Here is a 57,120-nt window from a genome sequence, read left to right on the forward strand (position 1 = left end):
CTGCGGCACATTCCCCGCCAACGGGTGCGGGATGTTCACCGCCAGCCCCCGGGCCAACACCTGCGGATCCTGGAACATCTGCGCCAGGTCGTTGATCGGCCCACAGGGCACACCAGCCTTCTCCAGCTCACTCACCCATTCAGCCGTAGTCTTGAACACCGTGGCCTGACGAATCAGCGGAATCAAATCAGCCCGATTGGCCACACGCTGCTTGTTGGTAGCAAACCTCGGATCATCCGCCCACTGCGGCTGACCAGCCACCTCGGCAAACTTGCGGAACTGCCCATCGTTACCCACGGTGAGGATGAAATTGCCATCCGCCGTCGGGAAGTCCTGGTAGGGCACGATATTGGGATGCGCATTACCCAACCGCCGCGGAGAGTTCCCCGTGGTGAGGTAGTTCATCGCCTGGTTGGCCAGGCAGGCCACCTGTACATCCAGCAAGGCCATATCGATATGTTGGCCAACCCCGGCCTGGTCCCGGTGGGCGAGGGCAGCCAGGATCGCCACTGTCGAATACAGGCCCGTAAGGATGTCGGTCAGGGCCACACCAACCTTCATCGGCCCGGCACCTTCCTCACCTTCCGGACGCCCGGTCAGGCTCATCAGCCCGCCCAACCCCTGGATCATGAAGTCGTAGCCGGCACGCTTGGCATACGGCCCGGTCTGGCCGAAGCCTGTGATCGAGCAATAGATAAGCTTCGGGTTAACTGCCTTCAGGCTCTGGTAGTCCAGACCATAGGCCGCCAGCCCGCCGACCTTGAAGTTCTCGATGACGATGTCCGACTTAGCCGCCAGCTCGCGCACCAGGCGCTGGCCTTCGGGCTGAGTAAAGTCGATGGTCACCGAACGCTTGTTGCGGTTGGCCGACAGATAGTAGGCCGCCTCACTGGTGTTCTCGCCACGCGAGTCCTTGAGGAAGGGCGGCCCCCAGGCACGGGTATCGTCACCCGAGCCCGGGCGCTCGACCTTGATCACATCAGCCCCAAGGTCGGCAAGGATCTGTCCGGACCATGGGCCGGCCAGCACCCGGGATAGATCCAGCACCCGCAGATGGGAAAGCGCACCCATGGCCTGGCTCCTCTATTAATAGAACGCCTGGATACCGGTCTGCGCACGCCCCAGGATCAGCGCATGCACATCGTGGGTACCTTCATAGGTATTGACCACCTCAAGGTTGACCAAGTGACGGGCCACGCCGAACTCGTCGGAGATACCGTTGCCGCCCAGCATGTCACGCGCCATGCGGGCGATATCCAGGGCCTTGCCACAGGAGTTGCGCTTCATGATCGAAGTGATTTCCACCGCAGCGGTGCCTTGATCCTTCATTTGCCCCAGACGCAGGCAGCCTTGCAGGGCCAAGGTGATTTCGGTCTGCATGTCGGCCAGTTTTTTCTGGATCAACTGGTTGGCGGCGAGCGGGCGACCGAACTGCTGGCGGTCCAGGGTGTACTGGCGCGCGGTGTGCCAGCAGGCCTCGGCGGCGCCCAGCGCACCCCACGAGATACCATAGCGGGCCGAGTTAAGGCAGGTGAACGGGCCTTTCAGGCCGCGCACATCCGGGAAGATGTTCTCTTCCGGGACGAACACGTTGTCCATGACGATCTCACCGGTGATCGAAGCGCGCAGGCCGACTTTGCCGTGGATGGCCGGGGCGCTGAGGCCTTGCCAGCCTTTCTCCAGGACAAAGCCGCGAATGTCGCCTGCATCATCCTTGCCCCAGACCACGAACACGTCAGCGATCGGGCTATTGGTGATCCACATCTTGCTGCCGGTCAGGCGATAGCCACCGTCGACCTTGCGCGCGCGGGTGATCATCGAGCCCGGGTCGGAACCATGGTTGGGTTCGGTCAGGCCGAAGCAGCCAATCCACTCGCCGCTGGCCAGCTTGGGCAGGTATTTCTGCTTTTGCGCCTCGGTACCGAATTCGTTGATCGGCACCATCACCAGCGACGACTGCACGCTCATCATCGAGCGGTAGCCGGAGTCGATTCGCTCGACTTCGCGGGCAATCAGGCCGTAGCACACATAGTTCAGGCCGCTGCCGCCGTACTGCTCGGGGATGGTCGCGCCCAGCAGGCCGACTTCGCCCATCTCGCGGAAGATCGCAGGGTCGGTCTGCTCGTGGCGGAAGGCTTCCAACACACGCGGCGCCAACTTGTCCTGGGCGAACTGATAGGCGCTGTCACGGACCATGCGCTCTTCTTCAGTGAGCTGCTGATCCAACAGCAGCGGGTCGATCCAGTTGAAGCTTGCTTTACCGGCCATGAGCGAATTCCTCGAAACAGAATTGGGAGCGGATTTTTGCGCTGCATTGATCCTAGGCCTGATCGGCTGTCGGGACAAACGAGGATTGCGCACTGTTTAGTGATATTTTCTCACTCCGAAATCAGCATAACGCCACATTGCCACGCTTACATGTGAGGTTGACGTACATGCGCCGCAAGATCCCCAGTACCAGCGCCCTGGTTTGCTTCGAAGCAGCCGCGCGTCACGAGAGCTTTACCAAGGCGGCCCAGGAACTGGCCCTGACCCAGGGCGCCGTTTGTCGCCAGATAGGCGGGCTGGAGGAGTTCCTCAATGTCGAACTGTTCCGCCGCTCACGCCGGGGCGTGAAGCTGACCGAAGCTGGCCTGTCCTACAGCCGCCAAGTCGCCACCCAACTGGACGCCGTGGAACGCGACACCCTGTCAGTGATGCGCCAACAGGGTGCCAACGTGATCGAACTGGCCGTGGTACCGACCTTCGGCACCCAGTGGCTGCTGCCGCGCCTGAAGGACTTCCAGCAGCGCCACCCAGAGGTCACGGTCAACCTGACCAACCGCACCCGCCCATTCCTGTTCGCCGACACGCCGTTCGATGCCGCGATCTACTTCGGCGATGCCGACTGGTCGGGTACTCAGGCCCACCGCTTGATGGGCGAGAACCCACTGCCCGTGTGCAGCCCTACGCTGCTGGAGGGGCAGGGCGAGCTCGATGCGCATCGCATCGCCGAATTGCCCTTGCTGCAGCAGACCACCCGCCCGTATGCCTGGCGGCAGTGGTTCGACGGCCTCGGCATGAGTGTCGAACGCGACATGACCGGCCCACGCTACGAGCTGTTCTCCATGCTCGCCCAGGCCGCCATGCATGAAATGGGCATTGCCCTGATCCCACCGTTCCTGATCCAGCGCGAGCTGCGGGAGGGCAGGTTGGTGGTCGCTAACAGGCATGCCCTGTCCAGCGACAAGGCCTACCATCTGATGATTCCCGACAGGAAAGTCGAGTCCGCGTCGCTGCGGGCATTCCGTGATTGGTTGGTGGCGCAGGCCAAGCAGTACGCGGCCGGAGAATAGGGCATGAACAGCAAACCTGACTCCGTAGTTAATTATTTTTAACACCTACAGATATACTGATTTGTCGCAAATTCGTAATCTGTTCCGCACACCACAAAAACAGCATCAACCCTAGTTAACACGCGGGTTTGCTGCTTATTTTGCGACATTCACCGAGCAACGAACGAAAACCGCGAAAATTTTTTCGAAATTTCTCCTAAGCTCGGAATAGCGCGTGTTTGACGGGCCGGAACCCAAGCGTTGCGACATAGGGTCACAGGGTGACTTGTAGTTTTGACTTCGTTTCGCTTCATGACGGGTTGAAGGCCCCATGCTTCGTCTGCAAAATGCCTCCCCGCCCCCGGTTCAGGCGGGGTCGTGCTCTACGGCCGCCCAGCCGCACCACCCGAAGTGCGCTGGTTTCCATAAAGACAAAAAAGGTCACCGCAGGAGACAAAGTCGTGCACATTGGTGTTCCTCTCGAGACGCAGACGGGTGAGACAAGGGTCGCCGCGACCCCCGAAACCATCAAGAAACTGGTTGGCCAGGGCCATCAGGTCACCGTGCAACGGGGGGCAGGGCTCAAGGCCAGCATTCCGGACACTGCCTATGAAGCCGTTGGCGCCACATTGGGTGAAGCCAGCGATGCCTTCGGCGCGCAGCTGGTGCTCAAGGTGGTCGCACCCAATGACCAGGAACTGGCGCTGATCAACAGCGGCAGTGTGCTGGCCGGCATGCTCAACCCGTTCAACAGCGAACTGATCGGCAAGATGGCCGCACGCGGCATCACCGCCTTCGCCCTGGAAGCCGCGCCACGCACCTCGCGGGCGCAAAGCCTCGACGTGCTGTCGTCGCAAGCCAACATCGCCGGCTACAAGGCCGTGCTGCTGGCCGCCCATCACTACCCACGCTTCATGCCTATGCTGATGACCGCCGCCGGTACCGTGAAGGCGGCCCGCGTGCTGATCCTCGGCGCTGGCGTTGCTGGCCTGCAGGCCATCGCCACGGCCAAACGCCTGGGCGCGGTGATCGAAGCCTCCGACGTGCGCCCAGCGGTGAAAGAGCAGATCGAGTCGCTGGGCGCCAAGTTCCTCGACGTGCCGTACGAGACCGATGAAGAGCGCGAGTGCGCCGAAGGCGTCGGCGGTTACGCCCGCCCCATGCCCGCCAGCTGGATGCAGCGCCAAGCCCAGGCCGTGCACGAACGCGCCAAGCAGGCCGACATCGTGATCACCACCGCACTGATCCCCGGTCGCAAGGCGCCGACGCTGCTCAGCGCCGAGACCGTGGCGCAGATGAAGCCCGGCTCGGTGGTCATCGACCTGGCTGCGGCCCAAGGCGGCAACTGCCCGCTGACCGTCGCCGACCAGGTGGTGCAGGCCAATGGCGTGACCATCGTCGGCCCGACCAACCTGCCAGCCCAGGTCGGCGCGGATGCCTCGGCGCTGTACGCCCGCAACCTGCTGGACTTCATGAAGCTGCTGTTCGACAAGGACGGCAACCTGGTCATCAACCTCGAAGACGACATCGTCGCCGCGTGCCTGATGTGCCGCGACGGCCAGGTCGTACGCAATAACGCCTGAGGAGTTCGACAATGGAAGACCTGCTGATTTCCCACGGCATCTACAACCTGATCATCTTCGTGCTGGCCATCTATGTGGGTTACCACGTGGTGTGGAACGTCACCCCAGCCCTGCACACCCCGCTGATGGCCGTCACCAACGCCATTTCCGCGATCGTCATCGTCGGCGCCATGCTGGCGGCGGCGCTGACCGTCACCCCCGCCGGTAAAGTGATGGGCACCCTCGCCGTGGCCCTGGCCGCAGTCAATGTGTTCGGTGGCTTCCTGGTCACCCGCCGCATGCTGGAAATGTTCAAGAAGAAAACCAAGAACGAGGCGCAGAAGTAAGCATGAGCATGAATCTGGTAACGCTTCTGTACCTGGTCGCCTCGATTTGCTTCATCCAGGCGCTCAAGGGCCTCTCGCACCCGACCACCTCACGCCGCGGCAACCTGTTCGGCATGATCGGCATGGGCATCGCCATCCTCACCACCGTCGGCCTGATCTACAAGCTGGGCGCCGAGCTGGCTACGGCGGGTATCGGCTACGTGATCGTCGGCCTGTTGGTCGGCGGCACCGCCGGCTCGATCATGGCCAAGCGCGTCGAGATGACCAAGATGCCCGAGCTGGTCGCCTTCATGCACAGCATGATCGGCCTGGCCGCGGTGTTCATCGCCATCGCCGCAGTGCTCGAGCCGCAGTCGCTGGGCATCGTCGCCAGCATCAGCGACCCGATCCCCACCGGTAACCGCCTGGAGCTGTTCCTCGGTGCGGCCATTGGTGCCATCACCTTCTCGGGCTCCGTGATCGCCTTCGGCAAGCTGTCGGGCAAGTACAAGTTCCGCCTGTTCCAGGGCGCACCGGTACAGTTCGCCGGCCAGCACAAGCTGAACCTGATCCTCGGCCTGGCCACCATCGCCCTGGGCCTGCTGTTCACCTTCACCGGCCACTACAGCGCCTTCACCCTGATGCTGGCCCTGGCCTTCATCATGGGCGTGCTGATCATCATCCCGATCGGCGGCGCCGACATGCCGGTGGTGGTGTCGATGCTCAACAGCTATTCGGGCTGGGCGGCGGCCGGTATCGGCTTCTCGCTGAACAACTCGATGCTGATCATCGCCGGCTCCCTGGTGGGTTCGAGCGGTGCGATCCTCTCGTACATCATGTGCAAGGCGATGAACCGCTCGTTCTTCAACGTGATCCTCGGCGGCTTCGGCGGCGATACCGACGCCGGTGCGGCGCAAGGCTCGCAAGAGCAGCGCCCGGTGAAGTCCGGCTCGGCCGACGATGCCACCTTCCTGCTGAGCAACGCCGACAGCGTGATCATCGTTCCCGGCTACGGCCTGGCGGTGGCTCGCGCCCAGCACGCGCTCAAAGAGCTGACCGAGAAGCTGGTGCACAACGGCGTGACCGTGAAGTACGCGATCCACCCGGTTGCCGGCCGCATGCCGGGCCACATGAACGTGCTGCTGGCCGAAGCGGAAGTGCCCTACGACCAGGTGTTCGAAATGGAGGACATCAACGCCGAGTTCGGCCAGGCCGACGTGGTGCTGGTGCTGGGCGCCAACGACGTGGTCAACCCGGCGGCGAAGAACGATCCCAAGTCGCCGATCGCCGGCATGCCGATCCTCGAGGCGTTCAAGGCCAAGACCATCATCGTCAACAAGCGCTCGATGGCCAGCGGCTACGCCGGCCTGGACAACGAACTGTTCTACCTGGACAAGACCATGATGGTGTTCGGTGACGCGAAGAAAGTCATCGAAGACATGGTCAAGGCCGTGGAGTAACCGCGCCTCTATATATAGAAGCGCATAAGGCCCCCGGGGAGTTATTCCCGGGGGCCTTTTCATTTGCTTGATCCAGATCAACGGCTCTATTTCCGGGCTTCGCCTACGACCATGGTCGCGGGACGGCACCGGGCTAAATCTCTAGACTGCGCTTCCAGTAGCTTCAGTAGCCTGAGATAACAATCCATGTACCGTGATCGCATCCGCTTGTCCTCCCTGCACAGCAAGGTAATGAGTGCGGCTGACGCCGCTGGCCTGATCGAGGACGGCATGACCGTCGGCATGAGCGGCTTCACCCGCGCCGGCGAAGCCAAGGCCGTCCCCCACGCACTGGCCGAACGCGCCAAACTGTCGCCGCTGAAGATCAGCCTGATGACCGGTGCCAGCCTGGGCAACGACCTCGACAAGCAACTGACCGAAGCCGGTGTACTGGCCCGGCGCATGCCGTTCCAGGTCGACAGCACCCTGCGCAAGGCCATCAACGACGGCCAGGTGATGTTCATCGACCAGCACTTGTCGGAAACCGTCGAGCAGCTGCGCAACAAGCAACTGACCCTGCCGGACATCGCGGTCATCGAAGCGGTGGCGATCACCGAGCAAGGCCATATCGTGCCGACCACCTCCGTGGGCAACTCGGCCAGCTTCGCGATCTTCGCCAAGCAGGTCATCGTCGAGATCAACCTGTCGCACAACGCCAACCTTGAAGGCCTGCACGACATCTATATCCCGACCTACCGCCCGACCCGCACACCCATCCCGCTGGTGAAGGTCGACGACCGCATCGGCAGCACCGCGATCCCGATCGACCCGGCCAAGATCGTCGGCATCGTCATCAGCGACCAGCCGGACTCACCGTCCACCGTGCTGCCGCCCGATCATGAAACCCAGGGTATCGCCGACCACCTGATCGCCTTCCTCAAGGGTGAAGTGGACGCCGGCCGCATGACCAACAAGCTCGGCCCGCTGCAGGCCGGCATCGGCAGCATCGCCAACGCGGTGATGTGCGGCCTGATCGAGTCGCCGTTCGAAGACTTGACCATGTACTCCGAAGTGCTGCAGGACTCGACCTTCGACCTGATCGACGCCGGCAAGCTGAGCTTCGCCTCGGGCAGCTCGATCACCCTGTCGAGCCGCCGCAACGCCGATGTGTTCGGCAACCTGGAGCGCTACAAGGACAAACTGGTGCTGCGCCCGCAGGAAATCTCCAACCACCCTGAAGTGGTGCGTCGCCTGGGGATCATCGGCATCAACACGGCGCTGGAGTTCGACATCTACGGCAACGTCAACTCCACCCACGTCTGCGGCACCAAGATGATGAACGGCATCGGTGGCTCCGGCGACTTCGCCCGCAATGCCCACCTGGCGATCTTCGTCACCAAGTCGATCGCCAAGGGTGGCGCGATTTCCAGCGTGGTGCCGATGGTCAGCCACGTCGACCACACCGAGCACGACGTGGACATCCTGGTGACCGAAGTGGGCCTGGCCGATCTGCGTGGCCTGGCCCCACGCGAACGTGCCCGGGTGATCATCGACAACTGCGTGCACCCGGACTACCGCGCCGCATTGAACGACTATTTCGAGCGCGCCTGCCAGCGCGGCGGCCATACCCCGCACATCCTGCGCGAAGCCTTGAGCTGGCACGAGAACCTGGAAGAAAGCGGCCGCATGCTGGCCGGCTGATCCAGCAACTCCTCAATACCCAATCGCCGGCAAGCCTCACCCTGAAGTTTGCACGTCACCTGTAGGAGCGGCCTTGTGTCGCGAAAGGGCCGCACAGCGGCCCCGGCGATCTTGGGCGTACTCGAGAACCTGGGGGCGCTGCGCCCCCTTTCGCGACACAAGGCCGCTCCTACAGAACAGCAGAACAAGACAGTTGCTCCCACAGGACCACGCATCCTTGTGGGAGCCGGCTTGCCGGCGATTGCGCATTCAAGGATCACAACAATTTCGCTAGGCAATCACTCGCGCGCAACACATCGATAAAACTGTACTACTGTACTGGTAAATATCTGCCTTCCTCATTCGCTTTTCTTCCCGCCTGGCTAAATTCGCACCAATAAGGTGCACACCAGTACAGTTGCGTCAGTTTCGAGTGCAACAGTAGGGTTACACAGTTAACTGAGCCATCGTATTACTGCTGAACTGTATCTACTGTTATGGACACCAAGGGAGGAAGATGGGCACCAGTTAAATCACTACCTAATGCCGCCACAAGCGGAAGGATGACACATCATGGAACGTACCCTCAGTTCCGGTCTGGTTTTCGAAAGCAACGCCCAAGCCTCCAACGCTTCGCTGCCGCTGCGCGCCCTGTCCACCCTGCTGCTGTGGCAGCGCCGCATGGCCAGCCGCCGTCAGCTGGCGCGCCTGGACTCCCGCCTGCTGGCCGACGCCGGTATCAGCGAGTCGCAGCGCTACGAAGAGCTCAGCAAGCCGTTCTGGCGCTAAGCTTCGGTCGCTGGCCAAAGCCAGCACCGCGCATTCTCAAGAACCCGTCGCGGGCAACCGCGACGGGTTTTTTGTCTGTGGTGCCCGAAATAGAGCGCTTGAACTTGCAACAAGTACAACTTCATAGTTCCACAGATAGACCAGTACAGTTACGATTTGTGATCCTTGCCCGTCCCAGGCAGGTGAACCGAGGCGTGTTACGCTTGTCCTACACGCCTGGCAACACCGTACCGCGACGAGCCAAGCGAGCGTCCGATAACCAGAACCACCCAGACCCTGCGCAGGAGTCCTTCATCATGTCCCGTTCTCAACTGTTTGGCGCCGCCTTGCTGCTGTCCCTCGCCGGAGCGGCCAATGCCACCAGCTTCGTGGTCACCACCGACACCGTCGTGCGCGGCGTCGCCGCTACCACCGATGCCACCTCCGACGTGACCTCGTCGTTCCGTGACGACAAGATTGTCCAGGCCGCCCGTGACGACGCCGCCAGCTTCGTTGGCAGCGAAGGCGTGATCCGCGGCGCCAAGCTGGAAAGCGCCTTCATGCATATCCGCCAGCAGCAGCCCTCGCTGCAAGCCAGCGACGCACAACTGGCCCGCGCTATCCTCGCGCTCTAAACCCTGCTTTTACACCCGGATTCACTGGCCCAGGCCCGTGCATCCGGGGTAGCCTTCGCTGCCCGCAACCACTGCTTCGAGAGCCCATGCGTTATCTGCTGCCCTTGCTGCTCACCCTCGCCGGCATGAGCAGCGCCCATGCCATGGATACCACCACCCAAGGCCTGTTCGCCGGTGGCTATGTCACCAGCCAGGTGACCAGCGCGCCGTTCGACCGCAAGGTCGTCACCGCCGCCCGTGACGACGCCGCGGCGTTCGTCGCCACCGATGGCTTGATCCGTGGTGCGCGCTTGCAGGCTGCGCTGGCATCGCTGCGCCAGGGCCATGCCTGCCACGCTGTCGGCGACCTGGAACTGGCCGAAGCGATTCTCGTCCAATGATCATCTATGACTCCTTGCATGTTCCGGAGATGTTCCATGCGTAAATCGCTGATCGCCGCTTCCCTCGGCATGTTGGTGCTGGCCGATCTGGCCCAGGCACGCACGCTGGTGGCCACCAGCAATATCATCGTCCGCGCCTCAGCGCGCACGGTCGACTTCACCTCCGACACCACCACCTCGATTCGTGATTCGAAAGTGATCCGCGAAGCCCACGACGACGCCGCCAGCTTCGTCGCCAGCAACGGCAGCATCCGCGGTGCCCAGCTCGAAGCCGCCTTCGACACCCTGCGCAGCCGCGTGCCAGAAGCCCGCGACGCCAGCGACCAAGTGCTGGCCGAAGCCATTCTCGCCCTGTGAAGCGCGCGCGTGCCTGGCTGCTCGGCTGCGCCCTGACGCTGCTCGGCACGCCCGCCCTGGCCGACCTGCAGTTGGTACTGCAGGCCGACGGCCTCGACGCGCTACAACAGCAGGCCACGCAGGCGCTGCTGGATGAAGCGATGGCCAAGCTGCCACCGCGCTTCAAGCAGCAGCTTGACCGGCGCATCCTGGTCAGCTGGACAGACCGCATGCCCGAGGATGCTTACGGCCAGGCTTCGCCGGTCGCCACCCTCGACCTGAACAGTCGCCTGCTCCCAAGCCTGGTCGACGGCAGTGCCGCCCGCGAGAAGACCGACCGACCCCACGGCACGGTCCGCGAAGAGTTGCTGGCCACCGTGCTCCACGAGCTCACCCACATCTACGACCGTGCGCGCCTATGGCCCAGCGCCGAGCGCCAGCTGATCACCCGCTGCAAACGCCAGCAGGGCGCACTGGGCAACGTCGGCCTGCCGCAGGACTGCCGTGGCCAGGCCGAGCGCCGCTTCACCCTTAGCGACGACCCCCGCCTGCTCGACCTGGCCGGCTGGCAGCAATACGTCGGCCGCCGTGGCGAGCGCGAGCAACACAACGGCCAGACGGCACGCAGCCCCGACAGCTACGAGCTGAGCAGCCCCAAGGAATTCGTCGCGGTCAACATGGAGTACTTCCTCCTCGACCCGAGCTATGCCTGCCGCCGGCCGGCGCTCAACCAGTACCTGAGCGAGCATTTCGGCTGGGCGCCAACGCAGAACGGCTGCGCCAAGGGCCTGCCGTTCCTCAACGCCGGTAACGACTTCGCCCGCCAGCCGCTGGGCGAGATCGACCCCGAGCGGGTGTATGAGGTCGACTACCTGCTGGCCGAAGCCAACCAGAACCTGGTCAGCCGCTGGGGCCACAGCATGCTGCGCCTGGTGATCTGTGCGCCCGGCCGCCCACGCGGCCCGGCCTGCCGGCTGGACCTCGACCAGAGCCTGGTGCTGTCGTACCGCGCCTTCGTCAACGACGTGCAGCTGTCCAGCTGGGGCGGATTGGTCGGCGCCTACCCGTCACGGCTGTTCGTCCTGCCGCTGGGCCAGGTGATCGACGAATACACCAAGACCGAACTGCGCAGCCTGGCCTCGGTACCTCTCAAGCTCAGCCGCAGCGAGATCGAGAACCTCGTCCGCCAGGCCGCCGAGATGCACTGGAGCTACGACGGCAACTATTTCTTCCTGTCCAACAACTGCGCCGTCGAGAACTTGAAGTTGCTGCGCAGCGGCACGGCAAACCCGCGCCTCAACGACCTCGACAACATCATGCCCAACGGCCTGCTGGAAGTGCTCAAGGGCAGGGGCCTGGCCGATACCAGCGTACTCGACGACCCACGCGAGGCGCTGCGCCTGGGCTACCGCTTCGACTCCTACCGCGACCGCTACCAGGCCATGTTCGACGTGCTGAAAAAGCAACTGCCGATCAAGCAGAGCGCCGTCGAGGACTGGCTGGCCCTGGATGCCGAGCAGCGCCGGCCGTGGTTTGACCGTGCCGACCTGCGCACCAGCGCGGCGCTTCTGCTGCTGGAGCAGGCCAGCCTGCGCCGACAGTTGCTGCTGGCCCAGGACGAGGTCAAGCAACGCTACCTCAATGGCCGGGCGCTCAAGGACGGCAGCTTCGACAAGGCCGACCAGGCCTTGCAGGCGATCCTCGCCAACAGCGGCTACCTCAGCCGCCCGGCGGAACTACTGGGGGCAGGTGGGTACGGCCTGCCGCAACCCGACGAGCGCCAGCACCTGGAGCAGGAAAGCAAGGCACGCCAGGCCCAGTTGCTGCGGTTGAGCAACGATCTGGACCAGCAGGTGAGGGCGCTGCTGGGGCCGGAACGGGCCAGGGAGATCAAGGCGGTGGAAGCCAATATCAAACAGGTGGGCGAGCATCTGCGCGCGTTGCACAAGGCAGCGGGCGGGTTGCAGCTGCCCTGAGGCGCAGCAGGTCGGACCCAATCTCTGTAGGAGCGGCCTTGTGTCGCGAAAGGGTCTCGGAGCGGCCCCAGATCTCAGTGTTGCTGCAAAATCGCCGGGGCTGCTCTGCAGCCCAATCGCGACACAAGGCCGCTCCTACAGCGATAGGGCCAGTACAGCCTGCACAAGACCTCACAGGCTCTCTTCATCCTCTTCGGGTAACCCATCCCCCAACGGCAGCCACGGCAACCGGCTCCCCACCCAGATATGCCGGGTCGGGCGCACCCGCTCAGGATGATCCAGCGTCGCCACCGTCACATCGATAGTCTGCGGGCTGCGCTCGGTCGCCAGGGCCACATGCGCCCCACAGTTGCCACAGAAGTACCGGCTGCAACCAGCCGGCGCCACATACCGCTGCGGCGACCCCGACACCCATTCGAAACTCGCCAGGGGCAGGGTGACCCACGTCACCAATGTGCCGCCACTGACCCGCCGGCAGATCGAGCAATGACAGTGTGCGACATCACCCAGATCGCCCTGCAACCGGTACCGTAGAGCGCCGCAATGGCACCCACCCGCAACCACGTCCGTCATCGGATCGACCTCCCGTCACTTCGCCAGCGGCGAAAGCTGGCTGAAAGCTTGCCCGCATAGGATAGCGCCACTACCGGCAAAGACCGGTCAGCCAGGGCACCCGGAATCTTCCATGCCCGGCCCAATCAACAACAACAATGGTGATTCCCGATGTTTTCCTGTGCCCGCCTTCCCGCCGTACCCCCGCGCCTACTCCCCGCACAGCGCCTGACGCGCTGATCCGCCCGAATCGTCTTTCCTTTCGCCGCGCCACGCCTGGAGTACCGCCATGCTGACCTTCCTCGGCTTCGCCATGGTCATCACCTTCATGTACCTGATCATGACCAAGCGCCTGTCGGCCTTGATCGCCCTGATCCTGGTCCCGATCCTGTTCGCCCTGTTCGGCGGCTTCTACAGCGACATCGGCCCGATGATGCTGCAAGGCATCAGCAAGCTTGCGCCCACCGGCGTGATGCTGATGTTCGCCATCCTGTATTTCGCCCTGATGATCGATTCCGGCCTGTTCGACCCGGCCGTGCGCAAGATCCTCAAGCTGGTCAAGGGCGACCCGCTGAAAGTCTCGGTCGGCACCGCCGTGCTGGCCCTGGTCGTCTCCCTCGACGGTGACGGCGCCACCACCTACATGATCTGCTGCGCCGCCATGCTGCCACTGTACAGCCGCCTGGGGATGAGCCCGCGGATCATGGCCGGCTTGATCATCCTCGCCGGTGGCGTCATGAACATGACCCCGTGGGGTGGCCCCACCGCCCGCGCCGCCAGCGCCCTGCACGTCGACCCATCGGACATCTTCGTGCCGATGATCCCGGCCATGGCCTTCGGCGTAGCCGCGATCCTGGCCATCGCCTACTGGTACGGCCTGCGTGAGCGCGCCCGCCTGGGCGAGCTGCACCTGCCCACCGACGACATCGACCACAGCGAAATCAGCGTGTCGCAGTTCCCCGAAGCACGCCGCCCCAAGCTGATCTGGTTCAACGGTGCCCTGACCGCCGCACTGATGGTCGCGCTGATCGCCGGCGCGCTGCCATTGCCGGTGCTGTTCATGATCGCCTTCAGCATCGCCATGATCGTCAACTACCCGTGCCTGCAACAGCAGAAGGACCGTATCGGCGCCCACGCCTCCAGCGTGCTGGCCGTGAGCGGGCTGATCTTCGCCGCTGGCATTTTCACCGGCATCCTGTCGGGCACCGGCATGGTCGACGCCATGTCCAAGAGCCTGCTCGCCGTGATTCCGGAGGCGTTCGGCCCGTACATGGCAGTGATCACCGCGCTGGTGAGCATGCCGTTCACCTTCTTCATGTCCAACGACGCCTTCTACTACGGCGTACTGCCGGTGCTGTCGGAGTTCGCCAGCCACTACGGCGTCACCCCGGTGGAAATGGCCCGCGCGTCGATCGTCGGCCAACCGGTGCATCTGCTCAGCCCGCTGGTACCCTCCACCTACCTGCTGGTGGCCCTGGCCGGCATCGAGTTCGGCGATCACCAGCGCTTCACCCTCAAGTGGGCAGTGCTGGTGTGCCTGTGCATAATGTTCGGCGCACTGGCCCTGGGCACGTTCCCGCTGTTCAGCAGTCTGTAATACAAGCGCTTCAACCACCTGCAATGCGCCCGTTTATCGGGCGCATTGCCTTTACCGCTCGAAGGAATACACATGGAATGGCTGACCAGCCCGGAAATCTGGGTTGCCTTTTTCACCCTCACGGCCCTTGAGATCGTGCTCGGGATCGACAACATCATCATGATCTCGATCCTGGTCAGCCGCATGCCCAAGCACCTGCAGCCGCGCACGCGGATCTTCGGCCTGGCCCTGGCCATGGTCACCCGGATCCTGTTGCTGCTGTCGATCACCTGGGTCATGCGCCTGACCGACGACCTGTTCCATGTGTTCGGCCAGGGTATCTCCGGTCGTGACCTGATCCTGTTCTTCGGCGGCCTGTTCCTGCTGTGGAAAAGCTCGCAGGAGATCTACCACGGCCTGGAAGGCGAGGACGAAAGCCCGGACGAACCGAAAGGCGCGGGCGGCAAGTTCTTCTACACCATCATCCAGATCGCCATCATCGACATCGTGTTCTCGCTGGACTCGGTGATCACCGCGGTGGGCATGGTCTCTCACGTACCGGCCCGTCGCTGAAGATGCTCGCGCTTTCGTTCCTGATCGTCGTCGGTACCGTGCTGATCGCCGAATCTTTCGACGTGCACGTTCCGAAGGGCTACGTCTACTTCGCCATGGCCTTCTCGCTGGCGGTAGAGGCGATCAACATCCGCATGCGCACTGCGGCGGCGCGCAAGAAGGGTGAAGAGCCTGACGCGGTGAAACTGCGCAAGGACATTCCGGGTCAATAAGCCTGGGACGCGTAGTACAGAGAGGGCCCTTCGGGGCCCTCTTTTGTTCTGCCTGCGCGGGCCCCATCGCCGGCAAGCCGGCTCCCACAAGTTCAGTGCAGCCCTGTGGGAGCCGGCTTGCCGGCGATGAGGCCGGGGAAGGTTTCAAATAGATTTCACCCATGCCAAGCTGGCAGCCACTGCGCAAAACAACTAAAGCTTCAGTGAGCACTGGAAAAACCAGCCCACCCCCGGGCCAGGCTCACCGCCGCACCATTGGCCCCGCCCAGGGGCATAGAAGAACAGGGGGCCCGACCATGCTGACCTTGCTCAACCTGCTATCCGCCGTGGCCTTGCTGGTCTGGGGTACCCACATCGTGCGTACCGGCATCATGCGCGTCTATGGCTCGAACCTGCGCCGCGTGCTCAGCCAGAACATGAACAAGCGCCCGCTGGCGTTCATCGCCGGCATCCTGGTCACGGCCATGGTGCAGAGCAGCAACGCCACCGCCATGCTGGTCACCTCCTTCGTCGGCCAGGGCCTGATGGTGATGACCCCGGCCTTGGCGATCATGCTCGGCGCCGACGTGGGTACCGCACTGATGGCGCGGGTGCTGACCTTCGACCTGTCCTGGCTGTCGCCGCTGCTGATCTTCCTCGGGGTGATCTTCTTCCTCTCCCGCAAGCAGACCCGCGCCGGCCAGCTGGGCCGGGTCGGTATCGGCCTGGGCCTGATCATCCTGGCCCTGCAACTGATCGTGCATGCCGCCACCCCGATCACCCATGCCCAGGGCGTGAAAGTGCTGTTCGCCTCGCTGACCGGCGACATCCTGCTCGACGCCTTGGTCGGCGCGCTGTTCGCCATGGTCTCCTACTCCAGTCTCGCCGCCGTGCTGCTCACCGCCACCCTGGCCGGCGCCGAGGTGATCAGCCTGCCAGTGGCCATCGGCCTGGTGATCGGCGCCAACATCGGCAGCGGCCTGCTGGCCTTCCTCACCACCAGCCTGCAGAACAGCGCCGGGCGCCGCGTGGCCCTGGGCAGCCTGCTGTACAAGCTGATCGGCCTGCTGCTGATCATCCCGGTGCTGCACCCGCTGGTGGACTGGATGGACAGCCTGAGCTTCAGCCCGCAGGAGCTGGTGATCGGCTTCCATCTGCTCTACAACACCATGCGCTGCCTGCTGATGCTGCCCACGGTGAAACTCATGGGGCGGCTGTGCGAGAGCTTGCTGCCCGATCGCGGCAACGGCAACGGCCACACCCAGGCCCGTCACCTGGACCCCACCGCCCTGACCACCCCGAGCCTGGCGTTGGCCAACGCCGTGCGCGAAACGCTACGCCTGGGCGACCTGGTCGACAGCCTGCTCGAAGCCATGCTCGGCGCCCTGCGGGGTACCCAGGCCGCCTTGCCGCAGCAGGTGCGGGCGCTGACCGAGGACGCCGAGGCCCTGTACAACGCCATCAAGCTGTACCTGGCACAGATGCCCCGCGAAGACCTCAGCGACCAGGACAACCGGCGCTGGGCCGAGATCATCGAGCTGGCGATCAACCTCAAGTTGTCCAGCGACCTGATCGAGCGCATGTTGCGCAAAGTGCAGCAGCAGAAGACCTCGCAGCGCCGCGAATTCTCGCAGATCGGCCTGGAAGAGCTGACCGGCCTGCAAGAGCAGTTGCAGGCCAACCTGCGCCTGGGCCTGTCGGTGTTCCTCAGCGCCGACCCGCAGAGCGCGCACCAGCTGTTGCGCGAAAAACGTCGCTTCCGCGCCCAGGAACGGCGCCTGGCCCATGCCCATGTCAGCCGCCTGCAACGTAAAGTGGTGCAGAGTATCGAGACCAGTTCGCTACACTTGGAACTCATTGCCGACATGAAGCGGTTGAACTCTTTGTTCTGCAGCAGTGCCTATGTGGTACTGGGCGGCACCGACACCGGCGGGCTGATGCTCGACAGCGTGCCGGACGAAGCCCGCCAGCCCTGAGCCCTTGCCCCCGGAGACCGTAGCTCGCCCATGCGTTGCCTGATGTTCGTCTGCCTGTTGATCGCCAGCCTGAACACCTTCGCCCTCGACCGTTCACGGGTGGAAGGCTACCTGTTGCCCAACGGCCTGCAGGTGATCCTCAAGTCCGGCTACGAGCGCGACCATGTGTCGATCCGCCTGGTGGTGGGCGTGGGCCTGGACGACTTCGACTGCAACCAGCGCGAGCTGCCGCACCTGCTCGAACACCTGCTGTTCAGCGGCATCGACGACACCGGCGAAGGCGGCCTGGAAGAGCGCTTGCAGGAGCTGGGCGGGGAGTGGAACGCCTTTACCAGCAGCGCCGACACCACCTTCGTCATCGAGGCCCCGGCGCGCAACCAGCGCAAGGTGCTCGACCTGTTGCTGGCCCTGCTGCGCGACACCCGCATCGACGCCAAGGCCCTGGACAACGCCAAGCGCATCATCGAGCGCGAGGACGGCGGCCACTACGGCCACCTGCAACGCTGGCTCGACCGCCAGGAAGTCGGCCACCCGGCCAGCGACCAGCTGGCCACCGAGCTGGGCCTCAAGTGCAAAGAGCGCTCCGACCTCGACGACATGACCCTGGAGCAGGTGCAGCACCTGCGCGAGCACTGGTACGCCGCCAACAACATGACCCTGATCGTCGTCGGCGGCCTCGACCGCCTGCTGCCGGCCTACCTGGAACGCACCTTCGGCGAGCTGCCGGCGAGCGAGCCCGAAGAGCGGCGCACCCTCGACGGCATCAGCCAGCAGGCCGAACAGCGCCGCGACCTGACCCGCGGCTGGCTGGGCGACAACGTCAAGCTGCACTGGTTGTTCATCGAGCCGACGCTCGAAGAAGGCCATGACCAGACCCTCGAGCTGCTGTCGCGCTACCTGGACTGGGCGCTCTACGACCAGCTGCGCCTGCGCAACGGTTTGTCCTACGGCCCTTCGGCGCAGCGCGAAAGCGTCGGTGACAGCGGCCTGCTCAGCCTCAACGCCGACCTCGAACGCCAGGATGTCGACAAGGCGGTGAAGGTGCTCGAGCAGCTGTTCGAGCACCTGCGCAAGCATGGCCTGGACCCGGACACCTTCGCCCGCATCAAGGCGGCGGCGATAGCCCGCGAAAGCTGGACCACCCAAGGCAACACGGCGCTGGCCGACTATTACTGGGGCGCGCTCAATGCCTACGAGAACGGGCGCTTCACCGACCCGGTCCGCCAACTGCGCCAGGTCAGCCTCAAGCAGGCCAACGATGCCCTGCGCCAATTGCTCAAGGAGCAGGGCTACCTGCGCATCGAGAAACCACTGCTCGGCTATGACGAGCTCTATGGGCTGGTGGCCTTGCTGCTGGGGTTGATCGTGGCCATCGGCCTGATCCGCTGGCGCCGCGTAGTGGCGAATCGCCCCAGCGGTGCTACACGAAAGTAGGGGTTCGGCGGTATCCTGTGCCGGCCTCTTCGCGGGTAAACCCGCTCCCACATGGCTCACCTGTAACCTGTGGGAGCGGGTTTACCCGCGAAGAGGCCCGAGCAGCCTCCAATCACCTGTCATAGCCCCATGCCCCCAATACCCAACTTCGTCCTGCGCGTGATCGAACTGCTCAAGCGCTACCCCGGCATCATCGCGCTCTATGGTTTCCTGTCGGGTATCGGCAGTTTCATCCTGGTCGACCGTCAGGCCGGCCTGGCCCGCTGGATCGCCATCGTGATGCTGGTCAGCTGGGTCTGGCTGATGCTGGAGAACACCCTCACCGAGCTGTTCGCCCGCACCTTCAAGCGCGAGATCCCGCAGCCGCTGCTGCGCTTCGCCACGCAGATGATCCACCAGGAAAGCCTGTTCTTCGTCCTGCCGTTCTTCTTCATCACCACCACCTGGAACAGCGGCCAACTGATCTTCACCGGCCTGCTCGGTGCCGCCGGGCTGATCTCGATCATCGACCCGCTGTACCACAAGTGGCTGGCCCCCCGGCGCTGGCTGTTCCTGGCGCTGCACACCCTGACCCTGTTCGCGGCGATGCTCACGGCGCTGCCGATCATCCTGCACCTGACCACCGCGCAAAGCTTCAAGCTGGCGCTGATCGCCGCCATGGTGCTGTCGTTCCCGAGCCTGGCCAGCAGCTTCCCGATCAACACCTGGCGCCGCGGCGTGGCCTTGGTGCTGGTGACCCTGGCGGTAGGCGGGGGCGGCTGGCTGCTGCGCTCCTGGGTGCCACCGGCCACCCTGTGGATGACCGACGTGGCGGTGAGCACCGAGGTGATCAACCGCCAGCCGGGGGCTTCGCTGGAGGAAGTCGCCGCCAGCCGCATCCGCAATGGCGGGCTGTACGCCTATACCGCGATCAACGCCCCGCGCGGCCTGAACGAGCGCATTTACCACGTGTGGCAACTGGACGGCAAAGAGGTCGACCGTATCGCCCTGGACATCCACGGCGGGCGCAAGGAAGGCTACCGAGCCTGGACCCACAAGCAGAACTTCCCGCCCAACCCGGTGGGCAAGTGGCAGGTGCGGGTGCTGACCGAAGACGGCCAGGTGATCGGGGTGCTGCGCTTCAAAGTGGTCGAAGACGCGCCAAAGCCCCTGTAGGAGCGGCCTCGTGCCGCGAAAGGGCCGCAACGCGGCCCCAGGATTTCGGCGGTGATGCTTAAATGGCTGGGGCTGCTACGCAGCCCTTTCGCGGCACAAGGCCGCTCCTACAGGAATGCACTGCTCATCGCTGCCTGCTGCGCTATGATCTGACTCGCCACCCGCCCGTCAGAAGCATGGAGCCTATGACCGTCCCGAGCGCCACCCTGGACACCCACCAGCAGCCCTCCCGCCTGCGCATCGTCGGCGACTGGACCCTGGCCCACTACACAAGCCTCAAGTGTGAATGCGAACGGCTGCACAACCAGTACGGCGCAGACACCCAGGTCGACCTCAGCCAGCTGGGCCGCCTGGACACCGCCGGCGCCTCGCTGCTGGCCGAACTGCTCGGTTCCGAGCGCCTGTCGCACTGCACCGACCAACTCCCCGAAGCCAGCCGCGCCCTGCTCAAGAACGTCTACTGCTCGGTGCAGGACTACTGCATCCCGGTCAAGGAGCCCGAGCGCCCGGTGCTGCTCCTGCTGCTGGCGCGCATCGGCTGCGCCGTCGACCAACTGTGGCTGGACACCAAACAGGTGCTGGGCTTCATCGGCCTGATCCTGCAAACCCTGTTCCTGCGCCTGTTCCAGCCACACCGCTGGCGCGTCACCCCGGTGGTCGCCCACCTCGAACAGACCGGCCTGGACGCCGCGCCCATCGTCGCCTTGCTGACTTTCCTGGTGGGTGCGGTGGTGGCCTTCCTCGGCGCCACGGTGCTGGCCCAGTTCGGCGCGACCATCTTCACCGTCGACCTAGTGGCGTTCTCTTTCCTGCGCGAGTTCGCCGTGCTGCTCACCGCGATCCTCATGGCCGGCCGCACCGCCAGTGCGTTCACCGCGCAGATCGGCTCGATGAAGGCCAACGAAGAGATCGACGCCATCCGCACCCTGGGCCTGAACCCCATCGAACTGCTGGTGGTGCCCCGGGTGCTGGCGCTGCTGATCGCGTTGCCGCTGCTGACCTTCGTCGCGATGATCTGCGGCATGGTGGGTGGGGCGGTGGTGTGCGCCCTGACCCTCGATATCTCACCGGCCATGTTCCTCTCGCTGCTGCAAAGCGACATCGGTGTGCAGCACTTCCTGGTGGGCCTGGCCAAGGCACCGTTCTTCGCCTTCCTGATCGCCACCATCGGCTGCCTGGAAGGCTTCAAGGTCAGCGGCAGCGCCGAATCGGTCGGTGCCCACACCACCTCGGCGGTGGTGCAGTCGATCTTCGTGGTCATCGTGCTGGATGCCGTGGCCGCGCTGTTCTTCATGGAGATGGGCTGGTGACGGGGCGTGAAGCGGTGATCGAGGCCCGGGGCATCTGCAACCGCTTCGGCAGCCAGAGCGTGCACGAAAACCTCGACCTGGACCTGTACCGCGGCGAGATTCTCGCCGTGGTCGGCGGCTCGGGCAGCGGCAAGTCGGTGCTGTTGCGCAGCATCATCGGCTTGCGTCGGCCCAACGAGGGTACGGTGAAGGTATTCGGCCAGGACCTGGCCACCCTCGACGAAACGCAACGGTCGCTGGTGGAGCGGCGCTTCGGCGTGCTGTTCCAGAAGGGCGCGTTGTTCTCGTCGCTGACCGTCACCGAAAACGTCGCCCTGCCGCTGATCGAGCACGCCGGGCTGTCGCGCGCCGACGCCGAGCACCTGGCCGGGGTGAAGCTGGCCCTGGCCGGGCTGCCGATCAGCGCCGCCGACAAGTACCCGGCCTCGCTGTCCGGCGGCATGATCAAACGCGCCGCCCTGGCCCGCGCCCTGGCCCTGGATCCGGACATCCTGTTCCTCGACGAGCCCACCGCCGGCCTCGACCCGATCGGCGCCGCCGCCTTCGACCAACTGATCCTCACGCTGCGCGATGCCCTGGGCCTGTCGGTGTTCCTGATCACCCACGACCTGGACACCCTCTACACCATCACCGACCGGGTGGCGGTGCTGTCGCAGAAGAAGGTGCTGGTGGCCGGCCCCCTCACGCAAGTCGAGCAGACCGATGACCCGTGGATTCACGAATACTTTCACGGCCCGCGTGGCCGGGCGGCCGAAGACACCGCCCAGCGCGCCCGCCAGGAGCGCTGAACGATGGAAACCCGAGCTCATCATGTCCTGATCGGCCTGGTCACCGTGCTGGTGGTGGCCGGCGCCATGCTGTTCGGCCTGTGGCTGACCAAGTCCAGCGTCGACGATGCCTTCAAGGATTACGAAGTGATCTTCAACGAGGCGGTGTCCGGCCTGTCCCGCGGCAGCCCGGTGCAGTACAGCGGCATCAAGGTCGGCGACGTCACCAGCCTGCGGCTCGACCCGAAGGACCCGCGCCGGGTGCTGGCCCGGGTGCGCCTGAGCGGCGACACCCCGGTGAAGGAGGACACCCAGGCCAAGCTCACCCTCGCCGGGGTGACCGGCAACGCCTTCATCCAGCTCAGCGGCGGCACCCCGCAAAGCCCCGAGCTCGAAGGCAAAGGCGGCAAGCTGCCGGTGATCGTCGCCTCGCCCTCGCCGATTTCGCGGCTGCTCAACGACAGCAGCGACCTGGTGACCAACATCAACATGCTGCTGCACAACGCCAACCAGATGTTCTCGGAAAGCAACGTGGCGCACCTGAGCAACACCCTGGCCAACCTCGACCAGACCACCGGCGCCTTCGCCAGCAAGAAGGGCGGCATCGCCGACGCACTGGCGCAATTGAGCGAGGTCGGCCGCCAGGCCAATGCCACCCTGGCCGAGACCCAGGCACTGATGCGCAACGCCAATGGCCTGCTCGGCACCCAAGGCAAGCAGGCCATCGGCAGCGCCGAGCAGGCCATGCAGTCGCTGGCCCAGAGCACCGCTACCATCAACAGCCTGCTGCAGGACAACCGCCAGTCCCTCGATGACGGCGCCCAGGGCCTCAACCAGATCGCCCCGGCAATCCGCGAGCTGCGCGAGACCCTGAACTCGCTCAAAGGCATCTCCCGGCGCCTGGAGGCCGACCCCAGCGGCTACCTGCTGGGCCGCGACAACAACAAGGAGTTCCAGCCATGAGCCCGTCGCTGCGCCTGGCCGCGCTCGCCGCCACCCTGAGCCTGGCTGCGGCCTGCTCGATCCTGCCGCAAAGCGAGCCGGTGGATATCTATCGCCTGCCGGTCACCCAACCGGCAGGCAACGCCACACCGCTGGACTGGTCGCTGCGCCTGAACAAACCGCTGGCCAGCGAAGTGCTGAGTGGCCCGCGCATCGCGGTGATTCCTCAAGGGGATGTGATCAGCAACTACAAGGGCGCGCGCTGGAGCGACCCGGTGCCACTGCTGGTACGCAACCGCCTGCTCGATGGTTTCCAGCGCGACGGCCGGGTACAGCGCCTGAGCGCCGACGACAGCAACCTGCAGGCCGACTACGAGCTGGGCGGCGAATTGCAGGCGTTCCAGAGCGAATACCGCGCTGGCGACCAGGTGGAGGTGGTGATCCGCTACGACGCGCGGCTGGTGCAGGGCCGTAGCCAGCGCATCCTCGCCAGCAAACGCTTCGAAGTACGCCAGCCCTTGCAGGACAAGCAGGTGGCGGCGGTGGTCGCAGGCTTTGGTTCAGCCAGCGACCAACTGGTGCGCCAGGTGATCGACTGGACCGTGGCTCAGGCAAAGAACCAGTAGCAGACGAGGATCGCCGCAATCACCCCGGCCAGTTCGGCCAACAGGGCGCAGCCCACGGCATGGCGCACGCGCTGAATGCCCACGGCGCCGAAATACACCGCCAGCACGTAAAAGGTGGTCTCGGTGCTGCCCTGGACGGTCGCCGCCACCAGCGCCGGGAAGCTGTCCACGCCGTGGGTCTGCATGGTCTCGATCAGCATGGCCCGCGCGGCGCTACCGGAGAACGGCTTGACCAGCGCGGTGGGCAGGCCCTCGACAAAGCGGGTGTCCAGGCCCATCCAGTTCACCGTATGGCGAATGCCGTCCAAGGCCAGTTCCAAGGCACCCGAGGCGCGCAGCACGCCGACCGCCACCAGCATCGCCACCAGGTAGGGCAGCAGCCCCTTGGCCACGTCGAAGCCCTCCTTGGCGCCCTCGACGAACGCCTCGTACACCTGCACCCGTTTCAGCGCGCCAATCACCAGGAACAGGATGATCACGCCAAACAGCGTCAGGTTGCCGAGGATCGACGACAGGCTGGCCAGGGCGGCTGCCGACAGGGTGCCGAGGAAGGCCATGAAGCCGCCCAGCAGCAGGGCGCCCGGGATCAGGTAGGCGAGCACCACCGGGTCCCACAGGCGCAGGCGCTGCATCACCGCCACCGACAGCAGGCCAACCAGCGTGGAGGCGCTGGTGGCCAGCAGGATCGGCAGGAACACCAGGGTGGGGTCGGTGGCGCCCTGCTGGGCGCGGTACATGAAGATGGTCACCGGCAGCAGGGTCAGCGACGAGGCGTTGAGCACCAGGAACAGGATCTGCGCGTTGCTCGCCGTGGTGCTGCTGGGGTTGAGCTCCTGCAGCGCGCGCATGGCCTTCAGGCCGATGGGGGTCGCGGCGTTGTCCAGGCCCAGGCCGTTGGCGGCGAAGTTCATGGTGATCAGGCCCAGGGCAGGGTGGCCCGGGGGGACTTCCGGCATCAACCGGGCGAACAGCGGGCCGAGCACCTTGGCCAGCCATTCGACGATGCCGGCCTTCTCGGCGATCTTGAGAAAGCCCAGCCACAGCGTGAGGGTGCCGAACAGCAGGACCATGACCTCCACCGACAGCTTGGCCATGGCGAAGATGCTCTCGACCATCGCGGCGAAGATGCCGGCGTTGCCGCCCACCAGCCACTGGGCCAGGGCGGAGATGGCCGCCACCAGGAAAAAGCCGAGCCACAGGCCGTTGAGCATCCGTGTGTTCCCCCGTGAAAAATGCCGGAATGATAGCGCAAACTGGCATTGCACTGCCCTTGTAGGAGCCGGCTTGCCGGCGAACACCGGCTAAGCCGGTGGCCACATCCGCGTCGCCTGCTTCGCCGGCAAGCCGGCTCCTACGGGGGCCATGTCGCCCTGCATAATGCAAAAAGCCCCGACCAGGTCGGGGCTCTTCGTTCAGCGCAAAAGGCTTACTGGTTGACGGTCTTGCCCGCCACTACAGCATCTTTCTTGCCTTTTTCCAGGACCAGCGACTGGTAGTACGCCGCGCCTTTCTCGGCGTCGTACATACCCTGCCACTTGGCGATGACCACTGCGGCCAGGGCGTTGCCCACCACGTTCAGCGCGGTACGGGCCATGTCCATGATGCGGTCGACACCGGCGATGAAGGCCAGGCCTTCCAGCGGGATGCCCACGCTGCCCAGGGTGGCCAGCAGCACCACGAACGACACGCCCGGAACGCCGGCGATGCCCTTGGAGGTGACCATCAGGGTCAGCACCAGCAGCAGCTGCTGGCTCCACGACAGGTCGATGCCGTACAGCTGGGCGATGAAGATCGCCGCGATGCTCTGGTACAGGGTCGAACCGTCGAGGTTGAACGAGTAGCCGGTCGGTACCACGAACGAGCAGATCGACTTCGGCGCACCGTACTTTTCCATCTTCTCGATCACGCGCGGCAGCACGGTCTCGGAGCTGGAGGTGGAGTAGGCGAGGATCAGCTCGTCCTTCATGATGCGCATGATCTTGATGATCGAGAAGCCGAACACACGCGCCACCAGGCCCAGCACCATGAAGGCGAAGAAGGCGATGGCGAAGTACACCAGCAGTACCAGCTTGGCCAGCGGCAGCAAGGAGGCGAAGCCGAAGTTGGCGACGGTGGCGGCGATCAGGGCGAACACGCCGATCGGGGCGTAGTTCATGATCATGTGGGTGACCTTGAACATGGTCTCCGACACGCCCTGGAAGGTGCGCACCAGCGGCTCGCGCAGGTCGGCGTTGAGGCTCGACAAGCCCATCCCGAACATCACCGAGAAGAAGATGATCGGCAGCATTTCGCCACGCATCAGCGCTGCGAAGATATTCGACGGGATCAGGTTGAGCAGGGTCTCGATGAACGCGTGCTCATGCTGCACCTCGGCCGCGGTGGCCTGGTACTTGGAGATATCGACGGTACCCAGGGTGCTCATGTCGATGCCGGCGCCCGGGTGGAACACGTTGGCCAGCACCAGGCCGACGACGATGGCGATGGTGGTCACCACCTCGAAGTAGATGATGGTTTTCAGACCAATGCTGCCCAGTTTCTTCGCGTCGCCAACCCCGGCGATGCCCACGATCAGCGACGAAATCACGATCGGGACGACGATCATCTTGATCAGGCGAATGAAGATGTCGCCAGCGGGCTGGAGGACGTTGCTGATCCACCATGCCTTTTCTGCACTGAAATGATTCAGTAGCGCGCCGACTGCAACGCCCAGCAACAGACCGATGACGATCTGCCAGGCGAGGCTCAGTTTTGCCTTCTTCATGTCATTACCCTTTGTTGTAGTGGTCACGGGCACCTACCGGAAAAGCGCATTGCAGAGCGGCCACAAGCCGATCAACGACGCATTTTTCGGTCCGGCGTCCCCATGCAAGGACACCGCGAGCGAGCATTTCAGGCGCTCGGGCCAGGGAAAAAAGGCGGCAACTATTGCGACGGGAAGGAGGGCAGTCTAATGCCGGAAACGACTACCCCATGCCGAATCGGCATGAGACCGAAAGCCAAAATCGGACATCGCCAAGCCCTTGATTTTCAACGTTCGGATTTCCGAACAAGACCAAAGCGCCATATTTCGGCAGATTTGACGGGATGTTTGGGGGGTATTCGATGGCGTGTTCGACAATCCGAATGGCTGAAATGCCACGTCACCTGACCTGTCGGACAGCTAAAAAAATAACGATGTACGGTCGAGACAAAATGTGTCCTTGGTAAAAAACCGCACGTATATAAGGAAGGATTCCTACATCAGGCGCTTCGGAAGCCAGATCGGTCCGTAAATCCACAGGATTCGACCGACCTGCAACTTCCGATGCCACCCTCTCCTGACCCGGCCCATGACGGAGGCACTCCCTGTGCCCCTAGGCCACACCGACCCTGCAACAGTCAGAACGGCCCGGCCCCCTGGTCATGCGCTGCCCCTCCTCGGGGCGGCGCATCATAGAAGCCAGAAAGATAGAAAGGTTCAGCTTCTATTTCGTTACAGTGCGTTCCCACCGGTCAGCCCAGGCTCAATACCAGTTCGGGTCGCGCTTGAGTTGCTCTTGCAGCATGGCCTTCATGCCTTCGTCGGGCTTGCCCAGCCAGCGGTAGTCCGCATGGCGGGTGGGCGACTTGTCCGAAGGCAGGCCTTCGGGCACTTCCACCAGCATCCCGTAGGCATCATCCTTGTCCCAGCTGAACGCCACGACCAGGCGCTTGTAGGTGCAGTTACCTTCCGACTCGCACAACGGGCCGACCAGGTACTGCTCGCCGTCCTCGGTCACCGCCGACATCTGCAGCGGGGCGCTGCCACTGAGGTTGATCACCCAGTCGGGCAGGCGTTCCTCACCCTTGATCGCCTCCTGCCAGGTTTCCCGGTATTCGGGGTCCGAAGCCAACAGCTGGTTGGCTCGGACCTGGCCATCATTGGCCGCCATGGCCACTGTACCGGCGCCTGCAAGCAGGGCGGCGGCCAGGGCCTGGCAAAGCATCCGCTTCATGGTTCAACCCCTGCCTCGTCCGAAGAAGAAGGAAGCCACGAACAGCACCAGGAAGACGATGAACAGGATCTTCGCGATGCCGGTCGCAGCGCCGGCGATACCACCAAAGCCCAGCACAGCGGCGACGATGGCGATGATCAGGAAGGTGATAGCCCAACTCAGCATGATGTTTCTCCTTTCTTGTACGTAATCGGTGCTTTCTAGAACACCCAGCGCTGCTGGGGCTCGACGTTTTCAAGCACAGCGGGTTCGGCATTGCCCGGGCCACGCAGCGGTTCGGCGGCCTTTACCAGGGTGCTGGCGTGAGTCGCCTTCAGTTGCGTCAACAGCGCTGTCTGCACCGCCACCTGCTCGGCCAGCCGAGCGGTTTGCCAGCTGTAGTAGAACTGGCCGGCCGCCAGGGTCAGCAGCAAGGCCATGCCGAGGAACATCAGCTGACGCAGTGGCAGTGCGGCGGACTGCGTGTGGTTGACGGGTGGGCGATTCATGCCGGCTCCTCCTGCTGTACTTGTTGTGTGAACCTGAACAAGACATTGCAGCGGGCATGCCATAATTTTCCTCTGGAAAAAACTCTTTAAAAACAATTACTTATTAAGATTATTGAAAATCATGAGGGCGTATCCTGCACGATGCGCCTTGCATCGACCGTGCGATTTGCACGATTCGAGCTTGCTGGGTGGGTACCGCGTGGTGGCGGCCAAGTGCTTGGCGAAAGCTTTGCAGCGCTCTTGAGATCGAGCGCCGCCCGCGCGGCGCATCGCTGGCAAGCCAGCTCCCACATTTGTTTCGGGCCAATCCATCCTGTGAGGTCTCNACTGTCCGCCTTGGTGCATGCCTTGAGTCATGTGGGGGCGACGGTAGCGTCCACACAGAAACCGCGGCGTACAAACAGGGCGTACAGCCGCGGCGGAGCAGGCATAACTGGCCCGAAACAGATGTGGGAGCTGGCTTGCCAGCGATGCGCCGCGCGGGCGGCGCTCGATCTCAAGAGCGCTGCAAATCTGTCGGCAGGCACTTGGGCGCGCCCCTGCGATCCCCAGGCGGGCGCGCCCAATCCTCCTCATGGCCAGCCCACCCCCTTCAACTTCATATTTATCAATCACTTGGCCATCATGAAGGCACGCAGCTAGCATGCAGCCCGTCGAATCCATCAGAATCGACCATGCAACTTGCCCGATTTTTCCGACACTAACTGAGATCAATCCCAAAGGAGCGCAGGAAATGGAATCAGCCCAGGACAACCAAGGCCGCATTCTGCTGGTCGATGACGAGTCCGCCATCCTGCGCACGTTCCGCTACTGCCTCGAAGACGAAGGCTACAGCGTGGCCACCGCCAACAGCGCCGCCCAGGCCGAGAGCCTGCTGCAACGCCAGGTATTCGACCTGTGCTTCCTCGACCTGCGCCTGGGTGAGGACAACGGCCTCGACGTACTGGCGCAGATGCGCGTGCAGGCGCCGTGGATGCGCGTGGTGATCGTCACTGCCCACTCCGCCATCGACACCGCAGTGGATGCGATCCAGGCCGGGGCCGCCGATTACCTGGTCAAGCCTTGCAGCCCCGACCAGCTGCGCCTGGCCACCGCCAAACAACTGGAAGTGCGCCAGCTGTCGCAACGCCTGGAAGCCCTCGAAGGCGAAGTGCGCAAACCCAAGGACGGCCTCGACTCGCACAGCCCGGCGATGATGGCGGTGCTCGAAACCGCCCGACAGGTCGCCACCACCGATGCCAACATCCTCATCCTTGGCGAGTCGGGTACCGGTAAAGGCGAACTGGCGCGCGCCATCCACGGCTGGAGCAAGCGCGCGCGCAAGGCCTGTGTGACCATCAACTGCCCTTCGCTCAATGCCGAGCTGATGGAGAGCGAACTGTTCGGCCATACCCGTGGCGCCTTCACCGGCGCCAGCGAGAGCACCCTTGGACGGGTCAGCCAGGCCGACGGTGGCACTCTGTTCCTCGACGAAATCGGCGATTTTCCCCTCACCTTGCAACCCAAACTGCTGCGTTTCATCCAGGACAAGGAATACGAGCGGGTCGGTGACCCGGTGACCCGCCGGGCCGATGTGCGCATCCTCGCCGCGACCAACCTCAACCTGGAAGAGATGGTTCGCGAAAGCCGCTTCCGCGAAGACCTGCTCTACCGCCTGAATGTCATCACCCTGCACCTGCCGCCGCTGCGCGAGCGTACCGATGACATCCTTACCCTCGCCGAGCGCTTCCTGGCCCGCTTCGTCAAGGAATACGCGCGACCGGCGCGGGTGTTCAGCGACGAGGCCCGGGCGGCGCTGCTCAACTACCGCTGGCCGGGCAACATCCGCGAGCTGCGTAACGTGGTCGAGCGCGCCAGCATCATCTGCCCGCAGGAGCGCGTGGAGATCAGCCACCTGGGCATGGCCGAGCAGCCCGCCGGCAACGCGCCACGGGTGGGCGCCGCGCTGAGCCTGGATGAACTGGAGCGCGCCCATATCGGCGCGGTACTGGCCGCCAGCGACACCCTCGACCAGGCCGCCAAGACCCTGGGTATCGACGCCTCCACGCTGTACCGCAAACGCAAGCAGTACAACCTGTGAGATGGCCAATGAAGCTGCGCACGCGGCTGTTCCTCAGTATCTCGGCACTGGTCACGGTGGCCCTGCTCGGGCTGCTGCTGGGGCTGACCAGCGTGCTGCAGATGGCGACCATGCAACAGCGCGTAGTGCAGGACACCACCCATACCCTGGAACTGGGCCTGAAACTGCGGCAAAACCTGGGTGAACAGCTGAACCTGATCCTCGCCGAAGATACCGACCCGGCAAGCCTGGCTACCTTGCAGGGCCAGTTCCACGACCTGCTCAAGCAGGGCCTGGAGCACGAGGGCGAGCGCACGGGTTTCAGCAAAGCCGCCAGCAATTACCAAGCCTTCGTGCAGGCCTACCAGCAGAGCCCGGCCCCCGCGCGCAGCATGGGCATGGAACAACCCCTGGGGGCCGCGTTCAACCAGGTGCGCACCGACCTGCTGGACTCGCACCGCCAGGCGCTGGAGCAGATTACCCGCAGCGAAGAGACGTCCCGCGACCGCGCCCTGCTGATCAGCGGGCTGCTCGGGCTGATGGGCCTGACCGTGCTGGTGCTGGGTTTCATCACCGCGCACAACATCGCCCGGCGCTTCGGTCAGCCCATCGAGGCGCTGGCCAAGGCCGCCGATCAACTGGGCAAGGGCAACTTCGATGTCACCCTGCCGGTCACCCAGGCCCTCGAACTGAACCAGCTGACCCGCCGCTTCGGGTTGATGGCCGACGCCCTGCGCAAGCACCAGGCCACCAATGTCGACGAACTGCTCGCTGGCCAGCAGCGCTTGCAAGCGGTGCTCGACAGCATCGACGACGGCCTGCTGATCATCGACCGCCAGGGCCGCCTGGAACACCTCAACCCGGTAGCCCAGCGCCAGTTGGGCTGGGACCCGAGCCGCCTGGGCGTGAGCCTGGCCGAGGCGCTGCAACGCCCTGAGCTGGAGCAGCAACTGCGCCAGGTGCTGCGCGGCGGCAGCCTGGAGCGCCTGCCTGACGACCTGAGCCTGGAGGTCGAGGACGAAACCCGCCTGCTGACCTACAGCCTGACCCCGGTCAGCCACCCGCAGGGGCCGATCCTCGGCGCGGTGATGGTGCTGCACGATGTCACCGAACAGCGCGCCTTCGAGCGGGTGCGCAGCGAATTCGTGCTGCGCGCCTCCCACGAGCTGCGCACTCCGGTCACCGGCATGCACATGGCCTTTGGCCTGTTGCGCGAGCGGGTCAGCTTCCCGCCCGAGGCACGCGAGAACGACTTGCTGGAAACCATCGGCGAAGAGATGCAGCGGCTCACCCAGCTGATCAACGACCTGCTCAACTTCTCCCGCTACCAGAGCGGCCTGCAGAAACTGGAGCTGGCCCCTTGCGCCCTCGATGAACTGTTCGACCGGGCCCAGGCACGCTTCGCCGAACGGGCAGCCGAAAAGGACATCGAACTGATCCAGGAACTGGAGCCGCCACTGCCACGCATCCAGGCCGATATCACCCAGCTCGACCGCGTGCTGGACAACCTGCTGCACAATGCCATACGCCATACCGGCAGCGGCGGGCGTATACGCCTGCATGCCCGGCGCCATGCCGAACGGGTCATCGTCAGCGTCGAAGACAACGGCGAAGGCATCGCCTACAGCCAACAGGGGCGGATCTTCGAACCGTTCGTGCAGGTCGGGCGCAAGAAGGGCGGCGCCGGCCTGGGGCTGGCGCTGTGCAAGGAGATCGTGCAATTGCATGGCGGGCGCATGGGGGTGTTCTCGCGGCCAGGGCAGGGCACGCAGTTCTACATGGCGTTGCCGGTGTGATCTTGCCGGCGAACAAGCGGGTGTCGCGAAACTCAAGGCTCATCGTCGATCCGCCGCCCGGCGACACGCCGCCCGCGGGTGATCAGCTCGGCGAATTGCCGGGCATTGAGCGGGTGGGCGAACAGCCAGCCTTGCCCGTAGCTCACCCCCTCGCTGTTGAGGAACTGCGCCTGGTCTTCACACTCGATGCCCTCGGCGATCACCCGCAGGTGCAAGTCGTGCGCCATGCGGATGATATGGGGTGCCACCCCACTGCTGGCGGCGTCATGGCCCAGGGCGTCGATGAACGCCTTGTCGATCTTCAGGCAGTCCACCGGCAGGGTTTGCAGGTAGGCAAGGCTGCAATAGCCGGTGCCGAAGTCATCGATCAACACTTGATGGCCCACCGCGCGCAGGGCTTGCAGGTTGTCCCGGGCCACCACCACGTCGATCAGCCCGCGCTCGGTCACCTCGAAGGCGATCTGGTTGGCCGCCACCCGATGCTGGGCCAGCAGCCGCGCCGCGACCCGGCCGATACGCGGCACCATGACGTCGCAGGCCGCCAGGTTCACCGAGATATACAGGTGCCGGTTGGCGCGCAGCAGTTGGCCGAGCTGTTCGAGCACCCGTTGCAGGACGAAGTCGGTGATCTGACGAATCTGCCCAGTGTTCTCGGCCAAGGGAATGAACAGCTCCGGGCTGGTCAGGCTGCCGTCCGGGCGCCGCCAGCGCACCAATGCCTCGGCGCCGACGCAGCGGCGGCTGTCCAGTTCGAAGATCGGCTGGTAGAGCACCTGCAGCTCGCCCCGGCGCAGGGCCTGCTGCAGCTCGGAACTCATCGAGCGGCGCTGCTGGATCAGTTGCAGGACCAACCAGCCAATGCAGCAAGCCAGCACCACGCTGCCCGGGAACAACAGCCAGAGCAGGCCGTTGAGCCTGAGCGGCACACTGGCCCTGGGCGCGATCAGTACCAGTTGGTAGTCCGGCGACTTGGTGGCCATGCGGTAGACCAGGCGGTCTTTCAATTCGAGCAACGATTTGTGCGAGGGCGGAGGCCAGTCCACGGTCGGCGGCCAGGACTGCGGCGGCCCGAGTACCGGAATGGCACGGTTGCCGCGATCGAGCACCACCAAGAGGCTACCCCCCGGTGGCAGGTCGACCACATCGCTCAGGTGCCCGCGCGAGGTGGACACCAGGAAGTTGCCCCGGCCCAGCATCAGCGCGGCAAGATTCTCGTTGGGTTCGGTGGTGGTGTTGAGCCAGTAGCTGTAGGTCGGCCCTTCGATGTCCGGGGCGCGCAAGGGTTCGATGACCCGTTCGCCGCCTCGGTTGGAGCACGCCGACTGGCCATCGGCGTACGCCGCCTCGTAGATGAAGCGCGACTCCAGCGCCACTTCCTGCAACAGCGCCTGCATGGCCGGGCCGCAGCCGCGCAGCGACTGCGCCTGCAACTGGTCGACACCCTCGCGCAATTGGCCGAACACCTGCTCCAGGCGATCAAGAAAGCGCTCGCCTCGGGCGTTCATCTGCGCGCTTTCGCTTTCTTTCATCTGTTGCAGGGTCACACCGACACTGGCGGCCAGCAGTAGCGCAGCGCTGGCCAGGGCCGCGAGCACCGCGAGCAGCCAGGGGTGGTGAAAAAATTGACGCACTGCGGCGATGAAGGCTGACATGCACGGCATCCAGTTGAATACCAAAGGTATAGCAACGGAATGCTTATCAAGCTCAGCCGTTCGGAAGACGGCGCCGGGTGACGGCGCCGAACGGTTTAACGTTTGCGGTTGAGTACCTGCAACATGGCGGCGGTCTGCGCATCCGGCTGACCATCGAAACGCTGCGGGCGGAAGCGCATCTGGAAGGCCGCGATGACATGACGGGTGGCCACATCCAGCTCACCGGTCTGCTCGATGGCATAGCCAAAGCGCGCCAGCTGTTGCTGATACCAGCCGATGGTCGGTGGGCTGACCGCGAAGTAGGCCTGCTGCCGGGCCACTGCCGTGGCGTCCGGCCAGATGCCGAGCCCAGCGTCGGCCAGGCGCTTCCACGGGAACAGCGGGCCTGGGTCGAGCTTGCGCAGCGGGGCGATGTCGCTGTGGCCGATGATATGCCGTGGGTCGATGTTGTTGCGCTTGACGATATCGCGCAGCAGCGCGATCAATGCCTGCACCTGCGCCTCGCTGTAGGGGTGCCAGACCCGACCGTTGGGGGTGTCGGTGTAGCCGGGGTTAACGATCTCGATACCGATGGAGCTGGAGTTGAGCCAGGTACGCCCCTGCCACTGGCTATCGCCGGCGTGCCAGGCGCGTCGGTTCTCGTCGACCAGCTGGTAGACCGTGGCCGGGCCATCGCCGATCAGGTAGTGGCTGCTGACTTCGCCGTGGGTCAGCAAAGCGAGCGAGCGCTCCAGCGAGGCGTTGGTGTAGTGCAGGACGACGAACTGGATGCGGCTGTCCTGATTGGCCGAGGGGTGGTTGCGGTCGATGCGCAGGCCACTGGAACATCCGGCCAGGGTCAGCAGAAGCAGGGCGGTAATAAGTTTTTTCATTGCAGGGAGCACGTCATGATGAGCCAACAACAGCGCTACAGTATAACGTGCTCCACGCCAGCCTTCCCGCTGAAAACCGACTAGGGTCTGTATGTAAAGTCTTGAGACGAAGGTCAGGCAAGGCGAAAACAGCCGAGGAAGCGGAGTTTACGGGTTGTAAATGAGCATTCCGAGGCTGTTTTCAACGCAGCATCACCGAGTATCAAGGCTTTTCGTACAGAGCCTAACCGTGCTCCACTCTGTTACGCCCTCTCTCCTTTGCCCGGTACAGCGCTTCGTCCGCGCGCTTGAGCACCTGATCGCCGCGCTCGGCGGAACGGAAGGCGCTGATACCGATGGACGTGGTGATCACCACCCGCTCGCCCTTGAAGTGGAACGGGCAGGCTTCGATGGCCGCGCGCAACGCCTCTGCCACCTGCGCAGCAGCAGGCGGTGAGGTCTGTGGCAGCAACAGGACGAACTCCTCGCCACCAAAGCGGGCGATGAAATCGCGGCCGCGCAGGCGCTTGCGCAGCTGGTCGGCGACGATCTTCAACACCTTGTCGCCGGCCAGATGGCCATAACCGTCGTTGATGCGCTTGAAGTGGTCGAGGTCGAGAATGGCCATGGCCAGGTGGCCGCCGTTTTCCTGCCAATCGAGCACCTCCTGCTCGACCCGTTCGGACCAGGCGGCGCGGTTGGGCAGGCCGGTCAGAGGGTCGAGCATCGCTTTCTGCCGCTGCTCCTCGAGGTGTTCGCGATAACCCAGCGCTTCCTGCTCCATGCTTGCCACGCGCTCGGCCAGCCCTTGCAGACGGCCGGCCAGTTCCTGCTCGCGGCGGTCGCGTTCGTCCTGGTGCTGGTCCATGGTCTGCAACAAGCCTTCGAGGCGGTTGTCCAGGATGTGCTTGAGGCTGTCCACATCGGTGGCGCCTTGCACGCTGCTCTGCAGGCCATCGACCTGCTCGCGCAGCTGGTTGTCCAGCTCACGGGCGGCGGTGCTGTTGTCAGCATGGCCGGCGCTGGCTTCGTGCAGGTGGCTCTGGAAGCTTTCCAGGCGCACGTTGAGTTCTTGCAGGTAGGTTTCGAACTCGTGCTGGCCGCTGTCGGTGATCGCCAGCATGAGCACCGCCAGGTCATCCAGCACCGGGATCAGCTCGTACCAGTTCAGGCCACGCGCCACCCGCTCGCGCATCTCCTGGGCCTGGGCCTTGTGGCGCTCGGGCAGGCTCAGGTCGTCGAGCAGGCCGATCAGGGTCTGTTCGATGTGGGCGGCCACCTGGCTGTACGGGGGCTCGACGGCATCGGGCAGGGCATAAGGGCCGTCTTCGCCGGCGAGTGCCTCCAGTACCGTCGGCGGCACGCTGGCATCAGGCACGGCCTCGACGGGCAAGGGATCGGCTTCCTCGGGCTCCTGGCCGGGGGTTGCCTGACTGTCGGCGACTTCGGGCTCGGGGCTGGGCTCGAACTGCGCGGGAAGCACTTCGACGGCTTCGACCAGGGCCGGGCCGGACACTTCGAGCGGTGCGGCGGGTGCAGGCTCCAGGGCAGGGCGGTGATCAAGGGTGGCGGCATCGATGGGCGCCGGCAGAGGATGAAGTTCGTCGGCATCGGCCACTGGCGTGTCAGGCTGCGCCGCCACCATCGGCGTGGCGGGAGCCGGCTGCTGTGTCGCCACGGTTACGGGCAGTGGCTCCTCGAGGGCGTCTTCACGCCCGCCAAACAAGCGTTGCAGGAAGCCCGGGCGCGCTTCTTCTTCAGGCTTCTGCACGGCATTCAAGGCTTTGCCCTGAAGGCCACTGAGCTCACCCAGCAGCGGCGGCAGCTCACGGGACTGGCTGACACCGCTGTCGAGCTTCTTCGCCAGCTTCTTCAACGGACGCGACACTTCGCCAGGCAACGGCAGGGTCTGCAGCTGGGTGACCAAGGCATTCAGCGCATCGCTGACCTGGGTCATGCGGGTTTCCCGGCGCTGCTCGGAGTCGAGCACGGCCTTTTCCAGGCGCGGGATCAGCCCGGCGAGCCCGGCGTCCATGTTGTCGCTGCGAATGACCTCGCGCATCTCCTTCATGCACTGGTCAACGATCTTGTCGCTACCTTCGGCCGCCAGGGTGCTGCGCACCAGGCCACGGCGCAGCAAGTCGAGACGCGCTTCCCAGCGACGTTCGAGCTTTTCCTGCTGTTCGATGCTTTTAAGGTATTTTTCTTTCCAGCGCTCAGCTTCTTCGGTCATGCCTGGATCCGCATCCGGTAGTGGCATCTAGTCCTGCAATGACTCGATTTCGGCGCGAAAGCCGAACACTTGAGTGCTGTAGGCGCTAGCTCAGGACCGGCAGCGTATCCACAGTCAGGGCATCAGGCAATCGGATCTCGACGGCAACCGGAAGGTGATCGGAAATCGGCTGCGCCAGCACCTCGACACGCTCGAGGGTGAGGCTTGGGCTGAGCAGGATGTGATCGAGGCAGCGCTGGGGGCGCCAGCTGGGGAAGGTGGCCTCGACCTGAGGGGCGACCAGGCCCAGGTCGCGCAAGGGCGAGTGATCGAGCAGGTCGTTGGCGTGGGTGTTCATGTCACCCATGAGCACCTGGTGGCGGTACCCGCCGATCAGTTCGCGGATGTAGGCCAATTGGCGGGCGCGGGTCTTGGCGCCGAGGGCCAGGTGCATCATCACCACGATCAGCGCGTCCTCGCCCTCGCCGAAGCGCACCAGAATCGCCCCGCGACCGGCCGGGCCGGGCAGCGGGTGGTCTTCCAGGTGCTGGGGCTTGAGCCGGCTGAGCACGCCATTGCTGTGCTGGGCGAAGCGCCCGAGGTTGCGGTTGAGCTGCTGGTACCAGTAGGGGAAGGCCCCGAGTTGGGCCAAGTGCTCGACCTGGTTGACGTAGCCCGAGCGCAGGCTGCCGCCGTCGGCTTCCTGCAAGGCCACCAGGTCGAAATCGCTCAGCAACTCGCCGATCTTCTGCAGGTTGCCGGCGCGCCCGGTATGCGGCAGCAGGTGCTGCCAGCTGCGGGTCAGGTAGTGGCGGTAGCGCTCGGTGCTGATACCGACCTGGATGTTGAAACTGAGCAGCCGCAGGCGACCATCCTCCGGCAGGCCAGAAGCCTGCACGTGATGCTCGTTGACCTGCGGCTGGTGCAGGCCGATGCCACGGGTGGCGCGCAAGCGCATCATGGCCGGCGCCGCTTACTTAGCGGCGCGCTCCTTGGCGATCAACTGGTCGGCGACGTTCAGCACGCCTTCCGGACCACCGGCGGTGCCCAGGTCGAAGCGGTACTTGCCGTTGACCACCAGGCTTGGGACGCCGGTGATTTCATACTTCTTGGCCAGTTCCTTGGCCTGGTTGACCTGGCCCTTGATGGCGAAGGAGTTGTAAGTGGCCAGGAACTTGGCCTTGTCCACGCCCTGGGTGGCCAGGAAGTCGGCCATTTCCTCAGGCTCCAACAGCTTCATGCGCTTGTTCTGGATAGCGTCGAAAACGGCGGCGTGAACGTTATGCTCGACGCCCATGGCTTCCAGGGTCAGGAACATCTGGCCGTGCTTGTCCCACGGGCCGCCGAACATGGCTGGGATGCGCTTGAAGTTGACGTCCTTGGGCAGCTTTTCGGCCCATGGGTTGATGGTCGGTTCGAAGTGGTAGCAGTGTGGGCAGCCGTACCAGAACAGCTCGACGACTTCGATCTTGCCCGGCACCGACACTGGTACGGGGTTGCTCAGCTCGATGTATTCCTTGCCGGCGACAGGCTCCGCGGCCTGAACGGTGGCCATACCGAACGCGCTGGCGGCGACCAGCGCAGCGCTGAGAATCAGTTTACGCATGCTTTACTCCTGAGCAGTCTTTGGTCGCCTCGACGCGACCCGTGTTCAGACAGGTCGGGGAAGGCGCGAGTTCTGTAGTGTAACGGCTACACACAGAAAAAAGGGCAGCCACGGCTGCCCTTTTCATCTTTAGCGTCGAAGCATTAACCGAGTGTTAACGCAGGTTGCCAACGGCCCCATCGCCGGCATGCCGGCGCCCACAGGGGCCGGCAAGATCAATGCAGGCCCTGGATGTAGCTGGACAGCGCCTCGATATCCTTGTTGCTCAGCTTGCCGGCGATAGTGCGCATGGTCATGGCGTCGCCGTCGTTGGTGCGGTTGCCTTCGCGGAAGTCGGTGAGCTGCTTGGTCACGTACTGCGAATGCTGGCCACCCAGGTGCGGGAAGCCGGCCAGGGCAATACCCGCGCCATTGGGGGAGTGGCAACCGGTGCAGGCCGGCATGCCTTTTTCCAGATCGCCACCGTTGAACAGTGCGCGGCCACGCTCGACCAGTTTCGGGTCGGCGGCACCGACGCTGCCCTTCTGGCTGGAGAAGTAGGCGGCGATGTCGGCCAGGTCCTGGTCGCTGAAACTGGCCAGCATGCCGGTCATCTCCAGCACGGTACGCTTGCCGGACTTGATGTCGTGCAGCTGTTTTTCCAGATAACGCTCGCCTTGGCCGGCGAGTTTGGGGAAGTTCGGCGCCAGGCTGTTGCCGTCAGGGTTGTGGCAGGCCCCACAGACAGCGGTTTTGGCCTGACCGGCGGCAGCATCGCCTTTGATGGGTTCCGCAGCACTTGCCGCACCTGCGACCCCCATGGTCAACAGCAGACTCACGAATAGTTTGTTCATCAGCTAATCCAACACGGCTAAGGGTGAAATGTTATGTATCGGGACTGCCACTCATCCAAAGAATGACCGACTGGTAGTCCTCGGCACTGCAGTCCATGCACAATCCACGCGGCGGCATAGCCTTGAAACCCTGTGTCACATGCACCACCAGCTGCTCCATGCCCTGCGCCAGGCGCGGCTCCCAGGCTGCCCGGTCACCCTGTCTGGGGGCCTGTGGCAACTGTCCGGCGTGACAGGCCGCACACGTGCGGTTGTACAACGCCTCGGGATCCTGTGTAGCCTGTGCGCTGAAAAACGGCAGGAACATGCCGACAGCAAGCAGCCATTTCGCCAAGCGGAACGACCTGACAGGGTTGGGGGCCGCGCTGCGTTCTGTTGCGCGAGCTGTTGTTCGACACCCCATGCCCGCTCTCCTTCGCTGGGAGAATGAGCACACAAAAACTGGGGCATTATATACTTCCGCCATCCAAACGGAAACGACACCGCTTGCCGGCCTAGGCGTTGGCAACACCCACATCGGAAATCCCATGCAAGTCAAGAACCCCATCCTCGGCCTCTGCCAGAAAGCCACATTCGCCCTCAGCGCTGCCAAGGTCGAACAATGTCCGGACGACCAGGGTTACGAGGTGGCTTTCGCCGGCCGCTCCAACGCCGGCAAATCCAGCGCCCTCAACACCCTGACTCATGCCAACCTGGCGCGGACTTCCAAGACCCCGGGCCGCACCCAGCTGTTGAATTTCTTCAGTCTGGACGATGAACGGCGTTTGGTCGACCTGCCGGGTTACGGATATGCAAAAGTGCCGATCCCGCTCAAGCAGCACTGGCAGAAGCACCTGGAAGCCTACCTGGGCAGCCGCGAGTGCCTGCGCGGGGTGATCCTGCTGATGGACGTGCGCCACCCGATGACCGACTTCGACAAGATGATGCTCGACTGGGCCAAGGCCAGCGGCATGCCTATGCACATCCTGCTGACCAAGGCCGACAAGCTGACCCACGGTGCCGGCAAGAACACCCTGCTCAAAGTGCAGTCGGAGATCCGCAAGGGCTGGGGCGACAGCGCGACCATCCAGCTGTTCTCGGCACCCAAGCGCCAGGGGCTGGAAGAGGCTTACCGCGTGCTGGCGGACTGGATGGAGCTGGAAGACAAGCCAGCAGTCTGAGGTCGTGGGAGCGGGCTTGCCCCGCGATGCCCCTATCGCGGGGCAAGGCCGCTCCCACGAGCCTAGGCAGGCATGACGCCGAATTCCGGGCAAAAAAAACCCCGGACTTCGTATGGGGAGGGGGAAGTTCGGGGTCCAAGTTCGGACCGCTAGGGCGGGGTCCGAATATCTGCCAACACTTAACACAACATAGGAGCATCGAAAGGCTTCACCAGCCATTCAGTACCTCTGAGTGGCGGTTCACCGGTTTAGTTCCGAAGCCCTCGAAACTATTTGCGATAGTTTCATGAAACGTTCGATCTAATGGCTCAGAGCCAGCACCGGATCCGCGACACTACGCCGCAGATCCTACACAGCTTTGCCGCGCCGTTTAGTGAGCTTCGTCCCAATTCGCGCCAACACCCACTTCCACCAGCAGCGGTACGTCCAGCTGCGCCGCGCGGCTCATGTGCCCGCGGATTTCATCTTTGACCTGCTCCACCAGGTCTTCGCGCACTTCCAGCACCAGTTCGTCGTGCACCTGCAGGATGACCCGCGCATCCAGCCCGCTGTCGGTCAACCAGTTGTCAACGTTGACCATGGCGCGCTTGATGATGTCCGCTGCGGTGCCCTGCATCGGTGCGTTGATCGCCGTGCGTTCGGCCCCCTTGCGCAGAGCCGGGTTCTTGGCATTGATGTCCGGCAGGTACAGGCGTCGACCGAACAGGGTCTCGACGAAGCCCTGCTCGGCGGCCTGGGCGCGGGTGCGCTCCATGTAGGCCAGCACGCCCGGGTAGCGGGCGAAGTAACGGTCGATGTAGTCCTGGGACTGCTTGCGGTCGACGCCGATCTGCTTGGCCAGGCCGAAGGCGCTCATGCCGTAGATCAGGCCGAAGTTGATCGCCTTGGCGCTGCGGCGCTGGTCGCTGGTAACCGCCTCCAGCGCCACGCCGAACACTTCTGCGGCCGTGGCGCGGTGCACGTCCAGGTCGTTGCGGAAGGCATGCAGCAAACCCTCATCCTTGGCCAGGTGGGCCATGATGCGCAGCTCGATCTGCGAGTAGTCCGCCGCCAGCAGCTTATAGCCGGGGCTGGCGACGAAGGCCTGGCGGATGCGTCGACCTTCGGCGGTGCGCACCGGGATGTTCTGCAGGTTCGGGTCGCTGGACGACAGGCGCCCGGTGGCGGCCACCGCCTGCTGGTAGGAGGTGTGGATACGCCCGGTGCGCGGGTTGATCTGCCCCGGCAGCTTGTCGGTGTAGGTGCTCTTTAGCTTGCTCAGGCTGCGGTACTGCATCAGCACCTTGGGCAGCGGGTAGCCTTGCTCGGCCAGGTCGTCCAGCACCGCTTCGGCGGTGGACGGCTGGCCTTTGGCAGTCTTGCTCAACACCGGCATGCCCAGCTTGTCATAGAGGATCACCCCCAGCTGCTTGGGCGAGCCGAGGTTGAATTCCTCGCCGGCCAGCGCGAACGCCTCGCGCTCCAGCTCGGCCATCTTCGCCCCCAGCTCGCCACTTTGCACACCCAGCAAAGCGGCATCCACCAGCGCGCCCTGGCGCTCGATCTTCGCCAGCACCGGCACCAGCGGCATCTCGATGTCCATCAGCACCGGCAGCACGTTTGGCGTCTGGGCCAGCCGTGCCTGCAACGCGTGGTGCAGGCGCAGGGTGATGTCGGCGTCCTCGGCGGCGTAGGGGCCGGCCTTGTCCAACGGGATCTGGTTGAAGGTGAGCTGCTTGGCACCCTTGCCGGCGATGTCTTCGAAGGCGATGGTGGTGTGGTCGAGGTACTTCTGCGCCAGGCTGTCCATGTCGTGACGGCTGCCGGTGGAGTTCAGCACGTAGGACTCAAGCATGGTGTCGTAGGCCACGCCACGCATCTGGATGGCCGGGTTGGTGTTGGCCAGGATGTTGATGTCGTACTTGGCGTTCTGGCCGATCTTGCCTTTGGCCGGGTCTTCCAGCAGCGGCTTGAGTGCCAGCAGCACAGTGTCGCGATCCAGCTGTGCAGGTGCACCTTCGTAATCATGGGTCAGCGGCACGTAGGCGGCTTGATGGGGCTCGACGGCGAACGACAGGCCCACCAACTGCGCCTGCTGGGCATCCAGGCCGGTGGTCTCGGTGTCGAAGGCGAACAGCGGCGCCTGACGCAGCTTCTCCAGCCAGGCGTCGAAGCGGGCCTGGTCGAGGATAGTTTCATATTTAGGCTCGACCTTGGCCGCTGGCGCCTCGGCAGCGATAACCGCGTCACCGACCTGTGCGGCGTCACGCTGTACCTCGGCGACCCAGCTCTTGAACTCCATCTCGGTGTACAACGCCAGCAGCGCCTCACGGTCCGGCTCGCCGCAGACCAGCGCGTCGACCTCGACATCCAGTTCCACGTCGCACTTGATGGTGGCCAGTTCATAGGACAGGAAGGCCGCGTCGCGGTGTTCCTCGAGCTTGGCGGCCAGGGTCTTGGCCCCGCGGATAGCCAGGCCCGGTACCTTGTCGAGGTTCTGATACACGTCACTCAGGCCGCCACCGATACCGGTCAGCAGGCCAACCGCGGTCTTCTCGCCAACGCCCGGCACGCCCGGGATGTTGTCGACCTTGTCGCCCATCAGGGCGAGGAAATCGATGATGTGCTCCGGACCGACGCCGAACTTCTCGTGCACGCCAGCCACATCCAGCACGCTACCGGTCATGGTGTTGACCAGCGTAACGTGGCCGTCCACCAACTGGGCCATGTCCTTGTCGCCGGTCGAGATGATCACCGGGCGGCCGGCCGCCGCGCTGCTGCGTGCCAGGGTACCGATCACGTCGTCGGCCTCCACGCCCTCGACGCACAGCAGCGGGTAACCCAAGGCGCGCACGCTGGCGTGCAGCGGCTCGACCTGCACCCGCAGGTCGTCGGGCATGCTCGGGCGGTTGGCCTTGTATTCGGCGAACATGGCGTCGCGGAAGGTCCCGCCCTTGGCATCGAAGACCACCGCGAACAGGCTGTCGGGATACTGCCTGCGCAGGCTCTTGAGCATGTTCAGCACGCCCTTGACCGCGCCGGTGGGCATGCCCTTGGAGGTGGTCAGCGGCGGCAGCGCGTGGAAGGCACGGTAGAGGTAGGAGGAACCGTCCACCAGGACGAGGGGCGCTTGGCTCATGAGGAGAATCAACCTTTTCGGCGGGTCCGGCGCTAGAATAGCCAGGATCATTGACGACAAAGGGACAAGGTTATCATGCGTACACCCATTCGCCTGTTACTGCTCAGCCTGTTGGCAACCATGCCAGTCGTCACCCTGGCGGCGGACGACGCCCCATCGGCAGACCCCGATGTGACCATTCGCACGGAAGGCGACAAAACCATCCAGGAATACCGGCAAAACGGCTTCCTGTATGCGATCAAGGTCACGCCGAAGAACGGCAAGCCTTATTTCCTGGTACGCGCCGATGGCTCCGACGGCAATTTCATTCGATCCGACCAGCCGGACATGCTGATTCCGTCGTGGAAGATCTTCGAGTGGTAATGCAATAACGCGTATCGTTCTTATCAACCAGGCACTTGCCGGCGCAAGTGCCCGTATGGGCAATTTTTCGACATGTCAGTCTTCACCCCCGTGACCCGGCCTGAGCTGGAAACCTTTCTGGCGCCCTACGCGCTGGGCCGTCTGCTCGACTTCCAGGGCATCGCCGCCGGCACCGAGAACAGCAATTTCTTTGTCAGCCTGGAACAAGGGGAGTACGTCCTGACCCTGGTCGAGCGCGGGCCGGTGGAAGACATGCCGTTCTTCATCGAGCTGCTCGACGTTCTGCACGATGCCGACATTCCCGTGCCCTACGCACTGCGTGATCGCGACGGCAACGGCCTGCGCGAACTGTGCGGCAAGCCGGCGCTGCTGCAACCACGGCTTTCGGGCAAGCACATCAAGGCACCGAACAACCAGCACTGCGCCCAGGTTGGCGAGCTGTTGGCCCACATCCACCTGGCGACCCGCGAACGCGTCATCGAGCGCCGCACCGACCGCGGCCTGGACTGGATGCTGCAAGCGGGTGCCGAACTGCTGCCGGGGCTGAGCGCCGAGCAAACCGCGCTGCTGAAGCCTGCGTTGGACGAGATCACCGCACACAAGGCGCAGATCCTCGCCCTGCCCAAGGCCAACCTGCACGCCGACCTGTTCCGCGACAACGTGATGTTCGAAGGCACTCACCTGACCGGGGTGATCGACTTCTACAACGCCTGCTCCGGGCCGATGCTGTATGACATCGCCATTACCGTGAACGACTGGTGCCTGGACGAGCAGGGCGGTATCGACCTGCCTCGCGCCCAGGCACTGCTGGGTGCCTACGCGGCGCTGCGGCCATTCACTGCGGCCGAGGCCGAGCTGTGGCCCGAGATGCTGCGTGTGGCGTGCGTGCGGTTCTGGCTGTCGCGCCTGATCGCGGCGCAGGCATTTGCCGGGATGGATGTGATGATCCATGACCCAAGCGAGTTCGAAGTGAGGTTGGCGCAGCGCCAGCAGGTGGCGTTGAAGCTGCCGTTCGCCTTGTAAATCGCGTCTGCTTCTTCGCGGGCAAGCCCGCTCCCACAGGGATATAAAGATCCTGTGGGAGCGGGCTTGCCCGCGAAGAGGCCGGCACAGAGGCTAGAGCTGCTCCAGGCACCCCACCAGGTCACTCCCCAGCTTCTCCAGCAAGCGCTCATAGCCCTTGGCATCCACGGCATCGCTGCCGCCCAGGGCATCCAGTTCGGCCAGCCGCACCGGCAACCCGGCAGTCAGCGTCTCGGCCAAACGCGGGCGCAGCGGTGGCTCGCTGAACACACAGGTCTTGCCCACTTCCTGCAAGCGCTTGCGCATCGCAGCCACATGCTGGGCCCCCGGCTGCACCTCGGATGCCACGCTGAACACACCCGTGTGCCTGAGGCCATAGGCGGCTTCGAAGTAATCGAAGGCTTCATGGAACACGAAGTACGGCTTGCCGGCGATCCCCGCCACCCGTTGCTTGATGCGCGCATCCAGGGCATCCATGCGCTCAGTGAACGACTTCAGGTTGGCCTGATAACGCACTGCATTGGCCGGGTCCGCCGCGACCAGGTCCGCCGCCATCTTCGTTGCAATCACCCGTGCGTTGGCAGACGACAGCCACAGATGCGCATCGAGGCTGCCCGGGCGGTGATCATGGTCGTGATCGTCGTGGTCTTCTTCATCGTGGGAGTGGCTGTCCTCACCAAAATGGCGCAGTTGCAAACCTTTCAGCGACTGCACGGCCACGGTCGGCTTCTTGCGGCTGGCCAGCACACGGGGCAGGAAACCTTCCATGTCCGGGCCGATCCAGTACAGCAGGTCGGCATCACCAACCTTGCGCACATCCGACGGACGCAGCGCGTAGTTGTGCGGGGAAGCGCCCGGTGGCAGCAGCACGTCGGGGCTACCGACGCCATCCTGCACGGCGGCAGCGATCTGTTGCAGGGGCTTGATACTGGTCAGCACGCGCACCTCGGCCTGGGCCGAGAAGGCGATGAAAGCGACAAACAGGGCAAGGAATCGGGACACGGTGGCTACTCGGCTCGTCAGAAACAGGTAACATAATAACGTCTCCATCCTGAACCGTCGCTGCCCATGTCCATCACGCCGCTGGCTCACCGCCCCCACGATCATTCCCATTGCGTCCACAGCGCGCTGGCCGAGGCTGACGCGCTGTGCGCCCGTCAGGGCCTGCGCCTGACTGCCCTGCGCCGCCGCGTGCTGGAGCTGGTGTGGCAGAGCCACAAGCCGCTGGGCGCCTACGACATCCTCGCCGTGCTCAGCGAGCAGGACGGCCGCCGCGCCGCGCCGCCGACCGTGTACCGCGCCCTGGACTTCCTCCTCGACAACGGCCTGGTGCACCGCATCGCCTCGCTCAACGCCTTCATCGGCTGCAGCCACCCCGAGCACTCGCACCAAGGCCAGTTCCTGATCTGCCGCGAATGCCACGTGGCCATCGAGTTGGAACAGGACAGCATCAGCAACGCCATCGTCGACAGCGCCAAGGCCGTCGGCTTCGCCGTCGAGACGCAAACCGTCGAAGTGGTCGGCCTGTGCGGCAACTGCCGGAGCGCGCCATGAGCGATGCCCTGATCCGCCTCGAGCAGGTCGGGGTGAGCTTCGGCGGCGAGGCGGTGCTCGACAGCATCGACCTGGCCGTCGCGCCCGGCCAGATCGTCACCCTGATCGGCCCCAATGGTGCCGGCAAGACCACCCTGGTGCGCGCCGTGCTGGGGCTGCTCAAGCCGCACCGCGGCACCGTGTGGCGCAAACCCAAGCTGCGCATCGGCTACATGCCACAGAAGATCCAGGTGGACGCCACGCTGCCGCTGTCAGTGCTGCGTTTTCTGCGCCTGGTGCCCGGGGTAGACCGCGCGGCAGCCTTGTCGGCCTTGCAGGAGGTCGGCGCCGAGCAGGTGATCGACAACCCCATCCAGACCATCTCCGGTGGCGAGATGCAGCGCGTGCTGCTGGCCCGCGCCCTGCTGCGCGAGCCTGAGCTGCTGGTGCTGGACGAGCCGGTGCAGGGCGTCGACGTGGTCGGCCAGACCGAGCTGTACAACCTCATCACCCGCCTGCGCGACCGCCACGGCTGTGGCGTGCTGATGGTCAGCCACGACCTGCACCTGGTGATGAGCGCCACCGACCAGGTGGTCTGCCTCAACCGCCACGTGTGCTGTTCGGGGCACCCTGAGCAAGTCAGCAACGACCCGGCCTTCGTCGAGCTGTTCGGCCAGAACGCACCGAGCCTGGCCATCTATCACCACCATCACGATCACAAGCACGACCTGCATGGCTCGGTGATCGCCCCGGGTACCCATGTCCATGGAGAGCACTGCAAGCATGGCTGATTTTCTTCTCTACGCCCTGCTTGCCGGCCTGTCGCTGGCCCTGGTCGCCGGCCCGCTCGGCTCGTTCGTGGTATGGCGGCGCATGGCCTATTTCGGCGACACCCTCTCGCATGCCGCACTGCTCGGCGTGGCCCTGGGCTTCGCCCTCGACGTCAGCCCGGCGCTGGCGGTGACCGTCGGCTGCCTGCTGCTGGCGCTGCTGCTGGTGACGCTACAACAGCGCCAGCCGTTGGCCTCGGACACCCTGCTCGGCATCCTCGCCCCCAGCACGCTGTCATTGGGCCTGGTAGTGCTGAGCTTCATGCACGACGTGCGCATCGACCTGATGGCCTATCTGTTCGGCGACCTGCTGGCGATCAGCACCACTGACCTTGCCTGGATCCTCGGTGGCAGCGCGCTGGTGCTGGTGCTTCTGGCGATGTTCTGGCGCCCGTTGCTGGCGGTCACCGTGCACGAGGAGCTGGCGATGGTCGAAGGGCTGCCGGTGGCAGGCCTGCGCCTGGCGCTGATGCTGCTGATCGCGGTGGTGATCGCGGTGGCGATGAAGATCGTCGGCGTGTTGCTGATCACCTCGCTGTTGATCATCCCGGCCGCCGCCGCGCAGCGCCACGCGCGCTCGCCGGAGCAGATGGCGCTTGGCGCCAGCCTGCTGGGCGTCACCGCGGTCTGCGGCGGGCTGGCCCTGTCATGGTTCAAGGACACCCCGGCCGGGCCATCGATCGTGGTCTGTGCGGCGGTGCTATTCTTGCTGAGCCTGGCGCTGCCCAAACGTTGAAAAAGCAGCGCACGCACGCAACCTTTGCACCGGTAGAGGGTCTGTAAGACCTGTTTTCGAGCGTGCGCACCTGGGTGTAGACTTGCTCGCTTTTTGCGCAAATAGAGAGTCGCAGGAATGAAGCCGTTCGCCTCCCGTTATCTGCTTGTTGCCGCATTTTCCCTGTTCCTGGCAGCCTGCTCGAGCACGCCTGCGCAGCAGGCGGCCGCGCCTGTCCAGCTGGACGCCTGGCAACAGCTGGAGCAAAGCATCGCCAGCAACGAGCTGGCCACCGCCGAAGACCAACTCGCCGACCTGCAGGCCAAGGCGCCGGATGATGCCCTCCTGGAGCCGCATCAGCGCCAGCTGGCCGAGGCCTACTTGAAACGCAGTCAGATCGTGCTGCAGAAGGGTGATGTGAATGCCGCGGCCACCGCCCTTGCCCGCGCCCGCACGCTGATGCCACGGGCACCGGCGGTGACCGGAGGCGATGCCATGGCGCAGGCACGCAAGGCTGAGCTCGAGAAGGCCGAGGCCGCGCTCAAGGCCGCCGAGGCCAAGCCCAAGGCCCGCGTGATCGACCCGAGCGCGCCGAATACCGTGGTGGCCCTGAAGACCACCGACAGTCGCGCCCTGCGCCGCCAGCTCGATGACATCGCCGCCGACGTGGTGAATTACCGCTGCGAGGTGGTGTTCCAGGTGCCGCGTACCGAAGATGCACCGTGGCTCAAGACGCTGCTGCACAAACGCGTGCACAAGCTCGACAGTGGTTTTGCGTTGAAACAGAAGCATGAAATCCAGCGTTCGCTGCCAGCGCAGGTGGTGTTGATCCCGCATCAGCAGTGATTCAATCGCGGGGCAAGCCCGCTCCCACAACGCCATGGCCTTGTGGGAGCGGGCTTGCCCCGCGATGCTTTTTGCTAGGCTGGAACGCTCTCGGCAGCCGCCTCCCGCGCCCACACCCGATGCCCTTCCACTGCCTGGCTGAATGCATCGAAGGCCTTCTGATCATCCCCTGACACCAGTCCCGCGTCCTCCTTCAACCCCAGCTTGCCAAGCAGCGGCTTGCCATCCCCCGCCAGCCCCATCGGCTTGAGGTGCTTGTAGGCCTCCAGCAGAAAATGCTTGGCCACCCCGCTGTTCTCCAGCGCGTCGAGCGACGCCTTGCCCGCCGGCACCCACACCCCATCGAACATCACCGACGGCATCCCGTCGATCGCAGCTCCCACCGGCAATGGCTTGCCCTCGGCAGTCTTCACCGGCGCGGACGTTGGCCCCAGCAACACCGGCCGGGCACGCTGCGCCTCAAGCGCCTTGACCACCTTGTCCACGCTCGCCCCCTCCACGCCATCGGCCACCAGCACGGCGATCTTGCGCCCGCTGATGCCGATGTCGCCCAGGTGGTTCATCTGGCTCAGCGCCTTTGACTGCGCGGGTTTGCTGTCCCTGACCTTGAGCGTGCCGGCCTTGGGCGCCGGCAGCCCGAGGTTGGCCGCCACGGCCGCCGCCAGCTTGAGGTCGATGTTGGCGAGGATCTCGTTCACCTGCCGCACGCGGATTGCTTCACGCTCGACCTTCCCCAGCTCGAAGCTGTAAGCCTTGATGATGTGCTGCTGCTCGGTCTTGCTCATGCTGTGAAAGAACAGCCGCGCCTGGGAAAAGTGATCGGCGAACGATTCGCTGCGCTGGCGAATCTTGTGCGCGTCGATACGTTCCTGGTAGCTCTCGAAACCGCCATCCTGCGCGGCCGGCGGGGTCTCTTTCGGCCAGCCGCCATCGACCGAGTTGGGCTCGTAGGCCGCCCGGCCCTTGTCGATGGTCATGCGGTGCATGGCATCGCGCTGGCTGCTGTGGTTGGGGGCAACAGGCCGGTTGATCGGAATTTCGTGGAAGTTCGGCCCACCCAGGCGGCTGATCTGGGTGTCGGTGTAGGAGAACAGCCGGCCCTGCAGCAACGGGTCGTTGCTGAAATCGATGCCCGGCACGATATGCCCGGGGCAGAAGGCCACCTGCTCCACCTCGGCGAAGAAGTTGTCCGGGTTGCGGTCGAGCACCATCTTGCCCAGCGGCGTTACTGGCACAAGCTCCTCTGGGATGAGCTTGGTCGGGTCCAGCAGGTCGAAGTCGAACCTGTGTTCATCGGCCTCGGGGACGATCTGCACACCCAGCTCCCACTCCGGGTAGTGCCCGGTCTCGATGGCCTCCCACAGGTCGCGGCGATGGTAGTCGGTGTCCTTGCCCGCCAACTTCTGCGCCTCGTCCCACAGCACCGAGTGCACACCCTGGCGCGGTTTCCAGTGGAACTTGACGAAACTGGCCACGCCCTCGGCGTTGACCAGGTGGAAGGTGTGCACGCCAAAACCCTCCATCATCCGCAGGCTGCGCGGGATGGCACGGTCGGACATGGCCCAGATGACCATGTGCGCCGACTCCGGCACCAACGAGACAAAATCCCAGAAGGTGTCGTGGGCCGAGCCACCGGTGGGCATCTCGTTGTGCGGCTCGGGCTTCACGGCATGCACGAAGTCGGGAAACTTGATCGCATCCTGGATGAAGAACACCGGCATGTTGTTGCCCACCAGGTCGAAGTTGCCCTCATCGGTGTAGAACTTCACCGCAAAACCGCGCACGTCCCGCACCGTGTCGCCCGAACCGCGTGGCCCCTGCACGGTGGAGAAACGCACGAATACCGGGGTGATCTGCTCCGGGTCCTGGAGAAAACCGGCCTTGGTCAGCTCGGCATGGCAGCCATAGCTCTGGAAGTAGCCATGGGCGCCCGTGCCGCGGGCGTGGACGATGCGTTCGGGGATGCGCTCATGGTCGAAGTGGGTGATCTTCTCGCGCATGATGAAGTCTTCGAGCAGCGAAGGCCCGCGGGCGCCGGCCTTGAGGCTGTTCTGGTTGTCGGCAACCTTCACCCCCTGGTTGGTGCGCAATGCCTGCCCCGTGGCGTCACTGCGGAAGGTTTCCAGGCTCTGCAACTTGGCGTTGGTGTTGGCCCGGTCGGGGGTGTCGGTGCCCGCCACTTGGCTTTGCCGGGGCTCCGGTGCTTTCTTGCTGGCCATGTTCGGCTCTCCTCATCAGTCTTCAGGCTGCCCGTGGGGCTTGTTCAACTAGTGACTGGGAGGCCTTGGCGAGCGTTCAATCGGGATCACCGGTTGTCGCCTTATGCCCAATGGATTGGACGATTCAGAAATAAATGATAAGAACGGCTATTGGAAAAGGCTAAAATGCGCGACCCCAGCCAACCGCTGACCCATATTCCATGCGCCCCACAAGGTTCGCTCAGTGATCGAGTTTCAACATGTCCACAAGACCTACCGCGTCGCCGGTAGGGATATCCCGGCCCTGAACCCGACCAGCCTGACCATCGAAGATGGCCAGGTGTTCGGCCTGATTGGCCACTCCGGTGCCGGCAAGAGCACCCTGCTGCGCCTGATCAACCGCCTCGAAGCACCGTCCGGTGGCAAGATCATCGTCGACGACGAAGACGTCACCGCCTTCGACGCCAACCAGCTGCGCCACTTCCGCCAGCAGGTCGGGATGATCTTCCAGCACTTCAACCTGCTGGCCTCGAAAACCGTCGCCGACAACGTCGCCCTGCCGCTGGTACTGGCCGGTGAGCTGTCGCGCAGCGCGATCGACAAGCGCGTGACCGAACTGCTGGCCCGCGTCGGCCTGTCGGACCACGCCAAAAAGTACCCGGCCCAGCTGTCGGGCGGGCAGAAGCAACGCGTCGGCATCGCCCGCGCCCTGTCCACCAACCCCAAGATCCTGCTGTGCGACGAGGCCACCAGCGCCCTCGACCCGCAGACCACCGCCTCGGTGCTGCAACTGCTGGCCGAGATCAACCGCGAACTGAAACTGACCATCGTGCTGATCACCCACGAAATGGACGTGATCCGCCGGGTCTGCGACCGCGTGGCGGTGATGGACGCCGGGCAGATCGTCGAGCAAGGCCCGGTGGCCGATGTGTTCCTGCACCCGCAGCACGCCACCACCAAGCGCTTCGTGCAGGAAGACGAACAGGTCGACGAAGGTGAGCAGCGCGACGACTTCGCCCACGTGCCCGGGCGCATCGTGCGCCTCACGTTCCAGGGCGATGCCACCTACGCGCCGCTGCTGGGCACCGTGGCCCGCGAAACCGGCGTGGACTACAGCATCCTCGCCGGGCGTATCGACCGCATCAAGGATGTCCCCTATGGCCAGCTCACCCTCGCCCTGATCGGCGGTGACATGGAAGCGGCGTTCGCCCGCTTCAAGGCAGCTGACGTACATATGGAGGTACTGCGTTGATGGACGCCCTGAATTTCTTCGCCAACGTCGACTGGGCCGAAATCTGGCTGGCCACCGTCGACACCATGATCATGCTGTTCGGCTCGCTGTTCTTCACCGTGCTGCTGGGCCTGCCGCTGGGCGTGCTGCTGTTCCTCTGCGGGCCGCGGCAGATGTTCGAGCAGAAGGGCGTGTACGCCTTGCTGTCGCTGGTGGTGAACATCCTGCGTTCGCTGCCGTTCATCATCCTGCTGATCGTGATGATCCCGATTACCGTGCTGATCACCGGCACCTCGCTGGGCGTCGCCGGTGCCATCCCACCGCTGGTGGTCGGGGCCACGCCGTTCTTCGCGCGCCTGGTGGAGACCGCCCTGCGTGAAGTGGACCGCGGGATTATCGAGGCCACCCAGTCGATGGGCGCCACCACCCGCCAGATCATCACCAATGCGCTGCTGCCCGAAGCCCGCCCGGGCATCTTCGCGGCAATCACCGTCACCGCCATCACCCTGGTGTCCTACACCGCCATGGCCGGCGTGGTGGGCGCGGGCGGCCTGGGCGACCTGGCCATCCGCTTCGGCTACCAGCGCTTCCAGACCGACGTGATGGTGGTCACCGTGGTGTTGCTGCTGGTGCTGGTTCAAGTTCTGCAGAGCGTCGGCGACAAACTGGTCGTGCATTTTTCCCGTAAGTAACCCCAATGGGGTCGGCCCGGCCGACCCGTTCGGGGGCCGTCGCGGCCCTCACAAGGAGTGATCAATGAAGAAGCTGCTTGCTGTTGTCGCCGCCGTCGCGGCCTTCTCGGCCCACGCCGAAACCCTGACCGTCGCCGCCACCCCGGTGCCCCACGCCGAGATCCTCAACTTCGTCAAACCGCAACTGGCGAAAGAGGGCGTAGTTCTGAAGGTCAAGGAGTTCACCGACTACATCCAGCCGAACGTGCAGGTGGCGGAAAAACGCCTGGACGCCAACTTCTTCCAGCACCAGCCGTACCTGGATGAGTTCAACAAGGCCAAGAAGACCGACCTGGTCAGCGTCACCGGTGTGCACATCGAGCCGCTGGGCGTGTACTCCACCAAGGTCAAGAAGCTCGACGAACTGGCCTCCGGCGCCACCGTGGTCATCCCCAACGACGCCACCAACGGCGGCCGTGCCCTGCTGCTGCTGGACAAGGCCGGCGTGATCAAGCTCAAGGACAACAGCAACATCCTGTCCACCGTGAAGGACGTTGCCGAGAACCCGAAGAACATCAAGTTCCGCGAGCTGGAAGCCGCCACCATTCCGCGCGTGCTGACCCAGGTCGATGCCGCCCTGATCAACACCAACTACGCGCTGGAAGCCAAGCTCAACCCGGAGAAGGATGCTCTGGCCATCGAAGGCAGCGACTCGCCTTACGTGAACATCCTGGTAGCGCGCCCGGACAACAAGGATTCCGACGCCATGAAGAAGCTGGCTGCGGCCCTGCACTCGCCTGAGGTGAAGCAGTTCATTACCGAGAAGTACAAAGGCGCTGTGGTTCCAGCGTTCTAATCGACACCTGAAACAATCGCGNGCTCAACCCGGAGAAGGATGCTCTGGCCATCGAAGGCAGCGACTCGCCTTACGTGAACATCCTGGTAGCGCGCCCGGACAACAAGGATTCCGACGCCATGAAGAAGCTGGCTGCGGCCCTGCACTCGCCTGAGGTGAAGCAGTTCATTACCGAGAAGTACAAAGGCGCTGTGGTTCCAGCGTTCTAATCGACACCTGAAACAATCGCGCTTGACCAGCCCCGGCAACTGCGCCGCCAGCTTCTGGTTGTTGAACGGCGCACGAATGAACCCACGCTGACGCCCATCCGGCCCCACGACCGCCAGGTTGCCGCTGTGATCCACGGTGTAGCCCGGCTTGCTGGTGTCAGCCGGAATGAACGGAATGCTCAGGCCGTTGGCCAGCTTCTGGGTATCTTCGATAGTCCCCGCCACGCCAACGAAATCCTTGTCGAAATAGCCCAGGTACTGCTTGAGCTGGTTCGGCGTGTCGCGGTTCGGGTCCACGCTCACCAGCACCACCTGCAAGCGCTCCAGCGTCTCCTTGGGCAGCTCGCTCTTCACCTGGCGCAGCTGGGCGAGGGTGGTTGGGCAGATGTCCGGGCAGTAGGTGTAGCCGAAGAACAACAGCGACCACTTGCCCTTGAGCTGATCCAGTTCGAGCGGCTGGCCATTCTGGTCGGTCATGGTCACATCCGGCACGGTGCGGCTCTGCGGCAGCAGGATGATGCCGGCATCGATCAGCTCGGTGGGGTTCAGTTGCCCACGGTCATTGAGCACCTTGTTGACGGTCAGGCCCATGATCAGCGCGACCAGGGCAACGAGGATGAAGACGGTTTTCTGGGTTCGGGTCATAGGTTCAGCAACAAGTAGTGGTCAACGAGCAACGCGATGAACAGCGCGAACAGGTAGCCGATAGAGTACTTGAACGTGTTGATCGCCGCGTGCGGCCGGGTGCCACGGTACAACACCCAGGCCCAGTGCAGGAAGCGCAGGCCCAGCACCAGGGCGCAGGCGAGGTAGAGCGGCCCGCTCATGTGGATGGCGTAGGGCAGCAGGCTCACCGCCAGCAGGATCAGGGTGTACAGCAGGATATGCAGCGCCGTGTAGCGCTCGCCGTGGGTCACCGGCAGCATGGGAATATCGGCTTTTTCGTACTCGTGCTTGCGGTGAATGGCCAAAGCCCAGAAGTGCGGCGGGGTCCAGGCGAAGATGATCAGCACCAGCAGCAGTGGCTCGGCGCTCACATGCCCGCTCACCGCCACCCACCCCAGCAGCGGCGGCGCCGCGCCGGCCAGGCCGCCGATCACGATGTTCTGCGGCGTGGCACGCTTGAGATAGCCGGTGTAGAGCACCGCGTAACCGAGCAGCGAGGCCAGTGTCAACCAGGCGGTCAGGGTGTTGGTGAAGGCCAGCAGCACGGCCATGCCCGCCAGCGCCAACAGCAGGGCGAACAGCAGCGCCGGCAGCGGCGCGACCCGGCCCTGGGCCAGCGGGCGCTTGTGCGTGCGGGCCATCAACGCATCGATGCGTCGGTCCACCACATGGTTGACCACTGCCGCCGCGCCTGCACACAAGGCGATGCCGAGGTTGCCGAACAGCAGCACGCTCCAGGCCACCCCCGCACGGGTGGCGAGGAACATACCCACCAGCGAGGTGATCAGCATCAGCACCACCACCTTGGGCTTGGTCAGTTCCAGATAGTCGCGCCAGCCGGCGCGCTGACCTTCCGTGCTCAGAAGCGTCGCCACGAATCGTTCCTCATGTGATGGGTGATACCCACATTGGTGATAGGCCGCAGGCGCCAGCCCTGGCCCACGCGTACCTTGTCGGCCACGCGGATGCGGTAGTTCACCAGCACCATGGTCAACAGCAGCACGGCGCCACCGGCGTTGTGCGCCACGGCCACGCCCAGCGGCAGATGCAACAGCACATTGCTCACGCCCAGGCTCACTTGCAGCGCCAGGGCCAGCAACACCAGGCGCGCCAGGGCGCCCAGGCCATGTCGGTGCAACTTCCAGCTCAGCAGCAACAGCACCGCCGCCACCATCAAGGCGCCGAGGCGGTGGCTGATATGGATGGCGGTGCGCGCATCGCTGTCCAATTGCCCGCCCAGGTAGTTGGGGCCGACGTGCTGGGTCAGGTGGAAGCCGTTGCTGAAGTCCGCCGCCGGCCACCACTGGCCATGGCAGGTGGGCAGGTCGATACAGGCCACGGCGGCGTAGTTGGCGCTCACCCAACCCCCCAGGGCGATCTGCCCGATCACCACCAGCAGGGCCAGGGCCGCGATCCGGCGCAGGCTCAACGGCAGTTTCGGCAATGGCGCAAAGGCCCGGGATAGACGCAGGGATAGCAGGAACAACAGGCTCAAGGTGGTGAACCCACCGAGCAGATGCGCGGTGACCACCTGCGGCCAGAGTTTCAGGGTCACCGTCCACATGCCAAAGGCAGCCTGGGCCAGCACCACCCCCAGCAACAGCACCGGCAGGCGGTAGGGTTGGCCGTCACGGGCATGCCGGCGCACGGCCTGGAAGGTGAGCAGGGCGATCACCAGCGCCAGGGTGCCGGCGAAGTAGCGGTGGGTCATCTCGGCCCAGCCCTTGGCTTCTTCCACCGGATGCTCGGGAAAGTGCAGCTCGGCATGGGCCAGCTGCGCTTCGGTCTTGGGCACCCCGATGAAGCCATAGCAGCCCGGCCAGTCGGGACAACCGAGGCCGGCGTGGGTCAGGCGGGTGTAGGCGCCGAGCAGCACCACCAGCAGCGCCAGCAGGGTGGCGAACACAGCGAGGCGGAATCCGGGTCTGGCCATGGCAGGCTCCTAGCCAATGTTGGACAGCTTCAGCAGGTGGCGCAGGTCGTCCAGCACCTGCTTGCCGTTGGCCTTGGCGTCGTAGCGCAGCACCAGGTTGCCGTGGGGATCGACGATCCACAGCTGCGGCCCGGGCTCGCCAACCTTCTGCCGGTAGCGCGCAGCGTCCAGCGGATAACGCTGCAGCTGCGGATACTCCCGGCCCAACAGCGCCTGGTAATCCGCCGCCAGTGGCTGGGCTGCCGCCAGGGCATGGCTGGCCCGGCTGGCGTCGCGGCCCAGGCCGATCTGGATCTGCCGGGCCAGGTACACCAGCTGCCGGCAGTCCTCGGCGCAGGCTTCGGGGGCGCTGACCAACAGTTGCCAGCGCTCATCCGCGGCGTTGATGCCGATATCGGCGCGGCCCTCGCCGTTGCCGATCATCGCGCCGTGATAGCTGCGCCCCTCCGGCACCCAGAAGTCGAGTTTGTACATGCTGGTGGCGAGGATCATCGGCCCGAGCACGACAAACAGGATCAGCAACAACTGCAGGCGCCCACGGGCCTTGCGACCCTCAGGCGCGTCGAGTGGACGCGTGGCGGCGGTCATGGCGGTTCTCCTTGTTGTGTCGGTGCCAGCCGAAATAGAGGTAGAGCAGCACCAGCGTGGTCGCCAGGGCAAACCACTGCACGGCGTAGCCCAAGTGCTTTTCCGGGCCCATGGCCACCACCGGCCAGTCCAGCCGGTAGCTGGCGGGGCCCGGTTCCAGGCGCAGTTCATGGGCGAAGCCTTCACGGCCC

Annotated in this window: 52 protein-coding genes and 3 pseudogenes (2 of these 55 only partly in view); 32 read left to right on the forward strand and 23 right to left on the reverse strand. The window is 64.4% G+C overall.

The features are described from left to right. A protein-coding gene (locus tag IX761_RS05040) for a CaiB/BaiF CoA transferase family protein (RefSeq protein WP_194788534.1) crosses the window boundary here: on the reverse strand, positions 1–1,071 show its 5' portion. The gene continues 150 nt to the left of window position 1, outside the view; only the first 1,071 of its 1,221 coding nucleotides appear in the window; the start codon lies at positions 1,069–1,071; its stop codon lies beyond the left edge, outside the window. A gap of 15 nt (positions 1,072–1,086) precedes the next feature. Beyond that, a complete protein-coding gene (locus IX761_RS05045; RefSeq protein WP_194788535.1) occupies positions 1,087–2,268 on the reverse strand; it encodes an acyl-CoA dehydrogenase in 1,182 nt (393 codons plus the stop codon). A 167-nt stretch (positions 2,269–2,435) separates the two neighbouring features. Here IX761_RS05045 and IX761_RS05050 point away from each other — a divergent pair, with 167 nt between their 5' ends. The 10 genes from IX761_RS05050 to IX761_RS05095 all read left to right on the forward strand — a co-directional run bounded on the left by IX761_RS05050 (position 2,436) and on the right by IX761_RS05095 (position 12,416). After that, complete coding sequence (locus tag IX761_RS05050; RefSeq protein ID WP_194788536.1) at positions 2,436–3,335, forward strand: LysR family transcriptional regulator; 900 nt, start codon at positions 2,436–2,438, stop codon at positions 3,333–3,335. 440 nt (positions 3,336–3,775) lie between these two features. Further along, positions 3,776–4,897: a Re/Si-specific NAD(P)(+) transhydrogenase subunit alpha gene (locus IX761_RS05055; RefSeq protein ID WP_194788537.1), complete on the forward strand. Its 1,122-nt coding sequence runs from the start codon at positions 3,776–3,778 to the stop codon at positions 4,895–4,897. 11 nt (positions 4,898–4,908) lie between these two features. Further along, positions 4,909–5,223 carry an NAD(P) transhydrogenase subunit alpha gene (locus IX761_RS05060; protein WP_110995049.1) on the forward strand — a complete coding sequence of 105 codons (315 nt, stop codon included), beginning with the start codon at positions 4,909–4,911 and terminating at the stop codon, positions 5,221–5,223. A gap of 2 nt (positions 5,224–5,225) precedes the next feature. Continuing rightward, on the forward strand, positions 5,226–6,662 hold the full coding sequence (locus tag IX761_RS05065; RefSeq protein WP_194788538.1) for an NAD(P)(+) transhydrogenase (Re/Si-specific) subunit beta: 1,437 nt from the start codon (positions 5,226–5,228) through the stop codon (positions 6,660–6,662). 186 nt (positions 6,663–6,848) lie between these two features. After that, positions 6,849–8,342 carry an acetyl-CoA hydrolase/transferase family protein gene (locus tag IX761_RS05070; RefSeq protein WP_194788539.1) on the forward strand — a complete coding sequence of 498 codons (1,494 nt, stop codon included), beginning with the start codon at positions 6,849–6,851 and terminating at the stop codon, positions 8,340–8,342. Between the two features lie 552 nt (positions 8,343–8,894). Then, positions 8,895–9,110, forward strand: a complete 216-nt coding sequence (locus IX761_RS05075; RefSeq protein ID WP_194788540.1) for a DUF1127 domain-containing protein — start codon at positions 8,895–8,897, stop codon at positions 9,108–9,110. Positions 9,111–9,406: 296 nt separating this feature from the next. After that, complete coding sequence (locus IX761_RS05080; RefSeq protein WP_194788541.1) at positions 9,407–9,724, forward strand: DUF2388 domain-containing protein; 318 nt, start codon at positions 9,407–9,409, stop codon at positions 9,722–9,724. Positions 9,725–9,810: 86 nt separating this feature from the next. Next, positions 9,811–10,104, forward strand: a complete 294-nt coding sequence (locus IX761_RS05085; RefSeq protein WP_194788542.1) for a DUF2388 domain-containing protein — start codon at positions 9,811–9,813, stop codon at positions 10,102–10,104. A gap of 36 nt (positions 10,105–10,140) precedes the next feature. After that, the gene (locus tag IX761_RS05090) at positions 10,141–10,461 is read left to right on the forward strand and encodes a DUF2388 domain-containing protein (protein WP_194788543.1); all 321 of its coding nucleotides are present in this window, start codon (positions 10,141–10,143) and stop codon (positions 10,459–10,461) included. Further along, positions 10,458–12,416 (forward strand): DUF4105 domain-containing protein, encoded by a 1,959-nt coding sequence (locus tag IX761_RS05095; protein ID WP_194788544.1) that lies wholly within the window; start codon positions 10,458–10,460, stop codon positions 12,414–12,416. Before IX761_RS05090 ends, IX761_RS05095 begins: the two co-directional genes overlap by 4 nt. A 171-nt stretch (positions 12,417–12,587) precedes the next feature. On the opposite strand, the gene IX761_RS05100 is transcribed toward IX761_RS05095, so the two are convergent. Next, a complete protein-coding gene (locus tag IX761_RS05100; protein WP_194788545.1) occupies positions 12,588–12,989 on the reverse strand; it encodes a GFA family protein in 402 nt (133 codons plus the stop codon). Between the two features lie 268 nt (positions 12,990–13,257). Here IX761_RS05100 and IX761_RS05105 point away from each other — a divergent pair, with 268 nt between their 5' ends. From IX761_RS05105 to IX761_RS05145, 9 genes and pseudogenes are all read left to right on the forward strand, one after another. Beyond that, positions 13,258–14,565, forward strand: coding sequence for a CitMHS family transporter (locus IX761_RS05105; protein ID WP_194788546.1), 1,308 nt, complete (start codon positions 13,258–13,260; stop codon positions 14,563–14,565). A gap of 72 nt (positions 14,566–14,637) precedes the next feature. Beyond that, positions 14,638–15,329, forward strand: a pseudogene (locus IX761_RS05110) (TerC family protein). Positions 15,330–15,625: 296 nt separating this feature from the next. Next, positions 15,626–17,284, forward strand: a complete 1,659-nt coding sequence (locus IX761_RS05115; protein ID WP_194788547.1) for a Na/Pi cotransporter family protein — start codon at positions 15,626–15,628, stop codon at positions 17,282–17,284. Positions 17,285–17,314: 30 nt separating this feature from the next. Further along, entirely contained in the window at positions 17,315–18,718 is a 1,404-nt protein-coding gene (locus IX761_RS05120; protein ID WP_194788548.1) for a M16 family metallopeptidase, read from the forward strand. Between the two features lie 129 nt (positions 18,719–18,847). Beyond that, on the forward strand, positions 18,848–19,873 hold the full coding sequence (locus IX761_RS05125; protein WP_194788549.1) for a DUF5924 family protein: 1,026 nt from the start codon (positions 18,848–18,850) through the stop codon (positions 19,871–19,873). Between the two features lie 176 nt (positions 19,874–20,049). Beyond that, on the forward strand, positions 20,050–21,183 hold the full coding sequence (locus IX761_RS05130; protein ID WP_194788550.1) for an ABC transporter permease: 1,134 nt from the start codon (positions 20,050–20,052) through the stop codon (positions 21,181–21,183). Then, positions 21,180–21,971, forward strand: coding sequence for an ABC transporter ATP-binding protein (locus IX761_RS05135; protein ID WP_194788551.1), 792 nt, complete (start codon positions 21,180–21,182; stop codon positions 21,969–21,971). Before IX761_RS05130 ends, IX761_RS05135 begins: the two co-directional genes overlap by 4 nt. Before the next feature lie 3 nt (positions 21,972–21,974). Continuing rightward, positions 21,975–22,913, forward strand: coding sequence for an MlaD family protein (locus tag IX761_RS05140; protein ID WP_194788552.1), 939 nt, complete (start codon positions 21,975–21,977; stop codon positions 22,911–22,913). Next, positions 22,910–23,518, forward strand: coding sequence for an ABC-type transport auxiliary lipoprotein family protein (locus IX761_RS05145; protein ID WP_194788553.1), 609 nt, complete (start codon positions 22,910–22,912; stop codon positions 23,516–23,518). The genes IX761_RS05140 and IX761_RS05145 overlap by 4 nt, the downstream gene beginning before the upstream one ends. On the opposite strand, the gene IX761_RS05150 is transcribed toward IX761_RS05145, so the two are convergent. The 5 genes from IX761_RS05150 to IX761_RS05170 all read right to left on the reverse strand — a co-directional run bounded on the left by IX761_RS05150 (position 23,500) and on the right by IX761_RS05170 (position 27,980). Then, entirely contained in the window at positions 23,500–24,729 is a 1,230-nt protein-coding gene (locus IX761_RS05150) for a nucleoside recognition domain-containing protein (protein ID WP_194788554.1), read from the reverse strand. The genes IX761_RS05145 and IX761_RS05150 overlap by 19 nt on opposite strands. Before the next feature lie 215 nt (positions 24,730–24,944). Beyond that, the gene (gene gltP, locus IX761_RS05155) at positions 24,945–26,279 is read right to left on the reverse strand and encodes a glutamate/aspartate:proton symporter GltP (RefSeq protein ID WP_194788555.1); all 1,335 of its coding nucleotides are present in this window, start codon (positions 26,277–26,279) and stop codon (positions 24,945–24,947) included. A gap of 742 nt (positions 26,280–27,021) precedes the next feature. Further along, complete coding sequence (locus tag IX761_RS05160; RefSeq protein WP_194788556.1) at positions 27,022–27,492, reverse strand: inhibitor of vertebrate lysozyme family protein; 471 nt, start codon at positions 27,490–27,492, stop codon at positions 27,022–27,024. Between the two features lie 3 nt (positions 27,493–27,495). Further along, on the reverse strand, positions 27,496–27,657 hold the full coding sequence (locus IX761_RS05165; RefSeq protein WP_003252966.1) for a DUF1328 domain-containing protein: 162 nt from the start codon (positions 27,655–27,657) through the stop codon (positions 27,496–27,498). A 35-nt stretch (positions 27,658–27,692) separates the two neighbouring features. Continuing rightward, positions 27,693–27,980, reverse strand: coding sequence for a hypothetical protein (locus IX761_RS05170; RefSeq protein ID WP_194788557.1), 288 nt, complete (start codon positions 27,978–27,980; stop codon positions 27,693–27,695). A gap of 733 nt (positions 27,981–28,713) precedes the next feature. Between IX761_RS05170 and algB the strand changes: the two genes are divergently transcribed. Further along, positions 28,714–30,060, forward strand: coding sequence for a sigma-54-dependent response regulator transcription factor AlgB (algB, locus tag IX761_RS05175; protein ID WP_194788558.1), 1,347 nt, complete (start codon positions 28,714–28,716; stop codon positions 30,058–30,060). A gap of 8 nt (positions 30,061–30,068) precedes the next feature. After that, positions 30,069–31,835 carry a KinB sensor domain-containing domain gene (locus IX761_RS05180; protein WP_194788559.1) on the forward strand — a complete coding sequence of 589 codons (1,767 nt, stop codon included), beginning with the start codon at positions 30,069–30,071 and terminating at the stop codon, positions 31,833–31,835. A gap of 32 nt (positions 31,836–31,867) precedes the next feature. Here the strand turns inward: IX761_RS05180 and IX761_RS05185 are convergent, their stop codons facing one another. From IX761_RS05185 to IX761_RS05215, 7 genes are all read right to left on the reverse strand, one after another. Then, positions 31,868–33,487, reverse strand: coding sequence for an EAL domain-containing protein (locus IX761_RS05185; RefSeq protein WP_194788560.1), 1,620 nt, complete (start codon positions 33,485–33,487; stop codon positions 31,868–31,870). A 95-nt stretch (positions 33,488–33,582) separates the two neighbouring features. Further along, positions 33,583–34,359, reverse strand: coding sequence for an N-acetylmuramoyl-L-alanine amidase (locus IX761_RS05190; protein ID WP_194788561.1), 777 nt, complete (start codon positions 34,357–34,359; stop codon positions 33,583–33,585). A 223-nt stretch (positions 34,360–34,582) separates the two neighbouring features. After that, on the reverse strand, positions 34,583–36,571 hold the full coding sequence (locus IX761_RS05195; protein ID WP_194788562.1) for a GGDEF domain-containing protein: 1,989 nt from the start codon (positions 36,569–36,571) through the stop codon (positions 34,583–34,585). Between the two features lie 85 nt (positions 36,572–36,656). After that, positions 36,657–37,511 (reverse strand): endonuclease/exonuclease/phosphatase family protein, encoded by an 855-nt coding sequence (locus IX761_RS05200; protein WP_194788563.1) that lies wholly within the window; start codon positions 37,509–37,511, stop codon positions 36,657–36,659. 12 nt (positions 37,512–37,523) lie between these two features. Next, positions 37,524–38,156, reverse strand: a complete 633-nt coding sequence (gene dsbA, locus IX761_RS05205) for a thiol:disulfide interchange protein DsbA (protein ID WP_194788564.1) — start codon at positions 38,154–38,156, stop codon at positions 37,524–37,526. Between the two features lie 215 nt (positions 38,157–38,371). Then, the gene (locus tag IX761_RS05210) at positions 38,372–38,989 is read right to left on the reverse strand and encodes a c-type cytochrome (RefSeq protein WP_194788565.1); all 618 of its coding nucleotides are present in this window, start codon (positions 38,987–38,989) and stop codon (positions 38,372–38,374) included. Between the two features lie 31 nt (positions 38,990–39,020). Beyond that, positions 39,021–39,323, reverse strand: coding sequence for a c-type cytochrome (locus tag IX761_RS05215; RefSeq protein WP_194788566.1), 303 nt, complete (start codon positions 39,321–39,323; stop codon positions 39,021–39,023). 193 nt (positions 39,324–39,516) lie between these two features. Between IX761_RS05215 and yihA the strand changes: the two genes are divergently transcribed. Next, positions 39,517–40,149 carry a ribosome biogenesis GTP-binding protein YihA/YsxC gene (yihA, locus tag IX761_RS05220; protein ID WP_194788567.1) on the forward strand — a complete coding sequence of 211 codons (633 nt, stop codon included), beginning with the start codon at positions 39,517–39,519 and terminating at the stop codon, positions 40,147–40,149. Between the two features lie 370 nt (positions 40,150–40,519). On the opposite strand, the gene polA is transcribed toward yihA, so the two are convergent. After that, complete coding sequence (gene polA / locus IX761_RS05225) at positions 40,520–43,267, reverse strand: DNA polymerase I (protein ID WP_194788568.1); 2,748 nt, start codon at positions 43,265–43,267, stop codon at positions 40,520–40,522. A gap of 75 nt (positions 43,268–43,342) precedes the next feature. Here polA and IX761_RS05230 point away from each other — a divergent pair, with 75 nt between their 5' ends. Both IX761_RS05230 and IX761_RS05235 read left to right on the forward strand, forming a co-directional pair. Further along, entirely contained in the window at positions 43,343–43,630 is a 288-nt protein-coding gene (locus IX761_RS05230; protein ID WP_194788569.1) for a DUF2782 domain-containing protein, read from the forward strand. Between the two features lie 72 nt (positions 43,631–43,702). After that, positions 43,703–44,653 carry a homoserine kinase gene (locus IX761_RS05235; protein ID WP_194788570.1) on the forward strand — a complete coding sequence of 317 codons (951 nt, stop codon included), beginning with the start codon at positions 43,703–43,705 and terminating at the stop codon, positions 44,651–44,653. 93 nt (positions 44,654–44,746) lie between these two features. Here IX761_RS05235 and IX761_RS05240 read toward each other — a convergent pair whose 3' ends face one another. Next, the gene (locus IX761_RS05240) at positions 44,747–45,703 is read right to left on the reverse strand and encodes a metal ABC transporter solute-binding protein, Zn/Mn family (protein WP_194788571.1); all 957 of its coding nucleotides are present in this window, start codon (positions 45,701–45,703) and stop codon (positions 44,747–44,749) included. An 18-nt stretch (positions 45,704–45,721) separates the two neighbouring features. On the opposite strand from IX761_RS05240, the gene zur reads away from it, so the two are divergent. From zur to IX761_RS05260, 4 genes are all read left to right on the forward strand, one after another. Further along, positions 45,722–46,207, forward strand: coding sequence for a zinc uptake transcriptional repressor Zur (zur, locus tag IX761_RS05245; protein WP_194788572.1), 486 nt, complete (start codon positions 45,722–45,724; stop codon positions 46,205–46,207). After that, positions 46,204–46,977, forward strand: a complete 774-nt coding sequence (gene znuC / locus IX761_RS05250; protein ID WP_194788573.1) for a zinc ABC transporter ATP-binding protein ZnuC — start codon at positions 46,204–46,206, stop codon at positions 46,975–46,977. Before zur ends, znuC begins: the two co-directional genes overlap by 4 nt. Continuing rightward, positions 46,970–47,752 (forward strand): zinc ABC transporter permease subunit ZnuB, encoded by a 783-nt coding sequence (gene znuB, locus IX761_RS05255; RefSeq protein WP_194788574.1) that lies wholly within the window; start codon positions 46,970–46,972, stop codon positions 47,750–47,752. Before znuC ends, znuB begins: the two co-directional genes overlap by 8 nt. 117 nt (positions 47,753–47,869) lie before the next feature. Beyond that, entirely contained in the window at positions 47,870–48,577 is a 708-nt protein-coding gene (locus IX761_RS05260) for a PA5502 family lipoprotein (RefSeq protein ID WP_194788575.1), read from the forward strand. Between the two features lie 74 nt (positions 48,578–48,651). Here the strand turns inward: IX761_RS05260 and katE are convergent, their stop codons facing one another. Then, positions 48,652–50,796, reverse strand: coding sequence for a catalase HPII (gene katE / locus IX761_RS05265; protein ID WP_194788576.1), 2,145 nt, complete (start codon positions 50,794–50,796; stop codon positions 48,652–48,654). A 223-nt stretch (positions 50,797–51,019) separates the two neighbouring features. On the opposite strand from katE, the gene IX761_RS05270 reads away from it, so the two are divergent. The 4 genes and pseudogenes from IX761_RS05270 to IX761_RS05285 form a co-directional block, all read left to right on the forward strand. Continuing rightward, complete coding sequence (locus tag IX761_RS05270) at positions 51,020–52,027, forward strand: methionine ABC transporter ATP-binding protein (protein WP_194788577.1); 1,008 nt, start codon at positions 51,020–51,022, stop codon at positions 52,025–52,027. After that, on the forward strand, positions 52,027–52,698 hold the full coding sequence (locus tag IX761_RS05275; protein WP_011531522.1) for a methionine ABC transporter permease: 672 nt from the start codon (positions 52,027–52,029) through the stop codon (positions 52,696–52,698). The genes IX761_RS05270 and IX761_RS05275 overlap by 1 nt, the downstream gene beginning before the upstream one ends. 64 nt (positions 52,699–52,762) lie before the next feature. Beyond that, complete coding sequence (locus IX761_RS05280; RefSeq protein ID WP_194788578.1) at positions 52,763–53,533, forward strand: MetQ/NlpA family ABC transporter substrate-binding protein; 771 nt, start codon at positions 52,763–52,765, stop codon at positions 53,531–53,533. 23 nt (positions 53,534–53,556) lie between these two features. Next, positions 53,557–53,742: pseudogene (locus IX761_RS05285) on the forward strand (MetQ/NlpA family ABC transporter substrate-binding protein); the annotation flags it as partial. A 15-nt stretch (positions 53,743–53,757) separates the two neighbouring features. Here IX761_RS05285 and IX761_RS05290 read toward each other — a convergent pair. From IX761_RS05290 to IX761_RS05310, 5 genes and pseudogenes are all read right to left on the reverse strand, one after another. Further along, positions 53,758–54,387: pseudogene (locus tag IX761_RS05290) on the reverse strand (SCO family protein); the annotation flags it as partial. Then, positions 54,384–55,283, reverse strand: a complete 900-nt coding sequence (gene cyoE / locus IX761_RS05295) for a heme o synthase (RefSeq protein WP_194788579.1) — start codon at positions 55,281–55,283, stop codon at positions 54,384–54,386. The gene cyoE and the pseudogene IX761_RS05290, both read right to left, overlap by 4 nt. After that, positions 55,268–56,341, reverse strand: coding sequence for a COX15/CtaA family protein (locus IX761_RS05300; protein ID WP_194788580.1), 1,074 nt, complete (start codon positions 56,339–56,341; stop codon positions 55,268–55,270). The genes cyoE and IX761_RS05300 overlap by 16 nt, the downstream gene beginning before the upstream one ends. 9 nt (positions 56,342–56,350) lie before the next feature. Beyond that, a complete protein-coding gene (locus IX761_RS05305) occupies positions 56,351–56,929 on the reverse strand; it encodes a hypothetical protein (RefSeq protein WP_194788581.1) in 579 nt (192 codons plus the stop codon). Next, on the reverse strand, positions 56,895–57,120 hold the 3' end of the coding sequence (locus IX761_RS05310; RefSeq protein WP_194788582.1) for an SURF1 family protein. The gene runs 518 nt beyond the window's last position; 226 of the gene's 744 nt are visible here — the last part of the coding sequence; its start codon lies beyond the right edge, outside the window; the stop codon is at positions 56,895–56,897. The genes IX761_RS05305 and IX761_RS05310 overlap by 35 nt, the downstream gene beginning before the upstream one ends.

The sequence above is a fragment of the Pseudomonas sp. UFMG81 genome, assembly GCF_015354575.1.
Lineage (GTDB): Bacteria > Pseudomonadota > Gammaproteobacteria > Pseudomonadales > Pseudomonadaceae > Aquipseudomonas.

Coding starts and splice junctions, on each gene's coding strand:
- IX761_RS05085 (WP_194788542.1), top strand. CDS start 9,811: ATGCGTTATCTGCTGCCCTTGCTGCTCACCCTCGCCGGCATGAGCAGC.
- IX761_RS05210 (WP_194788565.1), bottom strand. CDS start 38,989: ATGAACAAACTATTCGTGAGTCTGCTGTTGACCATGGGGGTCGCAGGT.
- IX761_RS05090 (WP_194788543.1), top strand. CDS start 10,141: ATGCGTAAATCGCTGATCGCCGCTTCCCTCGGCATGTTGGTGCTGGCC.
- IX761_RS05050 (WP_194788536.1), top strand. CDS start 2,436: ATGCGCCGCAAGATCCCCAGTACCAGCGCCCTGGTTTGCTTCGAAGCA.
- IX761_RS05060 (WP_110995049.1), top strand. CDS start 4,909: ATGGAAGACCTGCTGATTTCCCACGGCATCTACAACCTGATCATCTTC.
- IX761_RS05070 (WP_194788539.1), top strand. CDS start 6,849: ATGTACCGTGATCGCATCCGCTTGTCCTCCCTGCACAGCAAGGTAATG.
- IX761_RS05100 (WP_194788545.1), bottom strand. CDS start 12,989: ATGACGGACGTGGTTGCGGGTGGGTGCCATTGCGGCGCTCTACGGTAC.
- IX761_RS05145 (WP_194788553.1), top strand. CDS start 22,910: ATGAGCCCGTCGCTGCGCCTGGCCGCGCTCGCCGCCACCCTGAGCCTG.
- IX761_RS05130 (WP_194788550.1), top strand. CDS start 20,050: ATGGAGCCTATGACCGTCCCGAGCGCCACCCTGGACACCCACCAGCAG.
- IX761_RS05190 (WP_194788561.1), bottom strand. CDS start 34,359: ATGAAAAAACTTATTACCGCCCTGCTTCTGCTGACCCTGGCCGGATGT.
- gltP (WP_194788555.1), bottom strand. CDS start 26,279: ATGAAGAAGGCAAAACTGAGCCTCGCCTGGCAGATCGTCATCGGTCTG.
- IX761_RS05105 (WP_194788546.1), top strand. CDS start 13,258: ATGCTGACCTTCCTCGGCTTCGCCATGGTCATCACCTTCATGTACCTG.
- IX761_RS05160 (WP_194788556.1), bottom strand. CDS start 27,492: ATGAAGCGGATGCTTTGCCAGGCCCTGGCCGCCGCCCTGCTTGCAGGC.
- IX761_RS05280 (WP_194788578.1), top strand. CDS start 52,763: ATGAAGAAGCTGCTTGCTGTTGTCGCCGCCGTCGCGGCCTTCTCGGCC.
- IX761_RS05075 (WP_194788540.1), top strand. CDS start 8,895: ATGGAACGTACCCTCAGTTCCGGTCTGGTTTTCGAAAGCAACGCCCAA.
- IX761_RS05240 (WP_194788571.1), bottom strand. CDS start 45,703: ATGGAGACGTTATTATGTTACCTGTTTCTGACGAGCCGAGTAGCCACC.
- dsbA (WP_194788564.1), bottom strand. CDS start 38,156: ATGCGTAAACTGATTCTCAGCGCTGCGCTGGTCGCCGCCAGCGCGTTC.
- katE (WP_194788576.1), bottom strand. CDS start 50,796: ATGGCCAGCAAGAAAGCACCGGAGCCCCGGCAAAGCCAAGTGGCGGGC.
- znuC (WP_194788573.1), top strand. CDS start 46,204: ATGAGCGATGCCCTGATCCGCCTCGAGCAGGTCGGGGTGAGCTTCGGC.
- IX761_RS05230 (WP_194788569.1), top strand. CDS start 43,343: ATGCGTACACCCATTCGCCTGTTACTGCTCAGCCTGTTGGCAACCATG.
- IX761_RS05125 (WP_194788549.1), top strand. CDS start 18,848: ATGCCCCCAATACCCAACTTCGTCCTGCGCGTGATCGAACTGCTCAAG.
- IX761_RS05275 (WP_011531522.1), top strand. CDS start 52,027: ATGGACGCCCTGAATTTCTTCGCCAACGTCGACTGGGCCGAAATCTGG.
- IX761_RS05065 (WP_194788538.1), top strand. CDS start 5,226: ATGAGCATGAATCTGGTAACGCTTCTGTACCTGGTCGCCTCGATTTGC.
- IX761_RS05235 (WP_194788570.1), top strand. CDS start 43,703: ATGTCAGTCTTCACCCCCGTGACCCGGCCTGAGCTGGAAACCTTTCTG.
- IX761_RS05180 (WP_194788559.1), top strand. CDS start 30,069: ATGAAGCTGCGCACGCGGCTGTTCCTCAGTATCTCGGCACTGGTCACG.
- znuB (WP_194788574.1), top strand. CDS start 46,970: ATGGCTGATTTTCTTCTCTACGCCCTGCTTGCCGGCCTGTCGCTGGCC.
- IX761_RS05185 (WP_194788560.1), bottom strand. CDS start 33,487: ATGTCAGCCTTCATCGCCGCAGTGCGTCAATTTTTTCACCACCCCTGG.
- IX761_RS05165 (WP_003252966.1), bottom strand. CDS start 27,657: ATGCTGAGTTGGGCTATCACCTTCCTGATCATCGCCATCGTCGCCGCT.
- IX761_RS05305 (WP_194788581.1), bottom strand. CDS start 56,929: ATGACCGCCGCCACGCGTCCACTCGACGCGCCTGAGGGTCGCAAGGCC.
- IX761_RS05120 (WP_194788548.1), top strand. CDS start 17,315: ATGCGTTGCCTGATGTTCGTCTGCCTGTTGATCGCCAGCCTGAACACC.
- IX761_RS05300 (WP_194788580.1), bottom strand. CDS start 56,341: ATGGCCAGACCCGGATTCCGCCTCGCTGTGTTCGCCACCCTGCTGGCG.
- polA (WP_194788568.1), bottom strand. CDS start 43,267: ATGAGCCAAGCGCCCCTCGTCCTGGTGGACGGTTCCTCCTACCTCTAC.
- IX761_RS05170 (WP_194788557.1), bottom strand. CDS start 27,980: ATGAATCGCCCACCCGTCAACCACACGCAGTCCGCCGCACTGCCACTG.
- IX761_RS05260 (WP_194788575.1), top strand. CDS start 47,870: ATGAAGCCGTTCGCCTCCCGTTATCTGCTTGTTGCCGCATTTTCCCTG.
- IX761_RS05045 (WP_194788535.1), bottom strand. CDS start 2,268: ATGGCCGGTAAAGCAAGCTTCAACTGGATCGACCCGCTGCTGTTGGAT.
- IX761_RS05115 (WP_194788547.1), top strand. CDS start 15,626: ATGCTGACCTTGCTCAACCTGCTATCCGCCGTGGCCTTGCTGGTCTGG.
- algB (WP_194788558.1), top strand. CDS start 28,714: ATGGAATCAGCCCAGGACAACCAAGGCCGCATTCTGCTGGTCGATGAC.
- IX761_RS05140 (WP_194788552.1), top strand. CDS start 21,975: ATGGAAACCCGAGCTCATCATGTCCTGATCGGCCTGGTCACCGTGCTG.
- IX761_RS05195 (WP_194788562.1), bottom strand. CDS start 36,571: ATGACCGAAGAAGCTGAGCGCTGGAAAGAAAAATACCTTAAAAGCATC.
- IX761_RS05150 (WP_194788554.1), bottom strand. CDS start 24,729: ATGCTCAACGGCCTGTGGCTCGGCTTTTTCCTGGTGGCGGCCATCTCC.
- zur (WP_194788572.1), top strand. CDS start 45,722: ATGTCCATCACGCCGCTGGCTCACCGCCCCCACGATCATTCCCATTGC.
- IX761_RS05080 (WP_194788541.1), top strand. CDS start 9,407: ATGTCCCGTTCTCAACTGTTTGGCGCCGCCTTGCTGCTGTCCCTCGCC.
- yihA (WP_194788567.1), top strand. CDS start 39,517: ATGCAAGTCAAGAACCCCATCCTCGGCCTCTGCCAGAAAGCCACATTC.
- IX761_RS05200 (WP_194788563.1), bottom strand. CDS start 37,511: ATGATGCGCTTGCGCGCCACCCGTGGCATCGGCCTGCACCAGCCGCAG.